Origin of the sequence: Pseudomonas sp. GD03903, from assembly GCF_029840045.1 — a bacterium.
Classification (GTDB): Bacteria; Pseudomonadota; Gammaproteobacteria; order Pseudomonadales; family Pseudomonadaceae; genus Pseudomonas; species Pseudomonas pseudonitroreducens.
In genome coordinates, this window is record NZ_JAOCBT010000017.1 from 57,292 (window position 1) to 113,055 (window position 55,764).

Genomic DNA, 55,764 nt, shown 5'->3' on the forward strand with positions numbered 1-55,764 from the left:
GAGGAACAGCGCGCGCGGCACGCTCTCGTGCCGGTTGCCGCTGTAGAGAAAACCGTCCTGGCTCGCCGCCGTGCCCTGCGCCGGTTCCTTCGGCTCAAGGTGCCGCAGTGCCTCGTCGAACAACGCCGACAGCGCAACCGGGCCATCACGCCTTGGAGCGTCGCCCGTCGTCATGACCTACACCAGCCCCTGGTCGACCCAGTTCCGTATCGCCGACCAGATCACCGACATGGGCAGGTTCATGGCCTCGGCCAGATCCATGGTCAGCGCCAGCATCGCCATGTCGTCGTTCAGTGCGATGTGCCGCTCCGTGATGCCGGCCTTCCAGCGTTCCCACAGGGCCACGTCCTGCGCCTCGTCGAGCACCGGATGCCGGCCCTTGCGCTTGGGCAGTCCGAGGATGTCGCGGCGCAGCGCCACTTCCTGATGCGTGAGGCCGTAGAACTTGCTGACCATCTCCGTGCTCGCTCCCAGGCGCAGCATGCGGTCCACCGTGGCGATCTCCCGCTCCACGTCGTGCATCTGGCTCAGCAGCCGCTTCAACACATCCCGGTTCACCGACACCGAACACCACGACACCGTGGCATTCACCAGCATGCTCACGAGTTCGGGGTGCTTCAGCGCATCCAGCTCTTCCTCGCCGAAGCCCATGGCCTTGCAGCGGCGCAACTGGCCGTTGCGCAAGTCATGCAGGGCCTGGGCGATCACGGCTTGGTTGAGTGGGTGCGGTGCCGACATGCGGAAGCCTCCTGCGCTCAGTAATCCTGGCTCGCTACGCCGGCTTCCAGATCCAGCAGCCGGCGCGCCAGGCGCAGCAGACGGAACAGCTTCACCAGCGCAGCATCGCTCAGGCGTGTAGCCGAGCCGCCATGGCCATGCAGCAGCGCAGCCAGCTCGTCTGCCAGCCGCGCGCGGTCCACTCCGTTCGCGGAGGGCGGCGCCGCACTCAGCACATGCAGCAGGGTCAGCACCGCCCGCGCGAACGCCGGCAGCGCCTTCGCCTGGCCCACAACCGGCGCCGCGCAGACGAAGCCGATGCCGCCGACGCTGGCCTCGATATGGTCGGCGACCGCCGCTTCCTCGCCGATTTCGCGCGCGAACTGCGCGATGTGCACACGCAGGCGATCCGGCACGTCCAAGCTCGGCTCGATGTACCAGACGTCCGAGATGGGATAGAGCCCGCCCGCCTGCACGGGGATCGCACGCAGCGCATCGGCCTCGAAGTCGGGCAGCTTGTCGCCGAGCTGGTCGGCGACCATCCGCTGGATGGACTGCAGGCGCTCGGTGGTCGGTGCCGGTGTCACGATGTGCCCTTGCAGGCGCTCGTCGCGTTGTCCGTGCTGGTCCTGCGGCGCTTCGGGCGATGCAGGCGGTGGCGCTGCTGACGCCGCAGGCGAGACCGGCGTGGTGTCGCGCGGACCGGACGACACGGGTGGCTGCTGAGGCGCGGAGACCGGTGCGGAAGGAGCAGCAGGCACGACAGGCGCCGGTTCGCTGGTCAGCGCACGCTGGCGGCTTTCGCTGTCGTCGATCTCCAGCGCCAGCGTGTCGTAGTCCGCCTCCAGCAGCTCGGCCATCTGGCCCACCAGTTCGTCCTGCACCCGCTGTGGCGAGAAGTCATCCGGTTGTGTGTCGAACTGCGTCAGCACGTCCTGAAACAAGGTGGCGAAGTCCACGGCCACGGTGCGGCCCAGCGCACGCCGCTCCCAGGTGCGCTCGCACGCCTTGCGCAGCACCGCGAGCCGGTCCACCTGATGCCGGCCCAGTCCGCCGTACAACAGCGTCGGGATCGCCGGCAGCAGGTAGCGCACCGCATCGTTCATGCGGCTGATGTGCGACTGCGGCACCGGATAACCGTCGGCAGTCAGCCGCCGCGCGAGTTCGCTCTGCGACAGTGCCTGGCCGCTTTCCTGCTCGTAGAACTCGCGCGCCTTCTCGATGCCCAACGCCCGCTCGATGAAGGTCAGCCCGCCACGCAGCTCGTTCTCGGCCAGATGCCCGGTCAGCGCCACGATTTCGCCGCGCGCCGGCCACGGGCGAAACAAGCACGGTACGCGATAGAAGCGTTCCTCCTTGGTCTCGCTCCACAGTTCGCGCAGGATGGCGAGCCGCGTATTGCCACCGTTCCTGATAATGTAGTGCGCCTCGCCCGGCCGGCGCGTGATCGCCGGCGGCGCGTCCAGCCCGCGTTCGCGGATCGACGCCTTGATTTCCTCGTAGGCCGGGTTGCGCGTCACGCGCGGGTCATGTTCATAGGGGCGCAGCTCGTCCAGCTTCACCACCATCGGTGTGTCGGCGATGGGGTCGGTCAACGCCCCGGCCGAAGGACCGCTGCGTTCGAAGCCCTTGGCCAGCAGCTTGGCGGCCATGTCCTGCGGCGTCGGCTCAGCCATCGCTGCTCTCCCGAGACGCCGTCAGTACCTGTCGATCGGCGCGGCGAAGCTGCGCGCGTGCGTTGCGGCTGGCGCGGTGATCGCTCGCAGTCGAGCTGGTATAGATCGCGGCGCAGCCGGGCTTGGTGAACATCAGGTGCCCGCCGCGCGTGCGTTTCACGTGCCAACCTTCGCCCAGCGCGAACTCGATCAGCGCGCGCAGCCGCGCATGGCCGCGGGCCAGTTCATGCGCGTTCGCCATGACTGGCTCCCCCTGCGCGGCCTCTGCCGGTAACGCATGCAAAGCGCTCCCTCCATGCCGGGAACAGCTCGCCAGCCAGCGCACGCATCGTCTCCAACGCCGCAGGCGCAGTACGGCCCACTGGTTGCCGGTACTCGACGCGATGCACTGGCAGCCCCCGTGTTGCGGCACGTGGGTAGGCTTCAATGGCCGGGACGTCGGTGTTCAGGACCTGTATGCCTGCGTGCGCCTGGAACACTTGTCGCAGGGCCTGCTGGATCAGTCGGGCGTTCGACGAAACCGGATGCACACGGTTGATGAGCAAGCGCAGCGGTGGCGGCTCGATGCCGAGGTGCCGATACGGAGCTATGTCCTCGATCAGTTGCAGCGTGCCGCGCCTCAGCTCACGCGCCGCCAGGATCTCCGGCGTCACCGGTGACAGCGCCAGACTGGAGGCGAGTACCGCCATCTCCAGCAGCACACTGCGCGCTCCCTGGGTATCGATCAGAAGCAGGTCGTAGTGCGACGCCAGTGCGGGGAGCAGGTGACGCAGGCGCAGCCGGCCGTCGGGCGCGTGCAGCAGCAGTGTGTTCAGTTCGCCGCGGTGGTCGTTCGACACCACCAGGTCGAGACCCGCCACAGCGGTCTGCGAAGCCAATTGCTCGATACGCTGCTCATTGAAGGCCAGCATCTCATAGATGCCGGCAGGCGCATGCGTGCCGAGCGTGAAGTAGCTCGACAAGGTGGGCTGTACGTCCAGGTCCAGCAGCAGCACGCGCAGTCCCGCATCGGCGATGAAGCCGCCCAGGTTCGCTGCGGTGGTCGTCTTGCCGACGCCACCCTTGGTCGAAATGATGGATACCACCTGCATGGTGCGACTCCTCGTGGAAGGGATTCCGGGGGGCGCGGGCTCACGCCCGCTCACTGAGTCGATCGGTGATCCACTGATCGATCTCCACCGAATCCCATCCGATGGCGCGTACCCCGAGGCGCAGGGGCTTAGGAAACTTGCCCTCCTTGATCAGGTTGTAGATGTGGGCGCGTTTGAAGCCGGTCTTGGCCTCGACTTCCGCGCGGCGCAGGATGCGGTGTTCGTTCGGCGTCGCGGTGGCGATGGTCTGGGCAGTCACGAGGGACACTCCTTGGCGCTGTGTAGCGGCGATGATGGAAGTGCCCCGTATTCAATAGCGCGGTTCCCGCGCGGTCACCGCAAGTGCAGACACGCCGTCTGCACTTGCAGTCAGCGGTCCTGGGTAGCGAGATGACGCTTGGCTGCCGAAAACTTCGCCCACAGCGTTCGCTCGCTGATTCCGGATTTGTCGCCGTAATGGGCAACCAGCGCATTGATGACCGATTCCAGCGTCTCGAAAGACGAATAGGGAACGCCATTGGGTGACTTGCCCAACAGCAGGGTCAGAAGACCGCCAACGATGTTCAGGTAGGTGGATTCACTGCGGGCGCCCGGCATCCCGGATCGCTTCTCGCGCTCCGTGCGCGCCTGGTGCTCCTGGCTGAGCGCCTGGAACTGCTCATAGAGCGCGTCCCAGGCCTGCACCTTGTCGGCAAGCTGGAGCTTCAACGCCTCGCGATCCATGACCAGTGCCTGCACGGCATCGACACTGACGGCCGGATGCAGGTGACGCTCGAAGGCATCGAACAGGAATGCCGGTCGCTGGTCGGGATAGAAACGGATCATCCAAGCCTTCAGATCGACGTGGCGGATCGTGAGGCCAGGATCATCGAGCAAGGCGGGATCGTTGCTCGTGAGGCCATCCTTGCCGTAGGGAAGGTCGAGATGCACCAGTGCGTCGTAGATCCGTTCCGCGTTCAGGCGAAGCTGTGGCCAGCGCGCCAGCGCAGCGTGCTCCGGCAGCCGGTTCATCCCTTCGGCAATATCAAGGATACGGCGCTCGAAGCGTGACAGTCCCGCCCACTGGATGGCCGCCTCGATCGGACGATAGAAGACCTTGGCTTGGGCGCCGGAAGAAGATGACTTTCTCATGGGCTACTCCCTGGTGAACGGGTTCAGGACATCGGCTTTTCTCGTGGTCTGGTCGACGCCATCCACACCTTCGCGGCGCGGAGCGGTGGCGACTTGGCTTGTGGAAAGGTTGTAGTGACGGCGAATGGCTGCAATGCTCACCCCAGCAACCAGTCGATGTGGCACCTTGTCCACCAACACCGAGCCTCTGCGTGGCGGTATGCTTCAAGATGTTTCTCGCCCGAGGCGGGGAGGCTTGGTGGTGAGGTTTTGCTACAGATGCCATCGCGGCGAAAGACGCATTCGGTCTACGTGCTTTCAAGTCTGGGCATCACCCGCATGTCAGACGCCGAGGGTCTTTCAGCAGACGCGGTTCGGGTGGCACCAGGCGCGGCGACGCCGTCTCGACGGGCAACGATGAGGCTTCGAGCCAGACGGCACGGGTCTTCGTTCAGATCAAGAAAGAATGACAGGCGAATGCCATCGATTCACCGACAAGTCTCAGAACATCAACAGTTCTATTGCGGGCAACCGACATGACAGAAAAGCCGATCACGGTCTTCCAGCATCTTCACCTCAGGGGCAAGACAGCAACCGCAATGCGCAGTGGCATCCTCGCGCAGGTTGGTGGCTCTTGGCGTCACGACGCTGAGCGGGAAGAAGACCTCAAGCAACACTTGGGCGACGACGATGTGATCGTGCTTGTACGATCTGCATTCGACGACGTCGATGAATCGGCTCTGGTGCTGTGGCAAGAGCCTGATGGCTACAAGGTTTCCAATATCGTGCCGCGAAACGTCGGTGAGCTTTGTATTGACAAGTACAACGCGATTCTTCGTGACTTCGTCGCCCAAGTCGCGGAACCGGCGTCCCGGGCCGGCGGTTTCGGCGTCGAACTGACCTCTCCCAACCAGACTCTTGAGGATTGGCTGGATGCCGAACCGGCAGCAGCCCTGCGGCGCTTCTCGCGGCTCGCCAATAAATCCACAGGTGCGGCCCATCCCATGGACAGGGAGCGCTGGTACGCGTTCCTGATTGCCGCGCACCGTGCATCGAAACGACTGGATAGTGACCAATTGGCACGGTGGCTTGTCGAGGTGGAGGCCTGGTCCGCAGGGCGGGCGCAGGACTTGGCCATCGACTATGAATTCGCACTCGGACTGCTTGAACAGTATGACCAGTCGCATACATGAGCCTGAATACTTCAGTCATTGACGACTTGGCTGCTTTAAACGCGCCTGTGTTGTGCGTGGATACATGCACCGTCCTTGACGTCATCCGTGACATCACGCGCGAAACAGCGGTAGCACACGATGCCAACGCCGGGCTTGCCTTGCTTGCGGCAGCCGAGGCCGGCTCCGATCTGATTGTTCTGATGGCAGAACAGGTGACCATCGAACTTGCTGCTCATGTCGCTGGCGTCGAGGTAGAGGCTCGAAACGCTTTGGCAAGGTTCCGGGCACAAGCTCAACGTATCCATGAAGTGGCCTTGGCCTACGGTGCCCAGGGAATGCTGCCGCTGGACCACCTTGAGGGACACGTCGCGCGGGCCAGGACAGTGCTGAACAGGTGGCGGGACGTTGCCAGCGTGGTGCCGCACAACGATGGGGTCGCCAGCCGTGCGTTCAAGCGAGTCAACGAACCTCGTGCTCCCGCCCGACTGGGTAAAGAATCAATGAAGGATTGCGTGATCGTCGAAGCCTATATCGAGGCGGCTGGCCAGCTTCGCTCCGCAGGGCTGGTGGCGCCGATCGTGTTCGCCTCGTCGAATACGAAGGAGTATTTCGCGCCGAACACCCGACGTCTTCAAGATGAAATCGCTGCCGATCTAGAGGACGTTGGTGTGGAGTACGCCCCAAACTTCGGCGCAGCGAAACACAGTCTCGGCCTATAGGCGCATCTGGACAGGACCCTGGTGGCTGTGCATGGACGTTGCTGGGCGATGGCAGACGATCCCGGGTTGCCGGGCAGGTGGGGCTGGTACATAATCTGGTCTAATTCCGTGGCGCTCACGGAAGAAACCCGTTATCAATCAACGGGTTGAGTGCGGCGTAATGTTCCCTTCGCCCGCTCCAGAACACCCTGCCGAACCCCTGAAATGCCTAGCGTTTCGGGGGTTTTGCGTTTTTGGAGGCGGGAAGGTGTCGAAAAAGTGTCGAAGCCCTGGCAGAGAGAACAAGAAAATAGATCAGAACGGCTCTTCCGGGGAAATATCGGGAAAACCGTCACTAGCATCCTCGTCTTGATCTCCCTTGTACTTAATCCAAGCCAACTCTATAAATGGGTAATTTCTATCGACTATAGAATCAACGACGGACAAACCAATTTCCGGGTCCATCATCGAGCATGAGATGTTACCAGCCCTATACTCTTCTTTAAGCTTTAAGAGCATTGCCTCGCCAAACAAACCCCACCCAACAAAAGCAACCTTCGAATCACGACCAAGCATAACAGAACGAAGCTCACCCCAATGGGTATATCCTTCCGGACGGACAGAACAGACATTACTTAGTATATCAGTCGCGGCATCACGAATTTCCGAAAGAGCGTTCCCATGACCGACAGGGTCAAACTCAACCACGATATCCATAAACCGACTAACCATTTCCGGAATATCTTCCAGATCTATTTTTTGTAAAAACCTTTCAATAGACTGGTAAGGCGCAAAATTAATCACAGTAATCGAATAGGGAGCCAAGCTCAACTCCCATTCATCTTTCCAAAGAAAAGCAAACCCATGACTATTTAATCGAGCTCCGATGGTAGCCATAGATTGCAAGGCAGTTTTAAACTGCTCTATGCAGCCATCCAATCGATCTCTATTTGCATTTGGCTGATATAGCCCATCGTCATACAAGCAAATCTGATATCCCCCTAGATGACGATCACTTATAACCATGTCTAAACCACCTTCGGCGAGCTCTTGAACTGGCAATATCTCGAGACGCCTTACGCCTTCATGAAGCACCGGCCTCAAACAGATTAGGTTTTTCCTTTGCCAAAAGACCTCCTGCCGAACATAGTGCTTTAGGAGTGTCGACCATTCAGTAGAAACCAAAACATTCACCACATCACCGTCAGAAATAAAAGGTATCGAAGCCCTTATCTCACAGCAATACGCAGATAGTTCTGTTCCAGCCTGCCGGCTCGGACTAACTAAATTCTTTAACTCAACAATAACGATCGATTCTGTCTCAGTGGCGTATAGTACAAAGTCAGGCTTTAACGCCTCTCCTACGTTAATAGATATATTTTCATTTTCAGACGCCACCACATTAGAATAGAGCGATTCTTTGCATACATTTATAGAATCAAGAATACGCTGCTCCATCCTTCCGCTAGGCTTATAGTCATCATAGCAATCAATATTAACAATAACATCTGCCAGACCATCACCATTCGACAGCTCTTCAGACAACCAATCTTGCATTTCAGATTCACTTTGAAAAAGCCCCATACACCTGCATCCATCCTATTAAAGTAGTGGATTCAGTGTAACCGCAGATGCCAAATAGTCTTGAGAAAGATGCGCATACCGCATTGTCATTGAAATCGACGCATGCCCCAAGATTTGCTGCAACGTCACGATGTGCCCGCCGTTCATGATGAAGTGACTTGCGAAGGTATGGCGTAGCACGTGGCTGGCCTGCCCTCTCGGGAGCGTGATCGAAGTGGACAGCAGCACGATGCGGAACACGCCGAGGCAGTTGGTGAACGGTCCGTGAGTCTGCCAGTGCTGACGAATCTCTTTGGCCAAGGCTTCCGAGATTGGCACCGAGCGAACGCGCTTCGACTTGGTGTTGGCGAAGATCACCGTGTTGCCCTTCAACCGATCCAGGGTCAGTGCCTGCGCTTCTCCCCATCGAGCACCGGTTGCAAGGCAGATGCGAGCGACCATCTTCGGATGCGGCGACGTGGTACGAGCATCGAGCGCGGCAAGCAGTTCAGATACCTGATGCTTGGTCAGGTATGACAGCGGCTTCTCCTGAAGCTTCAGCGGGCGCATGCGTCCGACAGGATTCTCGTAGTCGATGGACCCTAGCTGCCGTAGCTCGTTATACATCGACTTGAGGTAGCCAAGGCGGTTGTTGGCGTACTTGCCCGACATACCTTTAGAGACCTGTAACGAGCGCACACGGGCCACTTTCGCCGGTTCCAGGGACACCGCCACCGGGTCACCCAGATCCTTCGCAATCAGCCGCAGAATCGCCACACAGCGCTTACCGTTCGCGAGAGTCTGGCCATGCAGCTCATACCAGAGTTCGACCAGCTCGGAAAGCTTGCGGCGGTCCTTGGGCTTGATCGTCCAACCCGGATTCTCAGAGCATTTCTGGCGAGCATTGGCCTCGAACTGTGAATCGCCCCGGCGAAGCGATACTGCCAACGCTGCATGACGTGCAGATTCACGGCATGGCAACCAATGCCCTGGTGATCACCGGCATCGAGTTCATCGACGGCGTGGCCTACTCGCAGTCTTGGCATTGCAGGGTCACGTAGCCCCGCTAGTGCACCTTTTGGAACAGCAGCTACCAACCCGAATCGAACGGTTACCGAGGCCTGCATCCGCCCAAAGCTGGCATTCGACACTGCGAACGAATGCAGCAAAGAATCATTCAAAAATATTTCCTCCACTGATAGCATGGCATCAATTTGCCATCCAGAAAGATCATATGGGCTGGTCCTAAGGCAAAATCTCACTGGTGGCCTTGGCATAAACGCCTAGCGCGTGACGCGTGATACAGCCGGTTTTTCCGCTCGTTCGGGAGCGGATAAAACCGCCCACTTAAGTAAGCATTAGTTCACACCCAAAAGTTAACAGTTACGATAATCGCTAGGGCTTCAGCCAATGAAAAGCATAAATATTATATCTCTTATGCAGGCATATAAAAGCCTCAACCCAGCAGAATACAACAACTATATAAAGCACTACGGGATAGATATAAACAACAGCGAAATTGAAGACCTTGACCACCTCGCTTCAAACATATACAAAATCTTATCGTTCGTTAATATATTCGATGCGTTTTTTGTAGGCTATAAAATACAACACATTAGCAAAGAATTTGATTTGCTGCGCTTCGGCTACAATTATATTTTAAACATCGAGCTTAAGAGAAGCAGTACCGAGACAAAGATCTGCAATCAACTAACAAGAAACAAATACTATCTCAACCACATAAACAAAGTTGTACATAATTTCTCTTACATTGTTGAAACAAACACACTTTACAAACTCGATAGTAAGAACGCCCTTGAGGTAGTTGATTTCAGATTACTAACACAACTATTGACCAATCAAAACGTATTGAAGATAGAGAATCCTGACGAATTATTTAATCCGTCAGACTATTTGGTCTCACCTTTCAACTCCACAGATAAATTTATTAATAGTCAATACTTCTTGACTGGCCAACAAGAAACCATAAGAGATAAAATCTTAACCCTAATCAACAATGGCGCATCGCATTTTATTTCAGTAAATGGCGGCCCAGGGACCGGAAAAACATTACTAATATATGATCTGGTCAAGCTAATCAAATATAAAAAACGAACCCTTGTTGTACATTGCGGAAATCTAAATGAAGGCCACCTTAAACTAAACAATCTGGGCTGGAATATTATACCAATAAAAAACCTAAGAAATTACAACCTAAGCAGCTTTGACTTAGTTGTTATTGATGAAGCACAGAGAATATATACAACTCAATTTGACAAAATAGTTATTGATATTGCAGCGAGCAATAAGGTTTGCATTTTCTCTTATGACAAGCAGCAGACTCTATCTTCAGCAGAGGCTCGGGCAGATATTGATGGAAAAATTAATTCCGTCACAGGCATATCTAAGTTTAAATTATCCGACAAAATTAGAACAAATAAAGAAATTTCCAGCTTCATTAAGCTACTATTTAATAACAAACGAAGCGACATTATCTTCTCCAACTGCGGCAACGTTGACTTTAATTACTTCACCGACTCAGCGACGGTTAGGAACTATATCCAGATTATAAGTAACGATGGATGGGAGGTACTTAAACTGACTCCATCACTACATGCAAACGAGCATCACGAGTCGTATTCAAATATTCACAGCAAGAATTCACACGCAGTAATCGGACAAGAGTTCGATAACGTTGCCGTCGTTATGGATGAATATTTCTCCTATGACAACTCAGGCTCATTAACTTATAAATCAAAAACGTATTACGACTCTGTAAAAATGCTATTTCAGAATATCACGAGAACAAGGAAGAGATTGAAACTAATAATAATAAGCAACAAGCAAGTACTGAGTAGATGCCTATCTATTTTGGAGTAAATGGTAAAATCCAGGACGGAGGCCGGCCTACGAGTAGTCATGTCGTAGGAGCGCTAAGGCTACAGCCCTTGGCGTTCCTTTTTTCAGGGCTCCCGTCTACCATAGCCAGCGATGAGGAAGCGGATATCCATTTGGTCCCTCCCAGCGTGGAGTAAGACTAACAAGGTAGCTGCCGGGAAGCTGGTAAGCTCAATGGACGGGAGGCGAGAAGTGATCGGAAAACGAATAGTCGAAGTGGCATTTTTGGTTGCCCTTCTTTGCTTTTGGATCGGCTACTGGATAACACCAGAGCTTATCCCCCTTCCCCTGCCTGAAACGTTGCTCAGCCCTAGAGTGGCTAACGCTATTGCTGTCGCAGCCAGCGCATCTCTCTTGAGCGAGCTCTTTTTCGCCGTGACTCGCAAAGAGGCGGATGCGATAGAGGTTTTTCGACCCTATGGACTGGTGCTTTTCGGTGGGGCGGTATTTGTTCTTACCTACACCTTTCCCTGGCTGTTCTTTGTTAACGGGCCAAGCGGCTTAGGTGTGACAGCTTGGTTCTTCCGACTGGGGACGAGCGAAGCCCCCTCTTTCAGCCTCTACATTGCGCTCATACTGAGCCTCGGTAGCTTTGGGCTGTACCTCTTCACGATCGGGTTGAAAGCGTTCCTTTCAGTGCTTTCCCCCCGGCTCAAGTGACTGTCTTTTGTGGCCCATGGCGAAGGCCAGCTGTCGAAAAAATGTCGAAATCAATGCAACACAAAGGCACGAATCCGAACCAGCAGCCCGCAGAGTTAGCCGCATAGCAACACATTGCGACGCACCGGCACTCCGGTCTCAAGGGTTCGATTCCCTATGCCCCCAAGGTCCACCTATACACCAAGGTGGGCTAGCGCATCAGACAATTTCGGCTCGATAGAGGCTGTCAGCGCGAGTCCAGTTCTTGGAGTCGTTCCAAGGCACCATCGACACCGTCCTGGGCCGCTTCCTCTACAAGCCGTCGCCCCATTGCTTTTTCCTGCCGAATGCCATTAGCGCCATAGAACAAGTCCAAGCCGTGGATAAGCTTGGCCGTGATATGACCACCGTCCGCAGCTCGTTTGCACAGCTGAGCAACATATGGCTTGTCCATTAGAACCATGTCGCCGGAGTCGTAGTAACCGGTAAGGACAAAGGTTGCTCCTGCGTGACCGAGGGTGGACGCTTTAGTCAGCAGAGCAATGCTCCGTCTCTCGAACTCCTCGTTGGATTCGTTTCTGTCGACGCTATAGGTCGAATACAGAAACAAGGCGTCCGGCTGAGACGCATTCAGCAGAGGCTGGATTAGGAGATGCGCCTCTCTAGCGGAGCCAGAGTCCAGCAGTTCCTGGGCTTTAGCGATGATCACATCATCGTCCATGTCGACCTCAGCAGACCTCAGACACCTGTCGAAAACGTGTCGAAATCAATGGAACGGAAAGCTACGGAGTGAGACGCCAAAACGGCGAAAACAGTGGCATTGGAACGCATAGCAACGCTTCAAAGCACTGTTTTAGAGGGTTTGAAGCCCAGTCACCTCTCTTCGCCCGGCGCACCGAGCCATCGTACATTCCGCTACTACCGTTTTCTATTCCTAAGAACCAGACCAACCGAAATAAATATTGCAAACGCCCCTAGGACTCTCTGCGTTCCCACATCAATCCCCATTCCTGCAGACCCACTATTATTTAGAGTTCGGCTCCGCAGCCCAGGTGATAGCTCCGAATCATTCGCCACCAACAAAACCCCGATAACGAATAAAAATATATATGGCCAATTTCCGTAAAAGAAATTTTTAAACATGCATCCCCCTGCGAAAAAATGCTTCCGAGCAGATCAGCCAAACAGCTAAATCGTAACAGTCCTGCAAGTTTAAGTCCTAACCTCTGAGGAGTTAGGCTACTGAGGTCCTTGCGATTATCAACCGTCAAGGGCGATTCTGACGAAAAGTGGCCGCACAGACTGTCGAAAAAGCGTCGAAACCTATGATACGAATAGGTACGAATCCGGACCAAAAGTCTAGGGAATCAGCCATATCGCAACACATTGCGACGTTCTGGAATAGTGGTCTCAAGGGTTCGATTCCCTTCGCCCGCTCCAGTTTCCATGCAAAAGCCCCCGGCAGCCTGAGTTGCCGGGGGCTTTTGTTTTCTGAGGCGGTCCATTGAGCAACCTGCGAGCGGGCAGCTCACCTGCTGTGATTCAGGCGAAACGACACCGGTAATACCCGCCGCTCCATGGCGCACAAAAAAGGCCGTATCCAACGATACGGCCTTTTTCGCTGCACCAGCGCTGACATCAGGCGTCAGGCTTTCTGGGTCTCGCGATGGTGAATTCGGCCCTTTTGTAGGGCTCCTTGCGACCGTGTTTCCCAGCGGGGATCTCCTGGATCTCCCCGCCCTTGGAGAGAAAGGCCGAGATTTTCTTATCCAGCTCCAAACGTGCGCTTTTCGTCTCTGAATCGGACATCAGGTCACCCGAGGTGATGAGCCACCAGATTGGCGGCTAGCGAACCACTATACGCGTGGAATGCTCGCTATCCCGACCGCCGGACCGATTTATGTAATTTCCCGCGAAATCGCTACCTATTCCCTGCCAACTCTGTATGCTGCCCGTCTGCCTGCTCGGTTTAGCGGCACCGGTTCGATGATTTGTCTTCTTGATTCTCCATCTCTGCGGTCCCTTCACTTCGCATCCAGTCAGACCACGCATGCTGCATGGCCTGATTAATTCTTGATTGGAGTTTCATCATGGCAACTCGCCAAACCGGTATCGTCAAATGGTTCAACGCTGAGAAAGGCTTCGGCTTCATTACCCCGGAAAGCGGCCCGGACGTTTTCGTCCACTTCCGCGCTATCGAAGGTACCGGCTACAAGTCGCTGGACGAAGGCCAGAGCGTCAGCTTCAACGTCACTGCCGGCGCCAAAGGCCCGCAGGCCGAGCAAGTGCAAGTGATCTAACCGCTACGGTTAGGAAAAGCCCCGCCAATGCGGGGCTTTTTCGTTTCTGCTCGAGCGCTCTCCAGTCCGTTGCAAGCGGATTGATCACGGTCACAGTGCCTTTTGGCAGCGGCACGGCGGCTCTTGTAGAATTCCCCTCTCCACCGCCTGAGCGCTCCCATCTTCAGCCCGGACTCACCGTATGCCCGCTTCCGCATTGCACCGGCAGCTGATGTCCTGGCTCCTGCTTTCCTTCTTCCTGCTTGCTCGCCTGGCGTGGGCGCAACCGATGATCGACGCCGCCAGCGTCTCGACCCAGCCGCTCACGCTCACCAGCTACGTCTCTGTCCTTGAGGACCCGAGCGGCAAGCTGACACTGGCAGACGTGCAGTCCACCGAGCTGCAGAACCGCTTCAAGGCCGATCAGCCGCCGGGCAGCTCACTGGCGATGGGCTTCACCCGCTCGGCATTCTGGCTGCGACTGAACCTGAGCAACTCCAGCGATATGCCGCTGCAGCGCCTGCTGGTACTGGAGAACCCGAGGGTTTCCCATGTGCAGGCGAACATCCCGCAGGCGGATGGCTCGTACAGGGCGATCAATACCGGCAGCGACGTCCCGCAGTCGAGCAAGGTCTACCCGAACCGCAACTTCGTCTTTCCGCTGACGCTGCCGGCGCACTCGGAGCAAACGATTTACCTGCGGGTCGAGTCGAGCATCGGGTTACTGGTACCGCTGCAACTGTGGCCGGTGAAGGCCTTCCACGCCTACGAACGCGATGACTACACCGGCAAGGCGTGGTACTTCGGCATCGCAGTGGCGATGATCCTGTTCAACCTGATGCTGCTGCTCGCGCTGCGGGATCCGATCTACCTGCTCTATGTAGTCTTCGTGAGCTGCACCGCCGGGGCACTGGCGATCAAGAATGGCCTGGCGCCGGACTGGTCGCTGTTCGGCATGCCGCTCAACGCCAACGTCATCTACTACTCCGGCGTGTCACTGGCACTTGCGGCACTGCTGCAGTTTGCCCGACGGATGATGCAGTTCGAGCGGATATTGCCGCGTCTGGACTGGGTGCTGCGGGGGATGATCCTGCTCTACCTGCTCAGCCTCATCGCTTATGCCATCGCGCTGCCGTACGTGTCCCGCGCAGGCATCCTGCTGAACTTCGCCACGGCGGTGATCCTCCTGGCAGGTGCCGGCGTCGCCGCGTTCAAGCGCCAGCGCAGCGCGTTCTTCTTCCTCGCCGCCTTCGCGTTGCTGATGCTGGGCGGGGCGATGACCTCACTGCGTGCAATGGGCATCGTGCCGACCAACCTGTTTACCGTGGACGGCCTGCAACTGGGCTCGGCGATGGAGATGCTCGTGCTGGCCTTCGCCCTCGCCGACCGCTTCAACGTCATGCGTCGGGAGAAGGTAAGGGTGCAGGAGGAATTGATCCGTACCCAGCAGCAGCTTGTGGATAACCTGCGCAGCTCCGAGCACGAGCTGGAACTGCGCGTCGCCGAGCGCACCGATGAGCTGCGCGAGCTGAACAACCAGTTGGAAGCGATGAGCCTGACCGACGCCCTCACCGGCATCGCCAACCGGCGCCGCTTCGACCAGGTGCTGGCGCAGGAATGGGGGCACGCGCGCCGTTCGGGTGAGTCGCTGGCGCTTGCCGTGGTCGATGTGGACTGGTTCAAAAGCTACAACGATCGTTACGGCCATCCCGCCGGCGACGCCTGCCTGCGCGAGATCGCCCAGGCGCTCGCCACCAAGGTCAACCGCTCCACCGACCTGGTGGCGCGCTACGGCGGCGAGGAGTTCGTTTTCCTCGCGCCGATGACCGATCTCGCCGGCGTGCGCGGCATGGCGAACAAGCTGCTGCAGGCGGTGGAAGCCCTCGCCCTTCCCCATGAGCTTTCACCACTGGGGCGGGTGAGCGTGAGCATCGGCATTGCAGTAGCACTGCCGGTGGAGGAAGCCTCCGCCGAAGGGCTGGTAGCAAGGGCGGATGCGGCCTTGTATGAGGCGAAGGAGCAAGGGCGGAATCAGGTGGTGGGCGGTTGAAAGGCGTCAGTTCGCCTTGTTGGCGGCCGGCACATTTTGGGCACGAATCCAGCCCTCCATGAGTTGGCCACCGTTTACGACCCTCACCTGCATCCATCCATCATCACGGGTTGCCTTGATCTCCGCCAGAGCCCCGTAATGCAGGAAGATCGCGTTGTGGCCCGAGCCAAGCTCGCGCTGCGGTGCACTGAACAGTTGGACGCGACGCCCTTTGATGATCCAGGTCTCTCCCGGCCGCGCCTCGACGAAGGGCGTCGAATCGACAGGATTGTGGGCGTACATCGCCTTGAGTGAGAGTCCCAACCAAAGCGCCAGCCCCGCGCTAATCAGACCTAGCGACAATGGAAATCGGGCGAGATAAGGCCGCACGCTCCGCCGCCCCCTCGACTGGCTGCGCTCAAGCTCGAAGTGCATAGCGCAGAGCCCTGATTCATCGGTCAGGGCAATCTGCTTGCAAAGTCGGCACTGCATGGGCTCCCTCCCTCGAATAGCGGTGACTAATCTAGGGTGTTCGTCCCCATCCCGCCAGCTCCGTGCGGCTTGGTGCACTCAGAGACTCTGGCCTCGAAGCGGTCACTCCGAAGGCCCTCGCCACTTCCCCAGCCAACCACCGACATCGGCCGATATCGTGCTGAACTTCGGCACATCGTCCCAGGAAATCCACAGGCGCCCCTGCCAGTCGAGGACCGTGACCCGGTCCGAACGCCAGCTCATCTGAACGCGGCGGGGTCGTTGCGGGTCGCTCCGTCCCTGGTCGCGCAGCAGCGGGATCACCTCGTCGGACAACCAGCGCGTCACAATGCGGTATTCCGGATGGCCGTAGCGGATCAACGCCTTGTACAGCGCCGGCTCGTTGATGACCTCGACCTTCTCCTCGGTGCCTCGGGCCTGCAACAGCCAGACGGTCCGCACCTTATCGCCCGACACCTTCCCCGCCAGACTTTGCGGATGCCGCAGGCCGAGCATTCGCGCGAAATCGTGCGCAACGATCCAGGGCTGGTCGTCGATCATCACGCCGCGCAAATGGTGGTTGTCGCGGGTGAATGTGGTGGCGATGTAGAGATCATCCATGGCTAGCCTCCGAGGGCAGGAAACAGCGATCCACCGGTTCGAGTCGCCAAGCTCGAGACGGTGGGCTTTCGAAAGGGCGAGCGGATGCGCAGGCGCGAGGCTTCCCGTTCGAGAGTGGTTGGGTCAGTATTCGAGATCAATCGCAAGACTGATCGAGCAATATTTGCTCAATCCAAGTATTGCCTAAACCACAAGGATTGAGCAACTATTGCTCAAATATACTTTCCTATGACGGAAACCACTGCAGATAGAGCTCGACTATTGGTCAAGGTTCTGGGTCCGAAGAAGACCAGCCTTCATGGCGGCGATTACGACCGCTGGAGAAGCATTAGCAAGGGCGCGATCCGTGTCAGTACGGATGAAATCGATGTGCTGGTGAAGCTGTACCCGCAGTACGCGCTGTGGCTGGTCACTGGCACCCCCAAACCGGAGATACCTCAGGTAGCACCAGGCAATGATTAGAGGCCGCAGGAATGAGCGCTGCGTGGAGCACGTTTGAAACAAGCACGTACCTCGACAACGAGGAAGTCATCGCCGAATACCTGTCCCAGGTCCTGGCTGACGGCGATCCCGATGAATTGCTGCTGGCCATCGGCAACATCGCCAAGGCGCGCGGCATGACCAGGATCGCCAATGACTCGGGCCTTGGCCGGGAAAGCCTGTACAAGGTCTTCGCGCCGGGAGCCAAGCCGCGCTTCGAGACGGTGATGAAGGTTTTGCGAGCTCTGGGGTTAGAACTGCAAGCCAAGCCCGCCAGCGGCGGCAAGTAAACGAGAAAGGGCGGAATCCTCCTCCGCCCCGGCACTCGCTCAGGCCCTCGCCTTCGCCCCATCCCTCTCCTTCAACAACGCCTGAATCACCTGCTCCTGTTCCTCATATCCACCCTCCCCGATCGACAGGTGGCGCACGCGCCCCTGGGCGTCGATGAAGTAGTGTGCCGGCCAGTACTGGTTCGCGAAGGCGTTCCAGATCCGATACTGATTATCCAGCGCCACCGGATAGTGGATGTCGTGTTGTTTCACCGCCTCACGGACGTTCGCCGGTACGCGCTCGAACGGGTACTCCGGGGTGTGCACGCCGATCACCACCAGCCCCTGGTCCGCATACTTCTTCGCCCAGGCGTTCACGTAGGGCAGGCTGTGCTGGCAGTTGATGCAGTCGTAGGTCCAGAAGTCGACCAGCACTACCTTGCCGCGCAGGTCGCGCAGGTTCAGTTCCGGGCTGTTGATCCACTCCACCGCGCCTTGCAGCTCGGGGGCCGGGCCCAGGTCGGGCAGGCGTTCTGCGCCGTGGGCCATGTCACCGGGCATCAGTTGGCTGATGAGCGCGGGCACGCCGTCGATGACCTTGTGCTCCAGACTGTTCACCAGGGTCGATGAGCTACCCGAAGCCAGCTGCGCGCTGGTGCCGCTGGCGATGCCGACCACCGCCAGCAGGGCGAGCACGCCGGTGGCACGACGCAGGCCTTCGACGACCGCCAGGCGCGGCCGCAAGTGCTGCATCAGCCGGCGACCGGCGAAGAGAACCACGCCCAGTACCGTGGCGCTTCCCAGCCCATAGGCAAACAGCAGCAGGCTGGTCTGCGCGCTCGGGCCCTGCAGCATGGCGCCGGAGAGAATCAGCCCCAGCACCGGGCCGGCGCAGGGCGCCCACAGCAGGCCGGCGGCAAAGCCCATCATCCACGCGGAAAACACCGGCGGCATGCGTCGGGCTTCGCCGTGCAGACGATCACCGAGCCAGGCCCAGGGGCGCGCCAGCCAGTCGCTGAAGCGCGGCCAGAGCAGCGCCAGTGCAGAGACTGACAGCAGCACCAGCGCAAACCACCGGCCCCACTCACTGGCGGCAATCACCCAGTTGCTGGAAACACTCGCCAGGCTCGCCAGCACGGCGAAGCCGCTGGCCAGGCCGAGCAGCGTGACCCACGGCGACCACGCCGGGCCGCCGGCGCGCTGCAACAACAAGGGAAGCACGGGAAGGATGCAGGGGCTGAGCAGGGTCAGCGCCCCGCCGAGAAAGGCGATGAGCAGCATGGAAACCTCGATGGGCCGGCGGCCCGTGGGCTTTTTTCTGGAGTGAACAGCGGGAAAAAACGCCGCGGCCATCCGTGGCTGCGGCTCAGGGGAATCAGCCGCCTTCGTTGCAGTTGGTGGCGAACTTGCGGTAGGCCAGGCTGTGCGGCTGGCCATGGGAGTCCAGGTAATCCATACGTGCATTGACGATGCCGCAGTCGAAGGGCGACGCCGCCTCTTCCTGGATGGCAACGACCTTTTTCACGTCGAGCTTCTGGCCGTAGTGGTACTGCTCAACGGGCTGCGTGTCGGCAGCCTGGGCGCCGAAGCTGGCGAAGGCGGCAACGGCGGCGAAGAGGCAAGCGTTGGCGATCTGGATGGCTTTCATGGTGGTTCTCCTGTCCTGTGTCGGGTTTGGCTGGCGAAGGCTGTGTGCCTCGCCGTTGCTGCCCATTTCACGTTCAGGAGGTATCGGGCTTGTGTCGCGCAGGCCCTTGGTTTGCCGCGCCGGGTATCGGCGGCGGCTGTAGATACAGTGGAATACAAAGCACGGAAGGCAAGCGTGGCGCTGCGCTATAAACTCGCCTCAACCCACTGTGAATGAGGCACCGGCATGGACCATGTCGATCACGTACTGATCGTCGACGACGACCGCGAGATTCGCGAGCTGGTCGGCAACTACCTGAAGAAGAACGGCCTGCGCGTGAGCCTGGCGGCGGATGGCCGGCAGATGCGCGCCTTCCTCGACGCCAACTCGGTCGACCTGATCGTGCTCGACATCATGATGCCCGGCGACGACGGCCTGAAGCTGTGTCGCGAGCTGCGCGTGGGCAAGCACAAGTCCACACCGGTGCTGATGCTCACCGCGCGCAACGACGAGACCGACCGCATCATCGGCCTGGAGATGGGCGCCGACGACTACCTCACCAAGCCCTTCTCCGCCCGTGAGCTGCTCGCGCGGATCAACGCCGTGCTGCGCCGCACGCGCATGCTGCCGCCGAACCTGCAGGTCAGCGAGGCGAGCCGGCTGATCGGCTTCGGTCGCTGGAAGCTCGACACCACCGCGCGCCACCTGCTCGATGAAGACGGCACCCTGGTCGCCCTGAGCGGCGCCGAGTACCGCCTGCTGCGCGTGTTCGTCGATCACCCGCAGCGCGTGCTCAGCCGCGAACAATTGCTGAACCTCACGCAAGGCCGCGAGGCGGACATCTTCGATCGCTCCATCGACCTGCTGGTCAGCCGCCTGCGCCAGCGCCTGCTGGATGACGCCCGCGAACCCGCCTACATCAAGACGGTGCGCAGCGAAGGCTACGTCTTCGCCCTGGCCGTCGAACTGCTCGAGCCCAACGCATGAAATCCGTCCTGCACTGGCCGCGTACGCTGGCCGCGCGCCTGGCGCTGATCTTTCTCGCCGGGCTGGTGTTCGCCTACAGCCTGTCGTTCTGCTCGCAGTTCTACGAGCGCTACCAGAGTGCGCGCAGCATGATGCTGGGCAACCTGGAAACCGACGTCAGCACCGCCGTCGCACTGCTCGATCGCCTGCCGCTGGACGAACGCGAGCGCTGGCTGCCCATGGTCCAGCGCCCCAACTACCGCTACCGCCTGGATGGCGGCCAGCCCGGCGAGCCGATGAACATGGCGCAGGCGCCGATGGCGGCGACCTCCATCGCCGATGCCATCGGCCCGCGCTACGGGCTGCGCTTCGAGAACATCCCCGGCGCCACCCCGCACTTCCAGGTGCACCTGAAGCTCGCCGACGGCATGCCGCTGACCATCGACGTGACACCCAAGGGCGTGCCCGTGGCGCAGTGGCTGCCCTGGGTACTGATCGTCCAGTTGGCGCTGCTGCTGTTCTGCACCTGGCTTGCGGTGCGCCTGGCGATTCGCCCGCTGACGCGCCTGGCCCAGGCGGTGGATCATCTCGACCCGGACGCCCCGGCGCCGGAGCTGGACGAGCGCGGCCCCAGCGAAGTCGCCTACGCCGCCCGCGCCTTCAACGCGCTGCAGGGTCGTATCGGCTCGTACCTCAAGGAGCGCATGCAACTGCTGGCGGCTATCTCCCATGATCTGCAGACGCCCATCACGCGGATGAAACTGCGCGTCGAACAGATGGACGACTCGCCCGAACGCGAACGCCTGTGGAGCGATCTGGAAGAAATGCAGCATCTGGTCCGCGAGGGCGTGGCCTACGCCCGCAGCATGGACGGCGCCAGCGAGGCGGCGGTGAAGGTCAACCTCGACGCCTTTCTCGACAGCCTGGTGCTCGACTATCAGGACAGCGACCAGGCCGTGGAGCTGCTGGGCAGCAGCCATGCCGTACTGGAAACCCGCCCCCACGCGCTGCGCCGGGTGCTCACCAACCTGGTGGATAACGCGCTGAAGTTCGGCGGCTCCGCCCAGGTGGAGGTCGAGCGCGATGCCCAGGGTGTCGTGTGTATCCGTGTGCTCGACGACGGCCCCGGCATCCCCGAGGAAGAACTCACCGAAGTGCTGAAACCCTTCTACCGGGTGGAAAGCTCGCGCAACCGCGGCACCGGCGGCACCGGCCTGGGGCTGGCGATTGCACAGCAACTGAGCCAGGCCCTGGGCGGCACGCTGAGCCTGTCCAACCGCGCCACGGGCGGGCTGTGCGCGCAGCTGGAATTGCGCCCAGTCAGCTGAGGCTGCTCTTGAGAGAGATGTACACAGAGATACAAGACGGCCATCCCCGGACACATCCGGTATAAAGCCCCTCGCCAAGATGGCTCCACGAACAGCGGCGGCAACCCGCCCGCCGCGTTCCCCAAAGGAGCCTGCCATGAACCGTCCCGCCGAAAACGCCAGCCTGCATGGCTGGCGCCTGTTCTCCCTGCTGTCCGCCCTGGTGCTGCTCGCCACCGCATTGGCCCTGTGGAGCCAACCGCAATGGGTCGAGGCCCTGCGTAGCGCGATCCGCGTCACCGCCCGCACGTCCTTCGCACTGTTCCTCGCCACCTTTCTCGCCTCGTCCCTGATGGCATTGGTACCGAGCGGCTTCACCCGCGACCTGCTGCGTGAGCGACGCTTCCTCGGGCTGGCCTTCGCCTTCTCCCACGCCGTGCACGCGGTGCTGATCATCCTCTATGTGAAGTTCTTCCCCGAGACCTTCTGGCACGGCCGCAGCGCCGCCGCGAACATCCCCGGCTCCGTCGGCTATGTCTTCATCCTCCTGCTGACCCTCACATCCTTCCCCTACGCAGTGAGACTGCTCGGCGCCCGTACCTGGAAACTGCTGCACAGCACCGGCACCTGGGTGATCGCCGGGGTGTTCGTGCTCTCCTTCTACAAGCGCCTGCCGATGGGCTCCTGGTACCCGCTGGGCTTCGGCCTGATCTTCAGCGCCATCGCCTTCAAGCTCATCGCCAAGCTGGCCGTGCGCCTGCGCCGTGGCGCGCGCCCCGCCCTGCCGAACGCCTGACTCCGACTTCATCGACAACCGGGCTATCCGCCGCCCGGCCGCCCGAGCCTTGCCCACAACCTTGCCCAAGAGGTGCACCATGACCCTGCTGACCCTGAACCCGCTCAAGACCGCCTTCGACCAACTCGACCGCCTCGCCGCCTGGGGCTGGGACATTCCCCTGCGGCTGTTCCTGGCCTGGGAGTTCTTCGAGTCAGGCCTGGAGAAGTGGCACGGCGACAACTGGTTCGAACAGATCCACGCCAGCTTCCCCTTCCCCTTCAACCACTTCTCCGCCGGCTTCGACTGGCAGGTGTCGATGTGGGCCGAACTGATCGCACCGGTGTTGCTGCTCCTGGGGCTGGCAACCCGCTTCGCCTCGACCTCGCTGATCGTGGTGACCCTCGTCGCCATCGCCGCGGTGCACTGGCCGGCGCAGTGGTCGAGCCTAGCGGAACTGGCCCAGGGCTATTCGATCACCGACCACGGCTTCGGCAACTACAAGCTGCCGCTGATCTATCTGGTGGCGTTGTTGCCGCTGCTGCTCAAGGGTGCGGGCGCGCTGAGTGTGGATGGGTTGGTGCGGCGGTTCATGGGGACTTCGCGCATGGCCTGATCGGCTGCTGATTTTGACGAGAACCGGGCAACGCCCTCTCCTTGGGAGAGGGCGTTTTCGTTTGTCTGCAGGAAAGTTGTGCTGACTTGCAGAACCGAGCCTGGTCCCGCCCCGCGACAGGTTCCTACCCTACGACATACAAGCGAGCTTGCTCGCGAAGGGTGCTCCCGGCAGTTGCGGCGCTGGATCGGTTCGCGAGCAAGCTCGCTCCTACAAAAAGCAAAAAGCAAAAAGCAAAAAGATCCGACGCCGGGCATGGGCTGTTTCTGTTCAGGAAGCACCGGATACAACCGACCACTGTAGGAGCGAGCTTGCTCGCGAACGGTACTCCCGGCAGCTGCGGTGCTGGATCGGTTCGCGAGCAAGCTCGCTCCTACAAAAAGCCAAAAGATCCGGCGCCGGGCATGGGCCGTTTCTGTTCTGGAAACGCCGGGCACAGCCGAACGCTGTAGGAGCGAGCTTGCTCGCGAAGGGTTCTCCCGGCAGCTGCGGTGCTGGATCGGTTCGCGAGCAAGCTCGCTCCTACAAAAAGCCAGAAGATCCGGCGCCGGGCATGGGCCGTTTCTGTTCAGGAAACGCCGGGCACAGCCGAACGCTGTAGGAGCGAGCTTGCTCCCGAACGGTACTCCCGGCAGCTGCGGCGCTGGATCGGTTCGCGAGCAAGCTCGCTCCTACAATAAGCCAAAAGATCGTGCGCCGGGCATGGGCCGTTTCTGTTCAGGAAGCACCGGATACAACCGACCGCTGTAGGAGCGAGCTTGCTCGCGAAGGGTTCTCCCGGCAGTTGCGGCGCTGGATCGGTTCGCGAGCAAGCTCGCTCCTACAAAAAGGCAAAAGCAAAAAGCCCGCGCACCGATGGGGGTGCGCGGGCTGGGTTGTGAATAAAAATCTGATCAGGGAATGACGAACCCGATCTCGATATTGCCGCGAGTTGCCTTGGAATACGGGCAGATCTGATGCGCTTCGTCGACCAGCCTGGCCTTGTCCGCGGCGTCCAGCCCTGGCAGGTGCACGGTGAGCTGGGCGGCCAGGGCGAAGCCGCCGTCGGCGGTGTTGCCCAGGGAGACTTGCGCGTCCACCGCCACATCGGCCGGCAGGCGCAGGTTCAGCTTCTGCCCGGCGCGGCGCAAGGCGCCGATAAAACAGGCGGACCAACCGATGGCGAACAACTGCTCGGGGTTGCTGCCGGGGCGGCCCGAGCCAGGTGGGCTCAGCGGCAGGTCCAGCTCACCGTCGGTGGTCTGGCCGCGGCCGTCGCGGCCACCAGTGGTATGGGTGTGGGCGGTGTAGATCACGCTTGCCAGGGTGTCGGTCATGGCGCTTCTCCTTCAGGGGCGATGCAATGGGGGACGACGCGGTGCGGTGCAGTTGGGGCGGGTGCCGAGCACCACGCCTTGCTCTTTCAGGCTGCGCAGCAGGGCGATGCCCTGCTCTTCGATGGCGGCCAGTTCGATGCCGGCGATTTCCGCCAGCGCCTTGAGATGTTGGCGACCGGTAAGTTGCCATTGTTGCAGCGACACCAGCAGCGCATGGGCCAGCGGGGCCAGGCGCGAGAAGTGCACCTTCAGGTCCGCGCCGCGGCGTGCCAGCAGCAGTGTCGGCTCGGCCGGGGCTTGCTGCGGGACGTGTTCGGGGCCGATGTGGCTGACCGGCCAGGCGTAGGCCAGCGGCAGCGCGAGACTGGAGAGCTGCGGCACGCCGTCGAGCAGGTCGCCGTCTGGATCATGGGCCGGTTCGGTCTTGTCGCTGAGCAGCAGCGCGGTCTCGATCCATTCGTAGTGGGCCAGCTCGGCCACCCAGCCAGACTGCTCGCCGCGGCTTTCGAGGTACCCGACGAACTCGCCGGCGACCTCGGTGAACAGCGGCGTCTGGCAACGGAAGCCGGCGTAGAAATCCTCGGTCAGCGCTTGCCAGTGCTCGTGCGCGAGGCTGGCATGCAGCACCGGGAAATTGCCGGCCAGCAGCGATTGCAGGTTGCCGAAGAACAGCTGCCGGTACACCGCCAGGCGCCGCGCCTCGATGCCGGGCGGCGGCTCGTTGGCCTGCGGGTCGCGGATGAAGCGGGTCATGCGCAGTTGCTGTTCGCGCAGGGACTCAGCCATGGCGCACCTCCGGCTGGCGCGCGGCAGCCTGAATGCCGCGGATGTACTCCACCTCGCCGAGCAGCTCGGCCAGCGGAGGCAGGTTGAAGTCGCGTTCCAGCAGGGTCGGGACCGTGCCCAGATGCTGGTAGGCGCTGGCCAGCAGGCTCCAGACGTCGTCCTTTACGGCAGCGCCGTGGGTGTCGATCTTCAGGTCCGGCGCCTCGTCGTAGTGCCCGGCGACATGCAGGCAAACCACGCGCTCGGCCGGCACGCGTGCCAGGAATCCGGCAGCGTCGTAACCGTGGTTGTGGGCGTTGACGTAGAGGTTGTTGACGTCCAGCAGCAGGTCGCAGTCAGCCTCGCTGAGCACCGCGCGGAGGAAGTCGATTTCGCTCAGCGCCTGATAGGGCGCGGCGTAGTAGGAAATGTTTTCCACGGCGATACGACGGCCGAGGACGTCCTGCACCTCACGGATGCGCCCGGCGATGTGGCGCACGGCCTCGTCGGTGAAGGGCATGGGAATCAGGTCGTAGAGATGGCCATCGTCGGAGCAGTAGCTCAGGTGTTCGCTGAACAGCGACACCTGGTGCTGGTCGAGGAACTCGCGAACACGCCGCAGGAACACCTGGTCCAGCGGTTCCGGGCCGCCGAGGGACAGCGACAGCCCATGGCAGGACAGCGGGAAGCGTTCGGCCAGGCGCGCCAGGCCTTCGCCATAGGAACCGCCGACACCGATCCAGTTGTCCGGGGCGACTTCGAGGAAATCCACGGCGCGGTCGTCCATTTTCAGCAACTCGGGCAGCAGGGCGCGGCGCAGGCCGAGGCCGGCTCCATTGAGGGATGTGGTCATGGCGGTCTCCTGGGCGAAGTGCCCTCCCCGGCCAGCGGCGCGGGGAGGTCTGCGGGGAATGTCAGTTCCTGGCCTGGCTCAGCTTGCTGTACAGGTCGGCCGGGAACGGCTTGCCGTTGGCGTCGAACTGGTTCTTGCGGAACTGGTAGACCTCGGCTTCGGAGAGGTAGCCGTCGTGGTTGGCGTCGATCGCATCGAACTCGGCATTCGCCTTGGGTGCCACGGCCAGCAATTCGGCGCGGGAGACGCGACCGTCGTGGTCAGTGTCGGTACGGGCGAAGGAAGCGTCGCCACATTTGCCTTCACCGCACTTGCCCTCGGCGCCGTTGGCCTTGGCCTGAGCGCCGTCGGCACCGCATTTGCCTTCGCCGCACTTGCCTTCAGTCTGGCTGGCCTTGGTTTGCTTGGCGGCGCCGCACTTGCCCTCGCCACACTTACCCTCCCCGGCCTTGGCGGCGGAAGCCAGCTGGTAGCCCTGCGGCAGGGCTTCGACGGCGAAGGCGGAAGACGCCATGTTCAGGCCGCCGGCCAGGGCGACAGCGATCAGGCCCAGTTGGGATTTCGAGAGTCGAGTCATTGTGCTTCTCCAGATGCTGAGGCGCGTTGTGCGCCGGGTCATGCCGCGAGGGCGAATCCCTGGAACGATGCTCTGGAGGGTTTCCCTGCCGTCGCGTGTTTCGTTCGGGTAGGGCTATTTCGCCGCAACGATGTATCGCGGGCGTATCGGCGACTGGAGGCTTTTGTATGCGTGTGTCCGCTCAGGGAGCGGCAGATACAAAGCAATACAAGCGGCAGGAATCTGGGGCGGGGAGGTTCGCGAGCAAGCTCGCTCCTACAGGTCACCGGTCAGCATGCAAGGCTCTTTGTAGGAGCGAGCTTGCTCGCGAACCGGCATGGCCACGTCGTAGAGGCGGCCGAAAAGAAAGGGCCGCAGAGCGGCCCGATCCTACAAAGGCAGGAAGATCAGCTCGCGCGCTTGGCAGCGATGGCGGTGACTTCGACCTTCATGCCTTCCACCGCCAGCTCGGCGATACCAACGGCAGCGCGAACCGGGTAGGGCTTGGCGAAGAAGCTGCAGTACACCTCGTTGAACGCTGCACGGTCGGCCATGCTGGTGAGGTAGATGGTCAGGTGCAGCACGTGGTCCAGGCCACTGCCGGCCTTTTCCAGGGCGATTTGCAGGCTGCGCAGGGTGGCTTCGCTCTGAGCCTTGATATCGCCCAGTTCCAGGCTGCCGTCCTCAAGGGTGGGGATCTGCGTGGAAACCAGCAGGCCGCCGAAGCCGGCGACGTCGGAGGAGATGGATTCGGGGTCCGCGTCCGGGATGAAGGTTGGCGTCATGGGACAAATCTCTGCTGTCGGTGAATGGGACACGTCGCCGCACCAGGTGTGGCGGCCGGGTCGCGCAGCTTAGCTGTATCGCCCCGCCACGCGCCATGTCACCGTGCCCGCAGCCCCCGGGAACAGTGACATCGGCTATATCCGCAGAACTTCCGGATTAATTATGTCAATTGGACCAATGTCCTGATTATTACAGTTTGAGACATAGACCTTTTCATAATCCGTGATTTAAACAGCGAACTCTTTGGGCATTATGACGTCGGCTCTTCCGCGTCTGGAGCAATTCGCGGGGGAATTAAAAGCCAGTTAACTGCAACAATGCCAACGCAACTTCCTGCGACTTTCCGCCGTGGTCAAGCCATGTTCGGATTCATTGTGCCTGCCTATAAAAACGTCCGGTTCTCACGCTATTCATCGAGCCGGTCCTCCAAGACTCTAGGGGCAATATCCATGAAGCACCTCAAACGCAGCGCCATCGTGCTCGCTGTTTCCGCCGCCGCCAGCCAGTTCGCCAGCGCCGAGCCCTTCGTCTCCGCCCAGGCCGATGCCAAGGGCTTCGCCGAAGACGCCAAGTTCGACGTTCTGCTGCGCAACCAGTACTACGACCACGACGGCAAGAACGGCGGAGCCGACAACCGCGACTGGACCCAGGGCTTCCTGGCGAACTTCTCCTCCGGCTACACCCAGGGCACCGTCGGCTTCGGCGTGGATGCGTTCGGCTACCTGGGCATCAAGCTCGACGCCGGCCGCGGCCGCGCGGGCACCGGCAACCTGCCGGTGGGCAACGACGGCAAGCCGGACGACGACTACGGCAAGGCCGGTGGCGCGCTGAAGGTGCGTATCTCCAGGACCGAACTGAAATTCGGCGACATGCAGCCGACCGCTCCGGTATTCGCCGCTGGCGGCACCCGTCTGCTTCCGCAGACCGCCTCGGGCTTCAACCTGCTGAGCAGCGAGATCGAAGGCCTGGACCTCGAAGCCGGCCACTTCACCTCCGGCACCAGCCCGATCACCACCGCCCGTGATGGTGGCATCTACGCCACCTACGCTGACGTCGAAGCCAACAGCGCCGACTTCATCGGCGGCAAGTACGCGATCAACGACAACCTCAGCGTGTCGCTGTACGGCTCGGAACTCGAAGACGTCTGGCGCCAGTACTACGGCAACCTGAACTGGCTGCTGCCGGTGGCCGACGACCAGTCGCTGGGCTTCGACTTCAACATCTACCGCACCAACGACTACGGCCAGGCCAAGGCCGGCGAGATCAGCAACACCACCTGGTCGCTGGCTGCCGCGTACTCCTTCCTGCAGGCGCACACCGTCACCCTGGCCTACCAGAAAGTGCACGGCGATACCCCGTTCGACTATGTCGGATTCGGCGACAACGGCGCCGGCGCAGGCGGTGACTCGATCTTCCTCGCCAACTCCGTGCAGTACTCCGACTTCAACGGCCCGGGCGAGCGCTCCTGGCAGGTCCGCTACGACCTGGCGATGGACACCTACGGCGTACCGGGCCTGAGCTTCATGGCCCGCTACATCAACGGCACCGGCATCGACGGCAGCCACATGGACTCCGACAGCAAGTACCTGGGCTACGGCTATGGCGAGGACGGCAGCCACCACGAGACCGACCTGGAAGCCAAGTACGTCGTGCAATCGGGCCCGGCCAAGGACCTGTCCTTCCGCCTGCGCCAGGCCTTCCACCGCTCCAACGGCGACCAGGCCGAAGACGACAACAACGAGCTGCGCCTGATCGTCGATTACCCGCTGTCGATCCTGTAATTCAGCACGGATAATTTGTGCGGCCAAAGCACGGGGCAACTTTCGGATTCATCTGAAAGTTTGCCCCGTGTTCAGGTGAGATTATTACGTCCGCGCAGAAAGTCTCTTCTCGGAATAACGGTTTATCCCGCCCGGGCAACTTTCTAGAATGACCCCATCTTCCCGCTTCCGCACTTTCCCTGCGGAAGACAACTCCTGACGTTGATATTGTGATTGCTCCTTCGACGTCCTTCGAGCCGCTCCTCTGGAGCGGCTTTTTTTATGCCCGGGATTTATCGCCCGAACAGCAACTGAACAAAAATTGATCGAACCTTCTGCTCCAGCGGTCCAACTTCAGGACAACGCGCCAATTCCGCCCGCGACCCCAGGAGGCACCTCATCATGAGCGCAATGACCCTCGAAGGCTGGTGCAAGACCAGCGCCGAACAGAAGCCCACGCCGCTGGAAGACATCCGTTTCCACCTGACCGCCAACGACCGCCTGCACCTGGAACAGGCAGAGGTCTACCTGCAGGAAAACGGCCAGCGGGAAATGATGGTCGACACCGACCTCGATACCCTCGACCTGCACATGCCCGAAGGCTACGGACCGCTGGCCGACTGCATGTTCCGCGTGTACCTGGGCGGTGCCGAGCAACGCGGACAGTTCCACCTCGTCGGCCACCGCGCCAGCGACGGCAGCCTGATCTACACCAACGCCGTGCTGATCGACCAGTTGCTCAACTGACGCCGACTTCGCCCGCCGGCAGCCCGGCGGGCGGCGCGCGCTCGTCGCCGATGTCGCAGGTGGAGATTGTGGCCGCTCGCCTGCCCGTGATTTCATAAAGCCAGCTGCGTCCGACTGCCGCACCAGCGGTTCGGACTACAATCCAGAACAACGCCCATCCTCCGTTGAAGAAGCTGCTATCGGATGCGAACTTCCAGTAATCCTGGGGTAAAGGAGTACGGGCGATACGACGGCCTGCTGCGTCTCGCCCGCCACGCAGGTGGCGCTTGCGCCGTCCTGCTCATCGACATGCGCGGCCAGCTGCTTGGCCAACTCGGCATCGACGGTGCCGGCGCGCTCTCCCTGGCCACCCTGCTTTCCCTGAATGCCGCCACCAGTCCCCTGAAGCACCAGGGCCAGTCCCTCAACCTGCTCGCCAGCCAGACGCTGCGCGACCAGGAAGGCTTCCCCCAGGCACGCCTGGTACTGCTCGGCAACCCTGACCAGGCGCTCAGCCAGGAGCAGCAGGCCCTGCTCGCCGATGTGCTGGAACTGGGCGAAGCCCTGCTCGACCACGCGCCGCACAAGGAGAGCGAGCAGCGCATGGCCCTTGCGGTGGACGGCAGCGGCACCGGCATCTGGGATCGCCACGTGCCCAGCGGCGAGATCCACTACTCCAGCGCCTGGAAGTCCCTGCTGGGCTACGGCGAGGACGAGATCGGCAGCCGCATCGAGGACGCCTACACCCGCATACACCCCGATGACCTCGACTACGTGCAGGCCACCATGCGCGAGCACTTCGAGGGCCGCAGCGAGGCCTACGAGGTGGAGCATCGCCTGCAGCACAAGGATGGCCACTACATCTGGGTCTGCAGCCGCGGCAAGGTGGTGGAACGCGACGCCGCCGGCAACGCCCTGCGCATGCTCGGCACCACCACCGACATCACGGCCCTGCGCGGCATGGCCGAGCAATTGCGCGAGAGCGTGGAACTGCTCACCGACCTGACCAACGAAATCCCCGGCATGGTCTTCCAGTTCCGCCGCCGCCCCGACGGCACGGGCACCTTCCCCTACGTCAGCGCCGGGGTGATGGACATCTACGGGATTCCCGCCGAGCAGATGCGCCACGACGCGATATTTCTGCGCGACCTGATCCACCCCGAGGACCTGCCCTCCTGCCTCGCTTCGCTGGAAACCTCCGCCAACCAGCTGCAACCCTGGCGGCACGAATACCGCGTGCAGATCGCCGGGCGCGGCACCCTCTGGCGCCAGGGCAACGCCCACCCCAAGCGCCTGGCCGACGGCAGCCTGATCTGGCATGGCTTCATCACCGACATCACCGAACGCAAACGCATCGAAGCCGAGCTGCAGGTGCTGGCTACCACCGACTTCCTCACGCAACTGCCCAACCGTGGCCACTTCATGCGCCTGATCGAGGCCGAGCTGGGCCGCGTGCAGCGCTCGGCGACGCACCAGGCGGCGATCCTGATGTGCGACATCGACCACTTCAAGGCGATCAACGACCGCTGGGGCCACGCCGTGGGTGACGAGGCCCTGCGCCACTTCGCCAGCATCCTCGGCCGCGACATCCGCCGCGTCGACTTCGCCGGGCGCATGGGCGGCGAGGAATTCGCCGTAGTGCTGGGCGATGCCGATATCGCCGCCGCCCAGGTCTTCGCCCAACGCCTGCAGCAGCAATTACGCGAGCAGCCGCTACTGCAGAGTGGCCAGCGCATTCCGCTGAGCATCAGCATCGGTATCGCCACCCTGGAGGCCGCCGATGCCTCCGCCGAGGCCGGTCTTTCCCGCAGCGACAGCGCGCTCTACCGGGCCAAGCAGAACGGCCGCAACCGCATCGAGTGCCACTGATCGGACGTCACGCTGGCAAACCCGCGAGGCAGAGCGCGCCGCTCGCGGGGCGTTGCCGATCCTGAACGGCAGCCATGAAAAAATGTGCAGAATTTTTCACCATTATGAACCAGCGTTTTAAATAATGGACTTTTCAGCACTCTTGGATATTTACAAAAATCCTTTAAAAACAATTAGATAAAATAATTGTAGGACAGGATTTCGGCCATTATTTTTGACGCCCTCCGTCGAATTCGTTTGACATATTTAACGGCTCTGGCAGGCTGGTAGGCAGGTTTCGACCGGGAAACTTCGCCTTCTGTGCGCTCCCGGCAGTGCTCGGGGCCTCAGGTAGCGCGCCTTTCCGCTGCGCGCCTGCACAAAAACGATGGGCTGCAGCTCGTCCAAAGGTGACATATGTCCAACAGCAACATTGGCAACAAGAAACAGACCCTCCGAAAACCCGTCGTCCTGATGTCCATGGGCAGCCAAGAGCGCAAAGGCCACGACTATCAGGTAATGACCCACAAATACATCGTGCCCCTGGTCGAACAGTCCGATTGCGTGCCGGTACTGGTACCGACCTGCTGCGGCATCGAAGACCTCGAGCAGTACCTGGACATGGCTGACGGCGTGTACCTGACCGGCGCCGGCAGCAACATCGATCCGACCCTGTATGGCCAGGAGAACGAAACTCCCGGCAAGGGCCAGGACAAGGACCGCGACAACTTCGACATCCCGCTGATCAAGGCCGCCATCGCCCGTGGCCTGCCGATCTTCGGCGTGTGCCGCGGCATGCAGGAAATCAACGTGGCCCTGGGCGGCGATATCTACCAGAAGGTCTACGCCGAGCCCGGTTTCAATGATCATCGCGAGAATCCCGAAGACCCGGTCGACGTGCAGTACAGCCAGGTCCACGGCGTTCGCCCGGTTGCAGGCAGCTGGCTGCAGCGGCTGCTGGGTGACGAGATCCGCGTCAACTCGCTGCATGGCCAGGGCCTGAAAAACCTGGGCAAGGGCATCGAAGCCATCGCCCACGCCGAAGACGGCCTGGTCGAGGCGATCCATGCGCCGACGCTGTCGCCCTTCCTCTTCGCGGTGCAGTGGCACCCGGAGTGGCAAGCCGCGAAGAACCCCGACTCGGTGAAGATCTTCCAGGCGTTCGGCGATGCTTGCCGTCAGCAGGTGAAGAAGAAGCAGGCTCGCCAGCTGGCTGCCTGATCCGCCTTCCGCGTCATGAAAAAGCCCGGCCCCTGTGCCGGGCTTTTTCTTTGACGATCCCGGCTGCGGCATACCCGTTCATCGATGGGTATCGCTTCGCTCCACACCATCCTACGTCCGGTTCCGCCGGCCATGATGGAGCGTGGTCGTAGGATGGGTGGAGCCTAGGCGATACCCATGCGGAAAACGTCATCAGCCGCGCGAATGGCACACCCTGCACGCCCTTGAGGGCGCCTCGGGCTAACCTTGGCGGTCAGCGATTACGCTTGACCGACCAAGGAACAGCCATGAGCAACGACCTTTTCTCCCTCTCCGGCAAGACCGTGCTGGTCACCGGTGCCTCCAGCGGTATCGGCGCCCATCTGGCGCGCGTGGCTGCACAGGCTGGCGCCCGTGTAGTGCTCGCGGCTCGACGCACCGAGCGCTTGGCGCAACTGGCAGAAGCGATCCGCGCCGAGGGCGGCGAGGCCCATGCCGTGGCATTGGACGTGACTGACCGCGCCAGTGTCGAGGCGGCGTTCGACAGCGCCGAGGCGCAGTTCGGCGTGGTCGATGTGGTGCTCAACAATGCCGGCATCGGCAACGGCCAGCGTGCGCTGGAGGTCAGCGAAGACGACTGGCGCGCCATGCTCTCCACCAACCTCGACGGCGTCTGGCGCGTCGCCCAGTGCGCGGCACAGCGCCTGGCCAAGGCCGGGTGCGGCGGCAGCATCGTCAACATCGCCTCGATCCTCGGCCTGCGCGTGGGCGGCGGCTACAGCCACTACTGCGCGGCCAAGGCCGGCGTGGTGCAGTTGAGCAAATCCCTGGCGCTGGAGCTGGCGCGCTTCAACGTGCGGGTCAATGCCATCGCCCCGGGCTATTTCAAGACCGAGATGAACGACGCCTACTTCGACAGCGACAAGGGCCAGGCCTACATCCGCGATACCGTGCCGATGCGCCGCCTCGGCCAACTGCAGGAGCTGGAAGGCCCCTTCCTGCTACTGGCCAGCGACGCCGGTGCCTTCATGACCGGCGCCGTGCTGGCCGTGGACGGCGGACACCTGGTGAGCAGTCTCTAGAGCGCACTGACCAGGCCACCGCCCAGCGCCCCCAGCAGCACCAGCGCCCAGGGCGGCAGGCGGCCACTGAGCAGTGCCAGCAAGGCCAGTGCGACCAGGGCAATGTCGAGCAGGCCGACGATGGTCTCGCTGCCGATGGGATGGATCAGCGCCGCCAGCAACAGCCCGACCACGGCGGCGTTTATCCCGGCCAGCGCCGCGCGCAGGCGACGCTGGTGGCGCAGGCTCTCCCAGAGCGGCAAGGCGCCGAGTACCAGCAGGAACGACGGCAGGAAAATCGCCACCAGGCACAGCAGCGCGCCTACCGCGCCGCCGGGTTCGGCGATGGTTGCGCCGAGGTAGGCGGCAAAGGTGAACAGCGGCCCCGGCAATGCCTGTGCCGCGCCATAGCCGGCGAGGAAGGTCCGCGCATCAATCCAGCCGGTATCCACCGTCGCGCTCTGCAACAATGGCAGCACCACGTGCCCTCCACCAAAGACCAGGCTGCCGACACGGTAGAAGGCGTCGAACTGCTCCAGCCATGGCCAACGCCACGCTGCCGCCAGCAACGGCAGAAGCGCCAGCAAGGCGAGGAACAGCAGCAGGTAGACACCGCCACGGCGCCGCGACATCGAATGAACAGGCCCTACTGAGTCGCTCGCAGGCGCCGGCCGCAGCCAGGCCATGCCGAGCAGCGCGGCCCCCAGGATCACCAGCATCTGCACGGTCACCCCGGGCCAACGCAACGCCACGACGGTCACTCCCATCATCAGTCCCTGGCGCTGCCAGTCCGGACAAAGCGCTTTGGCCATACCCCAGACGGCATGAGCCACCACCGCGACCGACACCAGCATCAGCCCGTGCAGTGCCTCCGCCGGCAGCCATTGGCCGTACCGCGAAAGCCCCAGGGCGACCAACAGCATCAGCAAGGCCGACGGCAGAGTGAAGCCAACCCAGGCCGCCAGCGCGCCCCACTGCCCCGCGCGCAACACCCCCAGAGCCATACCCAACTGGCTGCTGGCGGGGCCTGGGAGGAACTGGCAGAGGGCGATGAGATCGGCGTAGTGCGGCTCGTCCAGCCAGCGCCGCCGGCACACGAACTCCTCGCGGAAGTAACCCAGGTGCGCCACCGGCCCGCCAAAGGAGGTCAGGCCCAGGCGCAGGAAGATCAGGAAGACGGTCCAGAGGGAATCGCGCGGCGTCGCTTCGGTCATGGCTGAGGATCAAGGGAAACCAGCCAGGCAGTCTGGCACCTCGATGTTGCAGTGCAAGTCACTTGCCCAGTTCGCGAATCCGCTGTTCGAGGAAGCGCCGTTCCGGCTCCAGCTTCGCCAGCTCCAGGGCGCGCTCGTAGGCTTCGCGCGCCCGGGCGTTGCGCCCCAGGCGACGCAGGAAGTCGGCGCGGGCCGCGTGGGCCAGGTGGTAATCCTGCAACTCACCGCGGGCAAGGATGGCATCGACCTGCGCCAGCCCGGCTTCCGCTCCGTCGCGCATGGCCAGCGCCACCGCACGATTGAGCTCGATCACCGGCGAAGGCTGCATCGCCAGCAGGAGGTCATAGAGACCGACGATCTCCACCCAGTCGGTGCTGGCCATGTCGGCAGCAGCGGCGTGCACGGCCGATATCGCCGCCTGCAAGGTGTACGGGCCGACGCGGCGGGTGGCGAGTGCAGCACTGATCAGTTGCTGCCCTTCCTGGATCAGCGCGCGGTTCCAGCGCGAGCGGTCCTGGTTTTCCAGCAGTATCAGTTCGCCGTCCTCGGCGGTGCGCGCCTCGCGCCGCGACTCGTGCAGCAGCATCAGCGCCAGCAGGCCCATCACCTCGGCCTCCGGCAGCAGTTCGAGCAGTTGCCGGCCCAGGCGGATGGCTTCGGCGGAGAGGTCGGTGCGGGTCAGCGAGTCGCCGGCCGAGGCCGAATAGCCCTCGTTGAACACCAGGTAAATGACCCGCAGCACACTGGCCAGGCGCTCCGGCAGCTCGGCGGCTTCCGGCACCTGGTAGGGAATCTGCGCGTCGCGGATCTTCGCCTTGGCGCGCACGATGCGCTGGGCGATGGTCGAGGGGGCGGCGAGGTAGGCGCGGGCAATTTCCTCGGTCTTCAGGTCGCAGACTTCGCGCAGGGTCAGCGGCACCTGCGAGTCCGCCGGCAACGCCGGGTGGCAGCAGGTGAAGATCAGCCGCAGGCGGTCGTCCTCGACACTTTCATCGGCCAGTTCCTCCACCGATTGCGCGTCGATCTCCAGTTGCTCGGCAATCTGTGCCAGGGATGCGTCGAAGCGCGAACGGCGGCGCAGCCCATCGATGGCCTTGAAGCGCCCGGCGGAGACCAGCCAGGCGCGCGGGTTGGCCGGCACGCCGTCCCGCCGCCATTGCTCCACGGCGGCGACGAAGGCCTCATGCAACGCCTCCTCGGCCAGGTCGAAATCACCCAGCAGGCGGATCAGCGTGGCCAGCACCCGGCGCGATTCACGGCGGTAGACCTCGTCGACTTTGTCGCGCAGGGGCTGGGGCGCGTAATCGTGCATGGGCCGAAGATCCTTGGCGTAGGAAAGGTCTGCCTATCCTGCACGGGTTTTCGTCACCGAGGGAAATCATCGGACAGGTGTTCGGCCCGAGAGGGTTGCGGGGTGTTTCGGATGGCGCGACATCCCCTGTAGGAGCGAGCTTGCTCGCGAACCCGCTTCACGCCGGAACTGTCGGGTAATGCGTTCGCGAGCAAGCTCGCTCCTACAAGTCGAGGTCGGGCTCACGGCTTGGCATCGAAGAGCAACTGCCCCGTGGCCGGATCGAAGGGAATCGAGAAGTGCTCATGGGCGATCTTCCACTGCCCCGCCTCACGGCGCAGGCCGACCGTCACTCGCGCCCAGGAGGCGTTGTGCTGGCCCTTGTCGTCGGTGCCGCCGCAGTAGGCGAGATAGTGCCCAAAGGCCGTATCGCCGCCGCTCTCGAAGCTCAGCTGATGGATCTCGAAAGTCGGTTCCCTGCACATCTGCGTGCAGTCGCGCCAATGGCTGGCGTAGGCCTCGACACCCTGGAATTGCAGTTGCTTCACCGCATCGAAGGCAAGGATGTCACGGGTGTAGTGGCGGGTGATGCCTTCCACGTCGGAGGCGCGCACGGACTTCAGCCAGCTTTCCAGCAGCGCGTGAAGTTCGGCGTGGGCGGCGTTGTTTTCGACGGCAGTCATGGAATGTCTCCTGCTCAAGTATCAGGACCCGCAGCAGCTATGGGGCTGCGGGGCTTCGTCGTATTCGTCGTGGAAGCGCGTCCAGTTCATGCCCTTGCCCTGGTAGTCGGGCATGCCGCCCCAGCCTTCGCCGCGGCCCAGCGGAGTGAGGTCGAGCAGGTGGTAGGTGAACAGCGGCGCCTCCAGCCCTCGGCCATAGGTCGAGTAGCTGTGGAAGACCTGCTCGCCATCGCGCAGGAACACGCTCATGCCGGGCTGTTCGCCGCGCACGTGGTAGTCCTGGCCCAGGCTCTCCAGCTCCGCCTTGTCACGATAGTTGTATTCGATCGGCGCGACGGACTCGTCGACGCTGACGTGGAAGTCGTAGTTGAAGTCGCTGCCGAACGAGGAGTACCAGGGGAACTGCCAGCCCATGCGGGCGCGGAACGGCGCGATCTCTTCCAGCGGTGCGCGGGAGACCATGGCGAAGGTGGTGCCGCGGGCGTGCAGGTGTTCCAGGCGACCAAGGTTGTCGATCAGGTAGGAGCAGCCCTCGCAGCCCAGCCCCGTGTCGCGGTGGAACATGAAGTGGTAGACGATCAGTTGCGGCCGCCCTTCGAACAGGTCGAGCAGGCGCAACGCACCATGCGGGCCTTCGAAACGGTAGTCCTTGTCGACTCGCACCACCGGCAGCTCGCGGCGCTGGGCGTTGAGTGCGTCGCGGGCGTGGGTGGCGGCCTTTTCCTGCTCCAGCAGGCGTATCCGCGCCTGGCGCCAGGCGGCCTGGGAAACAACTCGGGGAAAGTCTTGATTGGCCAGTTTCATGTTGCACGCTCCTGGGGAGGCTCCTGAGACAGCCCCCGTTGCTCGCTGGACCGGGCGCGGCGCCGGCCGCGCAGGCGGGTGACGGCGAATGCGCTGACGCCGCCGGCGGAAAGGACACTGGTCACGGCCAGCGTCAGGGTCGAAACGCACAGAGGGCACATGGCTCGCCTCCTTCAGTTTGCGATTTGCATCAGCCCTTCTCGGCCAGCACCTTGAGGCTGGTCAGGCCCGCCTCGAAGTCCTTGCCGACCACGCTGTCCATGCTGAAGAACAACTGCATGAGCTTCGCCACGAAGGGCGAAGGGCCGTACATGGCCCAGGTCACTTCAGTGCCGCCGTCACGCGGCAGCAGGGTGAACTCGGCGGTGTTGCTGGCCTTGAACGGTTTGAGGAAGTCCAGCGCAATGCTCACCCGCGTCGCCGGCGTCACCTCGGTGATCTCCATGCGCCCTTCGCCGGCCTTGCCGTTGCCGGCCCAGGCGTACACCGCGCCCTTGCCCCTGGCGGCGCCGGAGAAGGTGCGCTTCATGTCCGGGTCGAGCTTCTCGAACGGCGACCATTGCGGCCACAGGTGGAAGTCCTCGATATACCCCTGGATCTTCTCCGGCGGCGCCTGGATCAGCACCTTGCGCTCCACCCGGAAGCTGTCCGGGCGGCCAGCCGCCAACACCAGCACGACCACCACAGCCAGTACTACCACCAACGCAATCCACTTCAGCATCACATCCTCCTGACGTTGCCATCACTTGAAGTACCGGGTCTCAGCGCCCGGCGAAGTATCGGTCCCAATCGCGCACCGGGCGCACTTCCACGGCACCGAGGCGGCCGCTGGGAATGCGCTGGGCGATCTGCAGCGCCTCGTTGAGGTCGCGGGCGTCGATCAGCACGAAGCCGCCGAGGTACTCGCGGGTCTCGGCGAAGGGCCCGTCGATGATCGACAGCCCCGCCGGCTCATGACGCAGCGTAGTGGCGGTCTCCACGGTTTCCAGCGCCTCGGAGGCGAGCACCCGGCCAGCGCGGCGCTGGTACTCGTCGTTGGCGAAGCACTCGTCCATCAGCCGGCGATATTCCACGTCCGATAGACGGGCGAGACGCTGGTCATCCACATAGATCAGGCAGAGGTACTTCATGCTCGTCTCCCCACGCAGCGCGCTTGCAGTTACCTCATAGTCGAAGCGGCGGCGGGGAAATCGACAGGCCGTGGCGAAAATCTTTCGAGAATGCGCTCGGCGATAGCCATGGATGCCAGCCGCAGCGTCTGGAAAGCGGCACCGGGCCGCTCGTCGGGCGGGAAACAGCAACGGGGCCGGGCGGCCCCGCCACTCATTCGTAGAACAGCGTGAAGGTCGCCGTGGTGGAAACCAGGCCCGCCCCCATGGCGGCAGGAGTGGCGGCCGTGCGGTAGTAACGCGCAGTCAGGGGGATGCTCACCGGCAGGTTGCCGCTGGAGGTCGTGGTGTGGAGGAACCTGGAGGCCAGCGGCAGGCGGGTGACGCTGCTCAGATCACCAATGAACAGGGTGACGCCAATGCCGGTGGCCATGCCCGTGCCGCTCGCGTTGGCCAGTACGTTGCCATCACCGGTGGTCTGCGCGCCATCGACCTGGTAGCTGACCTTCACCCCGCTGTCGCACAACAGGTTGATCTTGAAGGTCTTCGCCTTGTCGTTCGCGCGGGGAATGGGCGAGTCCACGAAATCGGTCTTGGCGATGGTCGGCAGCGGTACATCGATATTGCGGCTGTCGGCATTCACCTCGCAGCCCAGGCCGCTGATCTGCGAGGTGCCGGTGAGCATCAGCGTCGTCACGCCCAGGTCGGCGTAGGAGACGTAGGACAGGCCGGGCACGCTGACCGCCCCGGCACTGGCATCGATGTCCGCCGTCTTGATCAGGCGCACCCGCCAGTTGGTATTGAGCGGATACTGCACGGCCGAAACGCTCCAGGCCAGGCTGGGCACCGGAGTGACCTTGGTCGGGTCCGGGTTGCAGTTGGCGATTGGCTGGTTGCACCAGAACACCGAGACCCCGACCCCAGGCACGTTGGTCTTGAACACCGAAGCGAAGCCATTGCTGGTGTAGCCGGGTTCCGCCGCGCCGATGCCGGTGGCGTTACCCCCCTTGACGGTGCCGGCAGCGCTGCAATTGATGGTGGTGCCGGAATAGGCCTTCCAGCCGCTGTCCCACAGGGCAGTGCCGTTGGTGGCATTGCGCGGCACGCTCAGGGTCGCCGGCAGCGCCATGGTCGCCAGCACACTGGCGCTGCCGGACTGGAACGTGCAGACCGCCGCCAGCGCCGAGGGTGCGCAGAACAGGGCAAGAAGCAGGATCAGAATTCGCATGGTTTCCTCTTTCGGTCAGCGGGCGGCAATCTGCGTCGGCCCGTCGCTGCGGGAGCACAGTGCCTCGGCCTTGATGAAGGCGGACGCGTTCTTCTCTTGCGCGGGTGGCAACTGGTAGCGAACGCGGCACTCGCGCTCCCTGCCCTCGCCCCAGCGCACGGTCAGCTCGCCCTCGCGCTCGGCGGCGCGGATGAACACGCGGCTGCCCTGCCCCACCAGCGTCAGGCTGTTGCCCTTGGCGTCGAGCACCTCGGCGCCGACCGGCAGCGCCTCGCCGCGATCATCACGCAGGGTCAGCAACACCGGCTCGCCGGTGAGCGTGGGGTACTTGAGCATGACTACGGCACCGAAGCGCGGGGCGACGTTCTGCGAGGTGAGTTGCAGCTCGACGTCGTCGGCAGTGCCCTTGGGGTCCAGCGCCACTTCGTTCTGGCGATAGGGCATCAGGCTGGAAACCACGCCGTAGCCGCTGCCGTCCACTTTCGCGCCACTGCTGTTGAGCAGCCGCGCGCCCTCGGCGCCCTTGGCCTCGACGATGGCGCGGGTCTCGCCCTGGGCCTGGCTGAAGGTGATGCCGCCGGGGTGCGCGACGATGCTGCCCGAGAGGCCCAGGCCAACCTGGCGATAACCGTCGCCCTCGCTGTAGCTGCCGGAGAGGTTGGTGGCCGCGGCGCGATATTGCGCATTGGCACCGTTGGCGGTGCTGGTGTCGCCGTCGACCCGCGAGCGGGACCCGTAGACGCCGTAGCTGAATTCGTTGAAGTCGCCCAGCGAGCCGGAAACGCTCAACTGGCTGTTCAGGTCGCCCTTGTCGGAATAGGTGGTGGATGTGCTCAGGTACGGCGCGTGGCTGGAGCGGCCCAGCGGCAGCGACAGGCTGAGCATGTACTGGGTGTCGCTATCGCCACGGTCCATGCGCGTGCGGCTGGCCGACAGGCTCAGGCTGCCCCAGCGGTAGCTGTTGGAATAGCCGGCCTGGTAGCTGGTGTCGCTGGACTTGCCGTTCTGCCAGTAGTTCTGCGAGGAGCCGCTCAGGTACAGGCTGCCGTAGCCGTCGGCCAGCGGCTGGTTGACGTTGACCTGCACGCGGTTGCGCTGGCGGTACGGCGCGTTGGCGCTGGAGTCCTGCGCCTGGGCGTAGTCGCCGAAGCTCAGGTAGCCCTCGCTGGAGAAGCGGTACGCCGCCACCACGAAGTTGGTGCGGGTGGTTTCCAGCAGCTTGCTGTAGCTCAGTCGATAGCTCTGGCCGCTGGAAGAACTGTCCAGGCCATCGCGCGCTTCCAGGCCCGAGGCGCTGGAATGGGTCGCGTCGAAGGCGAAGGCGCCCACTGGCGTACTCAGCGCCAGGCCGCCCTGCACCGCCAGGTACTGGTCGGCGATGATGCCGCCGGTATAGCCGGTCCAGCTGTTGGAGATGCCGCGCTGGTAGGTGCCCTGGACGAAGTTGGGCTCATCGGCGAGGCGGTCGTCGCGGTATTTGCCGGCGGTGACGCTGTAGCGCGAAGTGCCGGGACGCAGCAACTGCGCCACCGAGGCGAAGGGCACGGTGAAGCTGCGGGCGCGGCCGTCGGCCTCGGTGACCGTCACTTCCAGGTCGCCCGAGTAGCCGGTGTTGTACAGGTCGTCGATGACGAACGGGCCCGGCGCCACGGTGGTTTCATACAGCAGGTTGCCGCCCTGGCGCACGCTGACGCGCGCGTTGCTTTCCGCGGTGCCGCGGATGGCCGGAGCGAAGCCGCGCTGGGAGTCGGGCAGCATGCGGTCGTCGGAGGCGAGCTGGACGCCGGTGTAGGGCACGCTGTCGAACAGCTCCGAAGGCGTGAAGTACTCCCCCAGGGTCAATTGCGACTTCAGCCCGGTAAGGTCGCGCTGGGCGTAGCTGCTCACCGCGTCGTAGTGGCTGGTCGTCGGTCCGTTGCCGGCGCTGCGGCTGTAGCTGCCGTTGTGACGCAGGCGCCAGTCCCCCAGGTTGGCCCCGGCATTGAGGCCGGTGTAGTACTGGGTGCTGTTCTGGCCGCCGCCTTCATTGCGGTAGGCGTTGGCGTTGTAGTCGACGAAGGCCGCGGTGACGCCGCGGTCCCAGTCCTGCGGGTCGACGTAGCCACGGGCGACGCGGCTCAGGTAGGCCTGGGGAATGCTCAGGTCCAGGCGCAACCCGGCCAGGTCGAGGTCGGCGCGGGCATTGGGAATGCGCTGCGCGACATCGATGCAGTCATCCTCGACATCGCTGCCACTCGGCGCGGCCGGCAAGCGCGTGCTGTCCAGGCCGAGACTGGAGAGTTGCTTGCGGGCGAAGCAGTAGCTCGGCGGCTGGCCTTCGCGCACCCGCACCTCCTGGCGACCGATCCAGTTCTGGTTGACGTAGACGTCCAGCCGGTAGCTGCCCGGCGAGACCGGATTGCCGCGCTCGAAGCGGCTGATATCGACCTGCTGGCCTGCCGGCCCCTGCAGGAACGCGGGGTTGAACGAGGCTTGCAGGTCGCTGTCGGCGGTGGCCTTGGCGGTAACGGCCAATCCACTGGCAACGGCCACCGCCAGCAGCAAACGCTGGGCATTCGGCGGCCCGCCGGCGTTGACACGCGGCGTTCGGGTCGTCGGAGGCATGGTCTATCCCTACGGCATGGGTCGGGGAAGGCACGCGCAGATGGCGTGCCGTTTCAGGGTCAGCGCAGCGCGGCTTGCTGCTCGGCGGAGGCACCGAAATCGCTCATCCAGCGATAGCGCAGCTTGCCGCCGCTACCGCCATCGAAGCCGGCCAGGGGGAACTCGCGGTGGCTGAACGGGGCGATCATGCCGCCGCCGGTGTCGTGGCTGCGGCCACCCTGCTGCAGCGCCAGGGCACTGAAGGACAGGTGATAGGGGCTGGCATTCTCGCCGCGCAGCACGTAGCCCGCGCCCTGCTTCTGCACACTCCAGCGCACCTGCTCGATGGCACTGGGCAGGTCGCCCGGCAGGCCCGCGGGGCGGTAGAACAGTTTCAGCCGCGAACGCACGGCGATCTGCATCATGTTGCCGCTGGCGTCCTGGGGCACCGGAGGGATTTCCAGCGCGTTGAACCAGAACAGGCTTTCGCGATCCTGCGGCAGGTTCTCGCCGGTGAAGGCCAGGCGCACGCTCTGACCCTTCTGCGGGTCGAGGCGGAAGATCGGTGGCGTGATCAGGAACGGGGCGTCGGCATCCTGCGGCTTGCTCTGCGCATCGCCGCGGTCGACCCAGACCTGCATCAACACGGGCGATGCGCCCTTGTTGGTGAGTTTCACGGTGACTTCGCGTTCCTTCGCGGGATAGACGATTCGCGTCCCGTCGATCATGACGCCAGCCTGGGCGCCAGCGAGGGCGAACGTGCTCAGCAGCACGCCAGCGAACAGGGAAAACAGCCAGTGAGAAGGAACGGACTTCATCGCAGGTACCTCATGTGGCCCGGAACTTGCGCTCCGGGCCCGGTGGATCACTCGTAGGTCAGCTGGTAGTTCGCCATGGCGGCGACATCACCGGCGCCAGCGCTGCCCGCCTGCGAGTAGTACTGGGCGTAGTACTGCAGGGTGACCGGGTTGGAGCCGCTGACGGTGACTGCACGGGCCAGCTGCGAGGTGGCGTCGTCACTGTTGATGTTGATGGCCGCCTGGTTCTGGTCGAGCAGTTGCACCTGGACGCCGGCGGCGCCGCCGGTGCTGACGGAGTTCTTCAGGTTGCCGTAGGCATCGACGTTGCTGTCCGGAGTGAAGGCCGCCGAGACCTTCACGCCATCGGCGCAGCCGGTCACCTTCATGGTGAAACCGGTACGGCCGGTGCTGCTCTGCGCGGCGGCGAGCAGGTCCTTGTTCACGGCCGGCAGCTTCACGTCGATGTTGGTGGCGGAGGAATCGAGCACGCAGCTGGTCTCGGTGACCTTGCCGGTGATGTTGATCACCCCGGTCTGCGGAGTGGCCGCGAAGGCCTGGGTGCAAAGGCCGGCACTCGCCAGGCAGATCAGTGCAGCGTGCAGCTTGGATTTCATGTGTTGCTCTCCCGATTACAAAGTCTCGATTGGGGTGCGACCTTATCGATCGGCCACTTTCCAATGCCCAAACCCTGGAGCCGGGATGGCGCCGGGTGGTGGTTTGGACGGGGCGCACTTTGCTGTCGTGGGAGTCAGGAAAACATCAGACGAATCTCATAAGCCGCTACCACAATTCGAACTTTCATTGAGAAAAATCACGCAAAGCATCTAGCAAAGGCCCATTGCACCTGACGTAACAATCATTTTTAGGATTTGTCTGAAATACCTGAAGGACGTGCCATCGCACCCTATGCACAGCGACAACCGCTGACTTAGGAGCACATGGAAATGAAACTTCACGCAACCGCCCTGGCTGTCGCAGCGACCTTCGCTGTGCCGGGCTTTGCCTTCGCCGCCAACACCATCAACTTCAGCGGCGAGGTAACCGACCAGACCTGCTCGGCCGTGGTCGACGGCAACACCGACCCGACCGTGATCCTCGACAGCGTCCCCGTCAGCGCCCTGAACGGTACCGTCGGACAGACCACCGGCGAGACCAGCTTCACCCTGCAACTGACCGGCTGCGCCGCCCCCAGCGGTGCCGACGAGCACTTCACCGCCCTGTTCCAGGCCACCAACGCCACCGCCTCGGGCAACCTGACCAACACCGCTTCCGGCGGTGCCACCGGCGTGGCCCTGCAGCTGCTCGACGGCCCGGCCGGCGTCCCGGTGAACCTGGCGGGCGGCGCGGCCGTGGCCGCCGGTGACATCGTTCTCGCCGACGGTGAAACCAGCGCCAGCTACGACTACGCGGTGCAGTACATCTCCGAAGCCACCACCGTGACCCCCGGTCCGGTACTCGGCTCGGTGACCTACACCCTGCGCTACGAGTGATACCCCGCGGCACCGCCCCCCGGTGCCGCACTCCCGCATCAAGCCGCCCCGCTCAGGGACAACCGTCCCGTACCTGTCCCGAGCGGCCCGGCCACAAAGGTGAACCGGATGAACGCCCTCCCACTGCGCCCGCTTCGCGCGGCGACGCTCGCGCTCGCCCTGCTGGCATCCTTCACCGCCACGCTCGCCCAGGCCAGCGTGGTGATCACCGGCACCCGCGTCATCTACCCCGGCGATGCACGGGAAAAGACCGTGCAGATGACCAACAAGGACGGCTTCCCCAACGTCATCCAGGCCTGGATCGACGTCGACGATCCCGCGTCCACGCCGGATACCGCCAAGGCGCCCTTCGTGGTGAACCCTTCGGTGTCGCGCATGGCGCCCGGCAGCGGCCAGACGCTGCGCATCCTCTACACCGGTTCCGGCCTGCCCCAGGACCGTGAATCGCTGTTCCACCTCAACGTGCTGCAGATTCCGCCGCGCAATGCTGCCAAGGCCGAGCAGAACCAGATGCTGCTGATGCTGCGCAACCGCCTGAAGCTGTTCTATCGCCCGGCGGGCATCGCCGGCAGCCCGGAACAACTGCCCGAAAAGCTGCGTTTCTCCCTCGTCCGGAGCGGCAACGACTGGAGTGTGAAAGTGGAGAACCCCAGCGGCTTCCACGCCTCCTTCGGCGGCGCGACGCTCAGCGTCGGCGAGCGCCAGTGGAAGCTGCAGCCAGGCATGGTCGCGCCCATGGGGCAGGCCCAATGGCGGGCGGAAAAACCTTCGGCACTGCCCGCCGGCACACCGCGACTGTCCGCCCTGCTGATCAACGACTACGGCGCAAGAGTGGAACTTCGCCATGATCTGTCGCGTTGACCTCAGCCATGGACCGCTGCTGCCCTTCGCCCTCGGAACCCTCGCCATGGTGGTTGCGGGCCTGGCCCAGGGTGATGCGGAGTATCGCTTCGACGACAGCCTGCTGATGGGCTCGGGCCTGGCCGGCGGCAGCCTGGAGCGCTTCAACCGCGCCGACCAGGTGGACCCCGGCAGCTACCACGTCGACCTGTACCTCAACGGCCAGTACGCCACCCGCGCCGAAGTGGAAATGCGCCAGCACGGCGAACGCGCCGAACCCTGCTTCAGCGAGCGCTTCCTGCGCCAGAGCCTGGGCGCGCGCCCGGACCCGCTGGCCGGCAAGGACGACCAGGGCATCTGCCACTGGCTCAGCGAGCGCCTGCCCGACTCGACCTGGAACTTCGACACCGCGCGCCTGCGCCTGGACCTCTCGGTGCCCCAGGCGCTGCTCGACATCAAGCCGCGCGGCTACGTCAGCCCGGACGAGTGGGACGCCGGCAGCACCATGGGCTTCGTCAACTACGACGCCAACCTCTACCGTTCGAGCTTCGCAGGCTCCGGCAGCGGCGGCGATTCGGACTACGGCTACCTCGGCCTGAACGGCGGCGTGAACCTCGGCCTGTGGCGTCTGCGCCACCAGTCCAACTACACCTACTCCAGCTACGCGGGGAATACCCGCAGCGACTGGAACAGCATTCGCACCTACGCCCAGCGCGCGCTGCCCGGACTGCGCAGCGAACTGACCCTGGGCGACAGCTACACCGAGGGCAATCTGTTCGGCAGCATGGGCTACCGCGGCGTGCGCGTGGCCACCGACGATCGCATGCTGCCGGACTCGCAGCGCCAGTACGCACCGCAGGTACGCGGCACCGCGAACACCAATGCGCGGGTGGTCATCAGCCAGAATGGCCGGAAGATCCACGAGACCACCGTGGCACCCGGCCCCTTCATCATCGATGACCTCTACGGCACTGCCTACGACGGCGACCTGGACGTGCAGGTGATCGAGGCCGACGGCAGCGTCTCGCGCTTCTCCGTGCCCTTCTCCGCCGTGCCCGAATCCATGCGCCCCGGCCTCTCGCGCTACAGCGCCACGCTCGGCCAGGCGCGCCAGTATGGCGACGGCGACGATCTGTTCGGCGACCTGACCTACCAGCGCGGCCTCACCAACGCCCTCACCGCCAACCTCGGCGCGCGGGTTGCCGAGGATTACCTGGCGCTGCTCGGCGGCGGCGTGCTGGCCACGCCCTACGGCGCCTTCGGCATGAACACCACCTTCTCCAGCGCCACCGTGGAGAACGACCAGCGCAAGCAGGGCTGGCGCGTCGGCCTCAACTACAGCCGGACCTTCCAGCCGACCCAGACCACCCTGACCCTGGCCGGCTACCGCTACTCCACCGAAGGCTACCGCGACCTCGGCGATGCGCTTTCCGCACGCGATGCCGACAACCACGGCGACAGCTGGGACTCGAGCAGCTACAAGCAGCGCAACCAGTTCACCCTGCTGGTCAACCAGGGCCTGGGGCAGTACGGCAACCTCTACCTGTCCGGTTCCACCGCCGACTACTACGACGGCAAGAGCCGCGATACGCAGTTGCAGGTCGGCTACTCCAATACCTGGCGCCAGCTCAGCTACAACCTCGCCTACTCGCGCCAGCAGACCACCTGGTACCGCGACGTGAACGACGACTACGACCCGTCGCAGCCGCCGCAGTACAACCTGCAGCATGGCAGCAACCGCAACAACACCCTGACCTTGAGCGTTTCCATGCCGCTGGGCTCCAGCAGCCGCGCGCCGAGCCTGAGCGCCATGGCCTCGCGGCGCTCCGGCGACAGCAGCGGCAGCACCTACCAGACCGGCCTCAACGGCACCCTGGGCGAAGACCGCACCCTGAGCTATTCGCTGTCCGCCGGGCGCGACAGCGAAGGCCAGGGCACCGATTTCAACGGCAGCCTGCAGAAGCAGACCGCGGTCGCCACGCTCAACGCCGGCTATGCCGAAAGTTCCAGCTACCGCCAGGTCAACGGCGGACTGCGCGGCGCGGCGGTGCTGCACAGCGGCGGCCTGACCCTGGGCCCTTACGTCGGCGATACCTTCGCCCTGGTGGAAGCCAAGGGCGCCAGCGGCGCCGGCGTGCGCGGCGGCCAGGGCGCGCGCGTCGACAGCAATGGCTACGCCGTGGTGCCGTCGCTTTCGCCCTACCGCTACAACCCCATCAGCCTCGACCCGCAAGGCATCGACGAGAACGCCGAGCTGGTGGAGACCGAACGCAAGATCGCGCCCTACGCCGGCGCTGCCGTGAAGGTCGAGTTCAAGACCCTGACCGGCCACCCGCTGCTGATCCAGGCCAGGCTGCCCGATGGCCAGCCGCTGCCGCTGGGCGCCGACGTGCTCGACGGCAACGGCGTGAACATCGGCATGGTCGGCCAGGGCGGGCAGGTCTATGCCCGCGCCGAAGGCGAACAGGGGCGGCTGCGCGTGCAATGGGGCGAGCGCGCCGAAGACAGCTGCCTGCTCCCGTACGACCTGAAAGGCGCCGACCTCGACCAGGTGCTGGTGCGCCTGCAGGCAACCTGCCTACCGGAGGCTTCATGAACCCCATCCTGCGCAGCCTGCCACTGCTCGCCCTGCTGCTTGCACCGAGCGCCTGGGCCACCTGCTACAAGGTCACCGCTGTCGGCAGCGCCACCACCACGTCCAACACCTCGATCCGTCCCGGCGAAGGCGTGGCCGGGGCCTGGCCCGGCGATGGCGCCTGCGACACCTGCAATGGCTCGCTCGGCCTGCCCAGCGTGATCAACGTCAGCGATGCCAGCTTCCAGCCCGACGGCACCCTGATCGCCAGCGCCGTGTCACCCATCACCCAGTACGGCAACTCCGCCGGCTACGACGCGGAGCGCGTGTTCTTCCGCTGTGCACCGGGGGACGCGGTCTACGAGATGTTCTCCACCAACGCCGACGACCTCTACAGCGGCTGGTACCAGGGTGGCGACAACGTGGGCAACTCCATCGGCCTGCAGTCCGCCTACCGCACCGCCTGGCCCAATGTGCTGCTACGCCTGACCCACGTGGAAACCGGCCAGTACTTCACCGATGTCTGGCGCGAGCGTCAGCTCAGCGGGCTGGACATCGACTCGCGCGGTTTCCAGCTGGTCAAGGCGAAGAACCTCAGCGCCGTGCGCGCCGAACTCTTCAGGGCGCCGCTGGAGACCACCCAGGGTTATTCGCCGAATACGAAATCGCAGCTGTATGGCCGCACCCAGCCCGCCGGCTACATCGCCATCAAGGGGCCGGGCCTGAACTATCCCAATGTCGGCCAGACCCACTACGGCAACTACAGCGGCTGGCATTACAACTGGCCGGGCGCCATCGGCCTGTACGGTGACGTGACCCTCAAGCGCTACCCGACCTGCGCGGTCACCAATGTCACGCCGCACGTGGTGTTCCCGTCGATATCCATCGGTGAGATCAACGCCGGGGCCAACCGCGAGATGCCCTTCCAGGTCGACTTCAAATGCCAGAGCGGCGTGCTCAGCAGCACTACCCCCAGTACCAGCCAATCCGGCACCAGCGGTACCGCGCTGGGCATCAAGGTTTCCGCCGGCGCGCTGGCCTCCTCCGCCGGGCTCGGGCTGGTCAATGCCAGCGGCGGGCTGTCCTACCTGGTCTCCGACCGCTACGGCGAACCGGGCATGGCCCAGGGCGTGGGCATCCGCCTGCTGCGCAACGGCAGCGCGATGAACCTGCTGGCCAGCGAGGACTCCGCCAACGGCAGCAATGCCGAAGCGCGCGGCTGGTACCCGGTAATCGGCAACGCCTCGAACAAGACCGGCGAAGTGGGTGGCATCTCGCAGTACAGCGAGACGTTCCGCGCCCGCCTGGAAAAGCTCAGCCTCGGCAGCATGCCCACCGTCACCCCAGGCCGCGTGGAAGCCACCGCGCAGGTGGTGATCCGTGTCCAGTAACTGGCTGCGCGCCGCCCTGCTCGGCCTGGCGCTGGCGGCAGGCAGCAGCGCCCATGCCGGCGTCACCGCCGAACGCACGCGGGTGATCTTCGAGCAAGGCAAGCGCGAGGCCTCGCTGGCACTGGTGAACCAGAACAGCTACCCGGTCATCGTGCAGACCTGGATCGATGACGGCGACCTCGACAGCGCACCGCAGACCGCCCAGGCGCCGATCATGCCGCTGCCGCCGGTGTTCCGCCTGAACCCCGGCCAGCAGCGCAGCCTGCGCCTGCTGCATACCGGGGAAAAACTCCCCACTGACCGCGAATCGCTGTACTGGCTCAACCTCTACGAGATTCCACCGCAATCCAACGAGCCCCTGGCCGAAGGGCAGTCACGCCTGACCGTCACCCTGCGCACCCAGATGAAGGTCATCTACCGGCCGCTCGCGCTGGTGAAAGACGCGGAAGAAGCGCCGCGGCAGCTCACCTTCCGCCGCCAGGGCGAGGTTGTGCAGGCGGACAATCCGACCCCCTATTTCATCACCCTGGCTGGAGCCGAAGTTCGCCAGGGCAATATCGGCGTGGCGCTTTCGGCCGAGCTAGTGCCGCCCTTCTCGAAACGCACACTGACGCCCAGGCAGGCATTGCCCGCCAGTGGCGGAGAGGTGCGTTACCTGTGGATCGACGATGGCGGCAACAGCCAGCAGGGCGAGGCCGAGCTGCGCTGAGAGAGGCACCCGTCCGTGCCGGCTGACGCCATCGTTGGTTTCTGCACTGAACAGTCCCCTCTCCCGCTTGCGGGAGAGGGCCAGGGTGAGGGACTCTTGATCTGGCAGGGGCGGAGCCTCAGGAAGAGGACAGTTGGCCTACCATGGACTTCAGCATCAGGGCAGTTCGCGAGCAAGCTCGCTCCTACAGGCGCATCCTGGGCCCGGCCTACTGAAACAGATTGGCCTTCACACAGAACGTCAGCAGCGCCTGGTCGGTATCCACGTCGAGCTTGCGCATGGCGGAAATCTTCTGCGCGCTCACGGTCTTCACGCTGCGGTTGAGCAGCAGCGCGATGTCGCGCACGCTCATCCCGGAGACGAAGTGACGCAACACCTCGTACTCCTTCACCGACAGGCTGGCGATGCGCCCCTCCACATCGTCCCCGCCGGCCAGCACGCTGGTCGAGGACTGCATGCCCGGCCCCCGGTAGATGCGATCCTGGGACAGCGCCTTGAGCGCCACCAGGATCTCGTCGAGATCGCCGTTCTTCAGGATCACCCCCGACACCCCCAGGTCGTACAGGCTGGAGAGAATCAGCGGATTGGACAACATGGTGAGGATCAGGATGCGCGTATCGGGGAAGTTGCGCAGCAGGTACTCGATCAGCTTGATGCCATCGCCGTAAGTCTGGTCGCCCGGCATGTTGTAGTCGGTGATGACGATGGCCGGCCGCTGCTCGCGGTAAAGGGCCACCAGTTCGCTGGAGTTGTGCGCTTCGCCGATCACCTCGAAGCGATCGTCCCGTTCGATCACCTCGCGAACGCCCATCAGCACGATGGGATGGTCGTCCGCTAGTGCCACTCTGACTTTTTCCATGAGTTTCTTGAGTCCCAACGTTTGCGATCGTCGGCCGGCCACAGGGCACGACCACTATTCCAGAGTAGCCCCGGTTACCAGACAGGCTCTCAGAGGCTGGCCAGGGCCGCCTCGATTCGTCCCATCAGCATCGTCACCGCCGCGGACAGTTCCGGCCCGGCAGGCTGCGCGATCAGGGCCTCTTCCACGGCACCGCAGGCATCGCTGAGCCCATGAGCCTGGACCACCGCAAGGGCGCCGCGCAGGCGGTGCACCTGCTGACGGACGGTCGCCAGGTCATTGCGCTGCAGGGCATCGGTCACGCCCTGCATGTCCTGGCGCATGGTACGCAGGAACAGGTCGCGCATCTTTTCCGAAACCTGGATGCGCTCCGGCACCGGCGTTTCACTCGTGTTCTCGCTCGCCGGCAGCTCTGCCGCGGCATGGCCGCAGACCTTGAGCAGCCCATCGTGCAGCGTGCGCAGGCTCATCGGCTTGACCAGCCAGGCGTTCATGCCCACCGCCATGCAGCGTTCGCCCTCCTCGCGCAGGGCATTGGCGGTGACGCCGATGATCGGCAGCCAGCTGTCGTGCCGACGCAGCTCACCGACCAGCTCGTAGCCATTCATTACCGGCATGTTCACATCGGTCAACAGCGCATCGAAAGCGCCGGGCGCCCAGCGCTGCAGGGCCTCGCGGCCGTTGCTGGTAAGGGTGACGCGGCAGCCCAGTTCTTCCAGCTGCTCCTTGAGCAGCGCCTGGTTGATCGGATTGTCCTCGGCCACCAACACCCGCAGGCCGAGCTTGCCCAGTCGGGCCACCCGCGGCACCTGCCGGGCCTCACTGCCCACGCCCTGCTGTGCAAGGCGCAAGGCCTGGGCAATGCCGGACAGATGATAAAGGCTGACCTCCCAGCCCTGCGCCGACGCCTGCGGCTGCGCGCTGGCATCGGTCAGTGCGCACACCCGCGGCCCGCCCCACAGCGGCTCGTCGCCAGCCTCGAGCAAGTCCAGCAGCACGGCGCCCGGCGGCGTGGACGACGGCAGTTCCTCCTGCAGCAACGCCGAACCGCCCCAGCAATCGATCCAGGCAGCCAGGTTCTGCGCCAGCTCCTTCACCGGTGCGCGCACATAGACCGGCTGCGGCAACAGCGGTGAGCCGTCGGCCAGCGGCTGGACGCGCTCCAGCACCGGCAGCGCGAGAGTGAAGGTGAAGCTGCTGCCCAGCCCGGTTTCGCTCACCACCCGCAGTTGCCCTCCCATCAACTGGCTGAGCCGCGCGCAGATCGACAGCCCCAGGCCGGTGCCGCTGACCGTGTGCTCATGCCCATGGGCCTGGTAGAAGGGCTCGAACAGGCGTTGCTGCTGGGCGTCGGACATGCCGATGCCGGTATCCGTCACCTGCCACTGCAGGGCTGTCTCGCCGGCCTCACTCACGACAACCCGCAGGCGCAACACCACCCGACCGATGTCAGTGAACTTCAGCGCGTTGCTCAGCAGGTTGGCGAGAATCTGCCGGATGCGCGCAGCGTCGCCACGCACCAGGCCGGGAACGTTCGCATCGATACAGGCATAGAGCTGCAGCTCCTTGCCTTCGGCGACGCCGGCATATCCGGCGACCACGTCCTCGGCCAGTTCCAGCGGGTTGAATTCCAGCACCTCCAGGGCCATCTGCCCGGCCTCGATCTTGGACACATCGAGGATATCGCTGATCAGTTGCAGCAGGGTCGAGGACGAGCGCTGGATGGTAGCGAGATAATCGCGCTGCTGGCCGGTCAGCTCGGTCAGCCCGAGCAGCTCCAGCGTGCCCAGCACGCCGTAGAGCGGCGTGCGGATTTCATGGCTCATGGTGGCCAGGAACACCGACTTCGCCTCGCTGGCGGCATCCGCCGAAAGCTTGGCGTCGGCCAGCATCTGCTGTGCCTGCTTGTGCGCGCTGATATCGTTGAAGGCGCAGAGCACCACGTTCTCGCCGCGATAGCGGGTCGGCGCGAAGCTGGCGTGCAGCGCGCGGCCTTCCACCTCGAAGACCACCTCACCGCCCATGTCGGCGCTGCGCTCACCCAGGTCCCATTCCCGGCTGATGCGGGTAATCGCCTCGGCATCGCCCAGCCAGAGCTCGGCCAGACGGTTCTGCATCACCACCTGGTGGCTGCCGTGGCGCAGCACGCACAGCGCTACCGGCGCGGTCTGGATCACCGCGCGGCTGAACGCGTCGCTCTCGATTATCTCCAGATGCGCGCGGCGCGCCGGCCGGATCACCCGCCGCGAGTACCAGCGGATGGCGAACCAGCCGCCGGCCAGGCTACCGAGGATCAGCGCCAGCCCGCCGAGGAACTGCCACTTGGCATAGCGGAAGAAGCTGGCGTAGCTCAGGCGGTAGAGCGCGGTCCAGCCGCCTGTGAACTCGCTGCGGACCTTGAACACCAGGCCGTCGACACTGAAGTTCAGGCCCTCCTGATAGTCTTTCTCACCGCCGGAGAAATCGATCAGCACCTGGCCGTCGGGGGAGACCAGCTGCAGTTCGTCGAACACCGGGCGGTCGAGCACCTGCTCGAGATCGTTGATACGCCCCAGGTCGAGCAGCGACACCGCGACGACGCGACGATCCAGGTCGGATTCCCACCACAGCGCATCGGGCAGGTCGAGACTGACGTAGGCCAACAGCTCACGAGTCGTACCACCTGTGTAGGCCTGCGCCTGAGCCCAGTGCACCTGCGTGTCGCTGCGCTTGGGCGCGCGCTCTTCCAGTGCTTCATGCACCCGTTCGATTACCCGCAGGTAATTGCCCCGTGTCAGTGGCCGCTGCCCACGGAAGTTGCCGATCGACGGCACCGCCAGGCTGGTGGAACCGTGCAGGTCGACGACCAGTACCTGCGGCGAAGGAAAGGACGAGGTGCTCCAGTAACTACTGTAGAAATTCGTCAGCATCACGCCAAACGAGAAGGTGCCAGGCCGCTCCTGCGGAGTGGGGCGCATCAGTTGAGCCAGGGTGAAGGACATGGCGAAGGAGAACTCCCGGCCTTCGTGGATCTCCATGCCGTTTTCACGGACCAGCATGCGTCGCTGCAGCGGGACCACATCCAGGTCCTGGCGCTGGGTGGACTCGTCGCTCTGCTGTGCAACTCGGTTGAGGAAGGCCTCGTGCTCGTGGATGTCGCCCACCAGGCGGCTGAAGTGGAAGTGCACCTTGTCTCGCTCCTCCTGCACGACCCGGCCAAGCGCCCAGTAACAGGCGCCGACCAGCATCAGGGCAAGGGAGACGGCGCACAACAGCACGACGTTCAGGCGCAGCGAGGTGCTGGCCAGCTTGCGAATCGAGCCGTGGTCATGTTCCTTCATGCACAGTATCCGGTGTCGCGGAAAGTAGCGGCGGAGGGCCCGCCGGATACCAGCAGACTGTAGATGCGAGTACGCGATAAGGCGACCCGACGGCCTCGCTGAAGCCGACGATCGCCCTTGCATGCACGATGTGTCTGCCATGGATCAATGAGCCATGGCAGATCGCTCCTGGAGCAGTTGGCGGGTGAACACGGCCGGCGGCACCGCTTCGGAGAACAGAAAGCCCTGGGCGCAGTCACAGCGCAGGCGGCGCAGCAGGGCCAGCTCGTCCGGGTGTTCGACGCCTTCGGCGATCACCTCCAGGCCCAGTTGCCGACCGAGCTTGACGATGCTTTCCAGTGCCGCCGCCAGCCCTTCGTCATCCACGCAGCCATGCACCAGCGCGCGATCGATCTTCAGCTCGGTGAAGGGCGTCGAGACCAGGTTGTACAGCGAGCTGTAGCCCTGGCCGAAATCGTCCTGGGCGAGGCCGAAGCCCTTCATGCGCAGGCGGCAGGTGCCGGCATAGTAGTTCGCCGGGGTCGCCGTGTGGCTGCACTCGAGCAGTTCGAAGACGATGTGTGCCGGAACCCCGCCACGGGCTGCAACGAAGGCGGCGAGACGATCGGGCAGCTCGGGATCGTCCAGCAGATGGGTCGGCAGGTTCACCGCCACCGACAGGTGGAATCCCAGCTGGCTCCAGTCGGCCTGGGCCTGCAGGGCCTGCTCGAGCACCGTCCAGAGCAGCGCCTCGTCGAGCCCGGCCGCCGTCAGGGCCGGCATGAAGCTGCCCGGCTGCAGCACGCCATGGCGCGGATGCTCCCAGCGCACCAGTGCCTCGGCGGCGACGATGCGACCGTCGATCAACGAAGCCTTGGGCTGGAACCAGGCACACAACTGCCGCTGTTCCAGGGCGTGTTCCAGCTCTGCCCGGGTCGGTGCGGGGATGGCCGGCGCGCGGTGTTGCTCGGCGCGTTCAAGGCGCGAGACGAGCTTGTCCAGCAGGCGCCG

General features: G+C 63.3%; 55 protein-coding genes and 1 pseudogene (2 of these 56 cut by a window edge). 22 read left to right on the plus strand and 34 right to left on the minus strand.

The window, feature by feature from the left end; genetic code table 11:
• The 7 genes from N5C91_RS23010 to N5C91_RS23040 all read right to left on the minus strand — a co-directional run.
• On the minus strand, window positions 1-174 hold the 5' portion of the coding sequence (locus N5C91_RS23010) for an STY4528 family pathogenicity island replication protein (protein ID WP_279832223.1). It extends 1,029 nt beyond the left edge of the window; 174 of the gene's 1,203 nt are visible here — the first part of the coding sequence; it begins with the start codon at window positions 172-174; the stop codon falls past the left edge of the window.
• A 3-nt stretch (window positions 175-177) separates the two neighbouring features.
• Window positions 178-738, minus strand: coding sequence for a DUF2857 domain-containing protein (locus tag N5C91_RS23015; RefSeq protein WP_279832225.1), 561 nt, complete (start codon window positions 736-738; stop codon window positions 178-180).
• Between the two features lie 17 nt (window positions 739-755).
• Window positions 756-2,393, minus strand: a complete 1,638-nt coding sequence (locus N5C91_RS23020) for a ParB family protein (protein WP_279832227.1) — start codon at window positions 2,391-2,393, stop codon at window positions 756-758.
• A complete protein-coding gene (locus N5C91_RS23025; protein WP_279832228.1) occupies window positions 2,386-2,634 on the minus strand; it encodes a type II toxin-antitoxin system HicA family toxin in 249 nt (82 codons plus the stop codon). Before N5C91_RS23025 ends, N5C91_RS23020 begins: the two co-directional genes overlap by 8 nt.
• On the minus strand, window positions 2,618-3,484 hold the full coding sequence (locus tag N5C91_RS23030; protein WP_095377261.1) for a ParA family protein: 867 nt from the start codon (window positions 3,482-3,484) through the stop codon (window positions 2,618-2,620). The genes N5C91_RS23025 and N5C91_RS23030 overlap by 17 nt, the downstream gene beginning before the upstream one ends.
• Before the next feature lie 40 nt (window positions 3,485-3,524).
• Complete coding sequence (locus N5C91_RS23035; RefSeq protein ID WP_024889636.1) at window positions 3,525-3,743, minus strand: AlpA family transcriptional regulator; 219 nt, start codon at window positions 3,741-3,743, stop codon at window positions 3,525-3,527.
• A 110-nt stretch (window positions 3,744-3,853) separates the two neighbouring features.
• Window positions 3,854-4,615, minus strand: a complete 762-nt coding sequence (locus tag N5C91_RS23040; RefSeq protein ID WP_279832230.1) for a hypothetical protein — start codon at window positions 4,613-4,615, stop codon at window positions 3,854-3,856.
• Window positions 4,616-5,130: 515 nt separating this feature from the next.
• On the opposite strand from N5C91_RS23040, the gene N5C91_RS23045 reads away from it, so the two are divergent.
• A complete protein-coding gene (locus N5C91_RS23045; protein WP_024889638.1) occupies window positions 5,131-5,787 on the plus strand; it encodes a hypothetical protein in 657 nt (218 codons plus the stop codon).
• Window positions 5,784-6,488: a hypothetical protein gene (locus N5C91_RS23050; protein ID WP_081770071.1), complete on the plus strand. Its 705-nt coding sequence runs from the start codon at window positions 5,784-5,786 to the stop codon at window positions 6,486-6,488. Before N5C91_RS23045 ends, N5C91_RS23050 begins: the two co-directional genes overlap by 4 nt.
• A gap of 294 nt (window positions 6,489-6,782) precedes the next feature.
• Here the strand turns inward: N5C91_RS23050 and N5C91_RS23055 are convergent, their stop codons facing one another.
• The gene (locus tag N5C91_RS23055; RefSeq protein ID WP_279832232.1) at window positions 6,783-8,051 is read right to left on the minus strand and encodes a hypothetical protein; all 1,269 of its coding nucleotides are present in this window, start codon (window positions 8,049-8,051) and stop codon (window positions 6,783-6,785) included.
• An 18-nt stretch (window positions 8,052-8,069) separates the two neighbouring features.
• Window positions 8,070-8,948, minus strand: a pseudogene (locus N5C91_RS23060) (tyrosine-type recombinase/integrase); the annotation flags it as partial.
• 492 nt (window positions 8,949-9,440) lie between these two features.
• Here N5C91_RS23060 and N5C91_RS23065 point away from each other — a divergent pair.
• Together N5C91_RS23065 and N5C91_RS23070 are read left to right on the plus strand one after the other, a co-directional pair.
• A complete protein-coding gene (locus N5C91_RS23065) occupies window positions 9,441-10,910 on the plus strand; it encodes a DNA/RNA helicase domain-containing protein (protein WP_279832234.1) in 1,470 nt (489 codons plus the stop codon).
• 210 nt (window positions 10,911-11,120) lie between these two features.
• Window positions 11,121-11,588, plus strand: coding sequence for a hypothetical protein (locus N5C91_RS23070; RefSeq protein WP_279832236.1), 468 nt, complete (start codon window positions 11,121-11,123; stop codon window positions 11,586-11,588).
• 226 nt (window positions 11,589-11,814) lie between these two features.
• Here the strand turns inward: N5C91_RS23070 and N5C91_RS23075 are convergent, their stop codons facing one another.
• Both N5C91_RS23075 and N5C91_RS31895 read right to left on the minus strand, forming a co-directional pair.
• Complete coding sequence (locus N5C91_RS23075; protein ID WP_279832237.1) at window positions 11,815-12,288, minus strand: hypothetical protein; 474 nt, start codon at window positions 12,286-12,288, stop codon at window positions 11,815-11,817.
• 917 nt (window positions 12,289-13,205) lie between these two features.
• Window positions 13,206-13,376 (minus strand): hypothetical protein, encoded by a 171-nt coding sequence (locus N5C91_RS31895; protein ID WP_236225480.1) that lies wholly within the window; start codon window positions 13,374-13,376, stop codon window positions 13,206-13,208.
• 281 nt (window positions 13,377-13,657) lie between these two features.
• Here N5C91_RS31895 and N5C91_RS23080 point away from each other — a divergent pair, with 281 nt between their 5' ends.
• Together N5C91_RS23080 and N5C91_RS23085 are read left to right on the plus strand one after the other, a co-directional pair.
• Complete coding sequence (locus N5C91_RS23080) at window positions 13,658-13,867, plus strand: cold-shock protein (RefSeq protein WP_218435701.1); 210 nt, start codon at window positions 13,658-13,660, stop codon at window positions 13,865-13,867.
• 181 nt (window positions 13,868-14,048) lie between these two features.
• On the plus strand, window positions 14,049-15,896 hold the full coding sequence (locus N5C91_RS23085) for a diguanylate cyclase (RefSeq protein ID WP_279832240.1): 1,848 nt from the start codon (window positions 14,049-14,051) through the stop codon (window positions 15,894-15,896).
• A gap of 6 nt (window positions 15,897-15,902) precedes the next feature.
• On the opposite strand, the gene N5C91_RS23090 is transcribed toward N5C91_RS23085, so the two are convergent.
• Together N5C91_RS23090 and N5C91_RS23095 are read right to left on the minus strand one after the other, a co-directional pair.
• Window positions 15,903-16,367: a hypothetical protein gene (locus N5C91_RS23090; protein ID WP_279832242.1), complete on the minus strand. Its 465-nt coding sequence runs from the start codon at window positions 16,365-16,367 to the stop codon at window positions 15,903-15,905.
• 102 nt (window positions 16,368-16,469) lie between these two features.
• Complete coding sequence (locus N5C91_RS23095) at window positions 16,470-16,967, minus strand: BRO family protein (RefSeq protein WP_279832243.1); 498 nt, start codon at window positions 16,965-16,967, stop codon at window positions 16,470-16,472.
• Between the two features lie 261 nt (window positions 16,968-17,228).
• Here N5C91_RS23095 and N5C91_RS23100 point away from each other — a divergent pair, with 261 nt between their 5' ends.
• Both N5C91_RS23100 and N5C91_RS23105 read left to right on the plus strand, forming a co-directional pair.
• Complete coding sequence (locus tag N5C91_RS23100; RefSeq protein ID WP_279832244.1) at window positions 17,229-17,429, plus strand: DNA-binding protein; 201 nt, start codon at window positions 17,229-17,231, stop codon at window positions 17,427-17,429.
• 11 nt (window positions 17,430-17,440) lie between these two features.
• Window positions 17,441-17,737: an addiction module antidote protein gene (locus tag N5C91_RS23105; protein WP_279832245.1), complete on the plus strand. Its 297-nt coding sequence runs from the start codon at window positions 17,441-17,443 to the stop codon at window positions 17,735-17,737.
• Between the two features lie 39 nt (window positions 17,738-17,776).
• Here the strand turns inward: N5C91_RS23105 and N5C91_RS23110 are convergent, their stop codons facing one another.
• Window positions 17,777-18,997, minus strand: coding sequence for a cytochrome c biogenesis protein DipZ (locus tag N5C91_RS23110; protein ID WP_279832246.1), 1,221 nt, complete (start codon window positions 18,995-18,997; stop codon window positions 17,777-17,779).
• Window positions 18,998-19,091: 94 nt separating this feature from the next.
• A complete protein-coding gene (locus tag N5C91_RS23115; RefSeq protein WP_236174836.1) occupies window positions 19,092-19,364 on the minus strand; it encodes a DUF2790 domain-containing protein in 273 nt (90 codons plus the stop codon).
• Window positions 19,365-19,589: 225 nt separating this feature from the next.
• Here N5C91_RS23115 and N5C91_RS23120 point away from each other — a divergent pair, with 225 nt between their 5' ends.
• The 4 genes from N5C91_RS23120 (at window position 19,590) to N5C91_RS23135 (ending at window position 23,007) form a co-directional block, all read left to right on the plus strand.
• Window positions 19,590-20,330 carry a response regulator gene (locus N5C91_RS23120; protein ID WP_024767564.1) on the plus strand — a complete coding sequence of 247 codons (741 nt, stop codon included), beginning with the start codon at window positions 19,590-19,592 and terminating at the stop codon, window positions 20,328-20,330.
• Window positions 20,327-21,637 (plus strand): HAMP domain-containing sensor histidine kinase, encoded by a 1,311-nt coding sequence (locus tag N5C91_RS23125; RefSeq protein ID WP_279832247.1) that lies wholly within the window; start codon window positions 20,327-20,329, stop codon window positions 21,635-21,637. Before N5C91_RS23120 ends, N5C91_RS23125 begins: the two co-directional genes overlap by 4 nt.
• Window positions 21,638-21,773: 136 nt before the next feature.
• Complete coding sequence (locus N5C91_RS23130; RefSeq protein ID WP_279832248.1) at window positions 21,774-22,412, plus strand: ferric reductase-like transmembrane domain-containing protein; 639 nt, start codon at window positions 21,774-21,776, stop codon at window positions 22,410-22,412.
• Window positions 22,413-22,491: 79 nt separating this feature from the next.
• The gene (locus tag N5C91_RS23135; RefSeq protein WP_279832250.1) at window positions 22,492-23,007 is read left to right on the plus strand and encodes a DoxX family protein; all 516 of its coding nucleotides are present in this window, start codon (window positions 22,492-22,494) and stop codon (window positions 23,005-23,007) included.
• Window positions 23,008-23,900: 893 nt separating this feature from the next.
• On the opposite strand, the gene N5C91_RS23140 is transcribed toward N5C91_RS23135, so the two are convergent.
• The 5 genes from N5C91_RS23140 to N5C91_RS23160 all read right to left on the minus strand — a co-directional run bounded on the left by N5C91_RS23140 (window position 23,901) and on the right by N5C91_RS23160 (window position 27,282).
• On the minus strand, window positions 23,901-24,323 hold the full coding sequence (locus N5C91_RS23140) for an organic hydroperoxide resistance protein (RefSeq protein ID WP_279832251.1): 423 nt from the start codon (window positions 24,321-24,323) through the stop codon (window positions 23,901-23,903).
• 12 nt (window positions 24,324-24,335) lie between these two features.
• Window positions 24,336-25,109, minus strand: a complete 774-nt coding sequence (locus tag N5C91_RS23145) for a putative DNA-binding domain-containing protein (RefSeq protein WP_279832252.1) — start codon at window positions 25,107-25,109, stop codon at window positions 24,336-24,338.
• Complete coding sequence (locus tag N5C91_RS23150) at window positions 25,102-25,941, minus strand: DUF692 domain-containing protein (protein WP_279832253.1); 840 nt, start codon at window positions 25,939-25,941, stop codon at window positions 25,102-25,104. Before N5C91_RS23150 ends, N5C91_RS23145 begins: the two co-directional genes overlap by 8 nt.
• A 61-nt stretch (window positions 25,942-26,002) precedes the next feature.
• Window positions 26,003-26,518, minus strand: coding sequence for a hypothetical protein (locus tag N5C91_RS23155; RefSeq protein ID WP_279832254.1), 516 nt, complete (start codon window positions 26,516-26,518; stop codon window positions 26,003-26,005).
• A 386-nt stretch (window positions 26,519-26,904) separates the two neighbouring features.
• Window positions 26,905-27,282, minus strand: coding sequence for a RidA family protein (locus N5C91_RS23160; protein WP_236174828.1), 378 nt, complete (start codon window positions 27,280-27,282; stop codon window positions 26,905-26,907).
• Between the two features lie 450 nt (window positions 27,283-27,732).
• Here N5C91_RS23160 and N5C91_RS23165 point away from each other — a divergent pair, with 450 nt between their 5' ends.
• The 5 genes from N5C91_RS23165 to N5C91_RS23185 all read left to right on the plus strand — a co-directional run bounded on the left by N5C91_RS23165 (window position 27,733) and on the right by N5C91_RS23185 (window position 33,899).
• A complete protein-coding gene (locus N5C91_RS23165) occupies window positions 27,733-29,064 on the plus strand; it encodes an OprD family porin (RefSeq protein ID WP_279832256.1) in 1,332 nt (443 codons plus the stop codon).
• A gap of 381 nt (window positions 29,065-29,445) precedes the next feature.
• Window positions 29,446-29,790 (plus strand): hypothetical protein, encoded by a 345-nt coding sequence (locus tag N5C91_RS23170; protein WP_279832257.1) that lies wholly within the window; start codon window positions 29,446-29,448, stop codon window positions 29,788-29,790.
• Window positions 29,791-29,973: 183 nt separating this feature from the next.
• Window positions 29,974-31,638 (plus strand): sensor domain-containing diguanylate cyclase, encoded by a 1,665-nt coding sequence (locus N5C91_RS23175; RefSeq protein ID WP_279832258.1) that lies wholly within the window; start codon window positions 29,974-29,976, stop codon window positions 31,636-31,638.
• Between the two features lie 396 nt (window positions 31,639-32,034).
• Complete coding sequence (locus N5C91_RS23180) at window positions 32,035-32,838, plus strand: type 1 glutamine amidotransferase (RefSeq protein ID WP_236174824.1); 804 nt, start codon at window positions 32,035-32,037, stop codon at window positions 32,836-32,838.
• 287 nt (window positions 32,839-33,125) lie between these two features.
• Window positions 33,126-33,899, plus strand: a complete 774-nt coding sequence (locus N5C91_RS23185) for an SDR family NAD(P)-dependent oxidoreductase (protein WP_279832259.1) — start codon at window positions 33,126-33,128, stop codon at window positions 33,897-33,899.
• Here the strand turns inward: N5C91_RS23185 and chrA are convergent.
• The 11 genes from chrA to N5C91_RS23240 all read right to left on the minus strand — a co-directional run bounded on the left by chrA (window position 33,896) and on the right by N5C91_RS23240 (window position 44,204).
• Entirely contained in the window at window positions 33,896-35,092 is a 1,197-nt protein-coding gene (chrA, locus tag N5C91_RS23190) for a chromate efflux transporter (RefSeq protein ID WP_279832260.1), read from the minus strand. The two genes, N5C91_RS23185 and chrA, sit on opposite strands and share 4 nt — an antisense overlap.
• Before the next feature lie 58 nt (window positions 35,093-35,150).
• Window positions 35,151-36,404, minus strand: a complete 1,254-nt coding sequence (locus N5C91_RS23195; RefSeq protein WP_279832262.1) for an RNA polymerase sigma factor — start codon at window positions 36,402-36,404, stop codon at window positions 35,151-35,153.
• Between the two features lie 221 nt (window positions 36,405-36,625).
• Window positions 36,626-37,066, minus strand: a complete 441-nt coding sequence (locus N5C91_RS23200; protein ID WP_279832264.1) for a nuclear transport factor 2 family protein — start codon at window positions 37,064-37,066, stop codon at window positions 36,626-36,628.
• A 21-nt stretch (window positions 37,067-37,087) separates the two neighbouring features.
• A complete protein-coding gene (locus tag N5C91_RS23205) occupies window positions 37,088-37,870 on the minus strand; it encodes a DUF899 domain-containing protein (protein ID WP_279832265.1) in 783 nt (260 codons plus the stop codon).
• Window positions 37,867-38,031: a hypothetical protein gene (locus N5C91_RS23210; RefSeq protein ID WP_236174818.1), complete on the minus strand. Its 165-nt coding sequence runs from the start codon at window positions 38,029-38,031 to the stop codon at window positions 37,867-37,869. The genes N5C91_RS23205 and N5C91_RS23210 overlap by 4 nt, the downstream gene beginning before the upstream one ends.
• A gap of 29 nt (window positions 38,032-38,060) precedes the next feature.
• A complete protein-coding gene (locus N5C91_RS23215; protein WP_279832268.1) occupies window positions 38,061-38,591 on the minus strand; it encodes an SRPBCC family protein in 531 nt (176 codons plus the stop codon).
• Between the two features lie 40 nt (window positions 38,592-38,631).
• Window positions 38,632-39,000 carry a YciI family protein gene (locus tag N5C91_RS23220; protein ID WP_236174816.1) on the minus strand — a complete coding sequence of 123 codons (369 nt, stop codon included), beginning with the start codon at window positions 38,998-39,000 and terminating at the stop codon, window positions 38,632-38,634.
• Between the two features lie 193 nt (window positions 39,001-39,193).
• A complete protein-coding gene (locus N5C91_RS23225; RefSeq protein WP_279832271.1) occupies window positions 39,194-40,207 on the minus strand; it encodes a fimbrial protein in 1,014 nt (337 codons plus the stop codon).
• Between the two features lie 15 nt (window positions 40,208-40,222).
• Window positions 40,223-42,811 (minus strand): fimbrial biogenesis outer membrane usher protein, encoded by a 2,589-nt coding sequence (locus N5C91_RS23230; protein ID WP_279832273.1) that lies wholly within the window; start codon window positions 42,809-42,811, stop codon window positions 40,223-40,225.
• 59 nt (window positions 42,812-42,870) lie between these two features.
• Window positions 42,871-43,608 carry a molecular chaperone gene (locus N5C91_RS23235; protein WP_279832275.1) on the minus strand — a complete coding sequence of 246 codons (738 nt, stop codon included), beginning with the start codon at window positions 43,606-43,608 and terminating at the stop codon, window positions 42,871-42,873.
• A gap of 47 nt (window positions 43,609-43,655) precedes the next feature.
• Entirely contained in the window at window positions 43,656-44,204 is a 549-nt protein-coding gene (locus N5C91_RS23240) for a fimbrial protein (RefSeq protein WP_236174812.1), read from the minus strand.
• Between the two features lie 330 nt (window positions 44,205-44,534).
• On the opposite strand from N5C91_RS23240, the gene N5C91_RS23245 reads away from it, so the two are divergent.
• The 5 genes from N5C91_RS23245 (at window position 44,535) to N5C91_RS23265 (ending at window position 50,595) form a co-directional block, all read left to right on the plus strand.
• Complete coding sequence (locus N5C91_RS23245) at window positions 44,535-45,080, plus strand: fimbrial protein (RefSeq protein ID WP_236174811.1); 546 nt, start codon at window positions 44,535-44,537, stop codon at window positions 45,078-45,080.
• Window positions 45,081-45,188: 108 nt separating this feature from the next.
• The gene (locus tag N5C91_RS23250; protein WP_279832282.1) at window positions 45,189-45,941 is read left to right on the plus strand and encodes a molecular chaperone; all 753 of its coding nucleotides are present in this window, start codon (window positions 45,189-45,191) and stop codon (window positions 45,939-45,941) included.
• Window positions 45,925-48,516, plus strand: coding sequence for a fimbrial biogenesis outer membrane usher protein (locus N5C91_RS23255; protein WP_279832285.1), 2,592 nt, complete (start codon window positions 45,925-45,927; stop codon window positions 48,514-48,516). Before N5C91_RS23250 ends, N5C91_RS23255 begins: the two co-directional genes overlap by 17 nt.
• The gene (locus N5C91_RS23260) at window positions 48,513-49,886 is read left to right on the plus strand and encodes a fimbrial protein (RefSeq protein WP_279832288.1); all 1,374 of its coding nucleotides are present in this window, start codon (window positions 48,513-48,515) and stop codon (window positions 49,884-49,886) included. The genes N5C91_RS23255 and N5C91_RS23260 overlap by 4 nt, the downstream gene beginning before the upstream one ends.
• Window positions 49,876-50,595 carry a molecular chaperone gene (locus N5C91_RS23265; RefSeq protein ID WP_279832291.1) on the plus strand — a complete coding sequence of 240 codons (720 nt, stop codon included), beginning with the start codon at window positions 49,876-49,878 and terminating at the stop codon, window positions 50,593-50,595. The genes N5C91_RS23260 and N5C91_RS23265 overlap by 11 nt, the downstream gene beginning before the upstream one ends.
• 208 nt (window positions 50,596-50,803) lie before the next feature.
• Here N5C91_RS23265 and N5C91_RS23270 read toward each other — a convergent pair whose 3' ends face one another.
• The 3 genes from N5C91_RS23270 to N5C91_RS23280 all read right to left on the minus strand — a co-directional run.
• Window positions 50,804-51,454 carry a response regulator gene (locus tag N5C91_RS23270; RefSeq protein WP_236174806.1) on the minus strand — a complete coding sequence of 217 codons (651 nt, stop codon included), beginning with the start codon at window positions 51,452-51,454 and terminating at the stop codon, window positions 50,804-50,806.
• 89 nt (window positions 51,455-51,543) lie between these two features.
• The gene (locus N5C91_RS23275) at window positions 51,544-54,774 is read right to left on the minus strand and encodes a hybrid sensor histidine kinase/response regulator (RefSeq protein WP_279832294.1); all 3,231 of its coding nucleotides are present in this window, start codon (window positions 54,772-54,774) and stop codon (window positions 51,544-51,546) included.
• A gap of 144 nt (window positions 54,775-54,918) precedes the next feature.
• Window positions 54,919-55,764 carry the 3' portion of an EAL domain-containing protein gene (locus N5C91_RS23280; protein ID WP_236174804.1) on the minus strand. It continues 351 nt past the right edge of the window, so the window shows 846 of its 1,197 coding nt (coding positions 352-1,197); its start codon lies beyond the right edge, outside the window; it ends in the stop codon at window positions 54,919-54,921.

Excerpts from the sequence above, each read along its gene's own strand:
- N5C91_RS23015 (WP_279832225.1), bottom strand. The coding sequence starts at position 738 with ATGTCGGCACCGCACCCACTCAACCAAGCCGTGATCGCCCAGGCCCTG.
- N5C91_RS23020 (WP_279832227.1), bottom strand. The coding sequence starts at position 2,393 with ATGGCTGAGCCGACGCCGCAGGACATGGCCGCCAAGCTGCTGGCCAAG.
- N5C91_RS23025 (WP_279832228.1), bottom strand. The coding sequence starts at position 2,634 with ATGGCGAACGCGCATGAACTGGCCCGCGGCCATGCGCGGCTGCGCGCG.
- N5C91_RS23030 (WP_095377261.1), bottom strand. The coding sequence starts at position 3,484 with ATGCAGGTGGTATCCATCATTTCGACCAAGGGTGGCGTCGGCAAGACG.
- N5C91_RS23040 (WP_279832230.1), bottom strand. The coding sequence starts at position 4,615 with ATGAGAAAGTCATCTTCTTCCGGCGCCCAAGCCAAGGTCTTCTATCGT.
- N5C91_RS23045 (WP_024889638.1), top strand. The coding sequence starts at position 5,131 with ATGACAGAAAAGCCGATCACGGTCTTCCAGCATCTTCACCTCAGGGGC.
- N5C91_RS23050 (WP_081770071.1), top strand. The coding sequence starts at position 5,784 with ATGAGCCTGAATACTTCAGTCATTGACGACTTGGCTGCTTTAAACGCG.
- N5C91_RS23055 (WP_279832232.1), bottom strand. The coding sequence starts at position 8,051 with ATGGGGCTTTTTCAAAGTGAATCTGAAATGCAAGATTGGTTGTCTGAA.
- N5C91_RS23065 (WP_279832234.1), top strand. The coding sequence starts at position 9,441 with ATGAAAAGCATAAATATTATATCTCTTATGCAGGCATATAAAAGCCTC.
- N5C91_RS23075 (WP_279832237.1), bottom strand. The coding sequence starts at position 12,288 with ATGGACGATGATGTGATCATCGCTAAAGCCCAGGAACTGCTGGACTCT.
- N5C91_RS31895 (WP_236225480.1), bottom strand. The coding sequence starts at position 13,376 with ATGTCCGATTCAGAGACGAAAAGCGCACGTTTGGAGCTGGATAAGAAA.
- N5C91_RS23080 (WP_218435701.1), top strand. The coding sequence starts at position 13,658 with ATGGCAACTCGCCAAACCGGTATCGTCAAATGGTTCAACGCTGAGAAA.
- N5C91_RS23085 (WP_279832240.1), top strand. The coding sequence starts at position 14,049 with ATGCCCGCTTCCGCATTGCACCGGCAGCTGATGTCCTGGCTCCTGCTT.
- N5C91_RS23090 (WP_279832242.1), bottom strand. The coding sequence starts at position 16,367 with ATGCAGTGCCGACTTTGCAAGCAGATTGCCCTGACCGATGAATCAGGG.
- N5C91_RS23095 (WP_279832243.1), bottom strand. The coding sequence starts at position 16,967 with ATGGATGATCTCTACATCGCCACCACATTCACCCGCGACAACCACCAT.
- N5C91_RS23105 (WP_279832245.1), top strand. The coding sequence starts at position 17,441 with ATGAGCGCTGCGTGGAGCACGTTTGAAACAAGCACGTACCTCGACAAC.
- N5C91_RS23110 (WP_279832246.1), bottom strand. The coding sequence starts at position 18,997 with ATGCTGCTCATCGCCTTTCTCGGCGGGGCGCTGACCCTGCTCAGCCCC.
- N5C91_RS23115 (WP_236174836.1), bottom strand. The coding sequence starts at position 19,364 with ATGAAAGCCATCCAGATCGCCAACGCTTGCCTCTTCGCCGCCGTTGCC.
- N5C91_RS23120 (WP_024767564.1), top strand. The coding sequence starts at position 19,590 with ATGGACCATGTCGATCACGTACTGATCGTCGACGACGACCGCGAGATT.
- N5C91_RS23125 (WP_279832247.1), top strand. The coding sequence starts at position 20,327 with ATGAAATCCGTCCTGCACTGGCCGCGTACGCTGGCCGCGCGCCTGGCG.
- N5C91_RS23130 (WP_279832248.1), top strand. The coding sequence starts at position 21,774 with ATGAACCGTCCCGCCGAAAACGCCAGCCTGCATGGCTGGCGCCTGTTC.
- N5C91_RS23135 (WP_279832250.1), top strand. The coding sequence starts at position 22,492 with ATGACCCTGCTGACCCTGAACCCGCTCAAGACCGCCTTCGACCAACTC.
- N5C91_RS23140 (WP_279832251.1), bottom strand. The coding sequence starts at position 24,323 with ATGACCGACACCCTGGCAAGCGTGATCTACACCGCCCACACCCATACC.
- N5C91_RS23145 (WP_279832252.1), bottom strand. The coding sequence starts at position 25,109 with ATGGCTGAGTCCCTGCGCGAACAGCAACTGCGCATGACCCGCTTCATC.
- N5C91_RS23150 (WP_279832253.1), bottom strand. The coding sequence starts at position 25,941 with ATGACCACATCCCTCAATGGAGCCGGCCTCGGCCTGCGCCGCGCCCTG.
- N5C91_RS23155 (WP_279832254.1), bottom strand. The coding sequence starts at position 26,518 with ATGACTCGACTCTCGAAATCCCAACTGGGCCTGATCGCTGTCGCCCTG.
- N5C91_RS23160 (WP_236174828.1), bottom strand. The coding sequence starts at position 27,282 with ATGACGCCAACCTTCATCCCGGACGCGGACCCCGAATCCATCTCCTCC.
- N5C91_RS23165 (WP_279832256.1), top strand. The coding sequence starts at position 27,733 with ATGAAGCACCTCAAACGCAGCGCCATCGTGCTCGCTGTTTCCGCCGCC.
- N5C91_RS23170 (WP_279832257.1), top strand. The coding sequence starts at position 29,446 with ATGAGCGCAATGACCCTCGAAGGCTGGTGCAAGACCAGCGCCGAACAG.
- N5C91_RS23175 (WP_279832258.1), top strand. The coding sequence starts at position 29,974 with ATGCGAACTTCCAGTAATCCTGGGGTAAAGGAGTACGGGCGATACGAC.
- N5C91_RS23180 (WP_236174824.1), top strand. The coding sequence starts at position 32,035 with ATGTCCAACAGCAACATTGGCAACAAGAAACAGACCCTCCGAAAACCC.
- N5C91_RS23185 (WP_279832259.1), top strand. The coding sequence starts at position 33,126 with ATGAGCAACGACCTTTTCTCCCTCTCCGGCAAGACCGTGCTGGTCACC.
- chrA (WP_279832260.1), bottom strand. The coding sequence starts at position 35,092 with ATGACCGAAGCGACGCCGCGCGATTCCCTCTGGACCGTCTTCCTGATC.
- N5C91_RS23195 (WP_279832262.1), bottom strand. The coding sequence starts at position 36,404 with ATGCACGATTACGCGCCCCAGCCCCTGCGCGACAAAGTCGACGAGGTC.
- N5C91_RS23200 (WP_279832264.1), bottom strand. The coding sequence starts at position 37,066 with ATGACTGCCGTCGAAAACAACGCCGCCCACGCCGAACTTCACGCGCTG.
- N5C91_RS23205 (WP_279832265.1), bottom strand. The coding sequence starts at position 37,870 with ATGAAACTGGCCAATCAAGACTTTCCCCGAGTTGTTTCCCAGGCCGCC.
- N5C91_RS23210 (WP_236174818.1), bottom strand. The coding sequence starts at position 38,031 with ATGTGCCCTCTGTGCGTTTCGACCCTGACGCTGGCCGTGACCAGTGTC.
- N5C91_RS23215 (WP_279832268.1), bottom strand. The coding sequence starts at position 38,591 with ATGCTGAAGTGGATTGCGTTGGTGGTAGTACTGGCTGTGGTGGTCGTG.
- N5C91_RS23220 (WP_236174816.1), bottom strand. The coding sequence starts at position 39,000 with ATGAAGTACCTCTGCCTGATCTATGTGGATGACCAGCGTCTCGCCCGT.
- N5C91_RS23225 (WP_279832271.1), bottom strand. The coding sequence starts at position 40,207 with ATGCGAATTCTGATCCTGCTTCTTGCCCTGTTCTGCGCACCCTCGGCG.
- N5C91_RS23230 (WP_279832273.1), bottom strand. The coding sequence starts at position 42,811 with ATGCCTCCGACGACCCGAACGCCGCGTGTCAACGCCGGCGGGCCGCCG.
- N5C91_RS23235 (WP_279832275.1), bottom strand. The coding sequence starts at position 43,608 with ATGAAGTCCGTTCCTTCTCACTGGCTGTTTTCCCTGTTCGCTGGCGTG.
- N5C91_RS23240 (WP_236174812.1), bottom strand. The coding sequence starts at position 44,204 with ATGAAATCCAAGCTGCACGCTGCACTGATCTGCCTGGCGAGTGCCGGC.
- N5C91_RS23245 (WP_236174811.1), top strand. The coding sequence starts at position 44,535 with ATGAAACTTCACGCAACCGCCCTGGCTGTCGCAGCGACCTTCGCTGTG.
- N5C91_RS23250 (WP_279832282.1), top strand. The coding sequence starts at position 45,189 with ATGAACGCCCTCCCACTGCGCCCGCTTCGCGCGGCGACGCTCGCGCTC.
- N5C91_RS23255 (WP_279832285.1), top strand. The coding sequence starts at position 45,925 with ATGATCTGTCGCGTTGACCTCAGCCATGGACCGCTGCTGCCCTTCGCC.
- N5C91_RS23260 (WP_279832288.1), top strand. The coding sequence starts at position 48,513 with ATGAACCCCATCCTGCGCAGCCTGCCACTGCTCGCCCTGCTGCTTGCA.
- N5C91_RS23270 (WP_236174806.1), bottom strand. The coding sequence starts at position 51,454 with ATGGAAAAAGTCAGAGTGGCACTAGCGGACGACCATCCCATCGTGCTG.
- N5C91_RS23275 (WP_279832294.1), bottom strand. The coding sequence starts at position 54,774 with ATGAAGGAACATGACCACGGCTCGATTCGCAAGCTGGCCAGCACCTCG.